The following is a 56278-nucleotide window of genomic DNA, read 5'->3' as shown; positions in this document are numbered from 1 at the left end:
TGTTTACCTAAAGTTGTCCTGGAGAATTTGTCTATTTATGAGATTGCTTCGTCGCTTCGCTCCTCGCAAAATAACTTTTGTTACCTCCCCCTTTTATATTTTTGATTGTTTACCTAAAGTTGTCCTGAAATTTTTGTCCATTTATGAGATTGCTTCGTCGCTTCGCTCCTCGCAAAATAACTTTTGTTGCAGCCCCTTTTATATTTATGATTGTTTCTCTAAATTTGTAATACAATTAAACAAATAAAAAATGAAATATACATCACTTGAAGAATTCCTGGATGACTGGGCTTATGAAAGCTCATCTACAGCAAAAGTATTTAATGAGCTTACGGACAGCTCACTTGAGCAGAAAGTTACACCCGATGGAAGGTCGCTTGGTTTTATAGGCTGGCATATCACAGAATCAGTTGGTGAGATGATGGGCAGAACCGGACTGAAAGTTTTTACACCTGACCATGAATCAGGACACTGGAATATGAACAAGGCGCAAGATCTGAAGGAGTGTTATAAACACGCCTCGGAATCGCTGGTTGAGAAAATAAAAGACCATTGGAATGACGGAACACTTGATATTGAAGACGATATGTACGGCGAGAAATGGAAAAGAGGCACGACTCTAAGTATATTGATAGCTCACCAGGCACACCACAGGGGACAGATGACAGTATTAATGCGCCAGGCGGGACTTAAAGTCCCGGGATTTTACGGACCTAGCAAAGAAGAATGGGTTGCCTTCGGGATGGAACCGCAGAAGTAGTGTGAATGGCAAGAGGCAAAATTAAAAAGGCAAAAATAATAATTGCAGGATTGATCCTCATAAACATTCATCTGTTCGCACAGGTCGATGCTTTATGGCTTGGCAAATGGAGTGGTGAGTTGTTTATTTTCGGGCAGCCGGGAATAGAAAAGGTAAACACGATCCACATGGAATTACACATCAGTAAAACTGATTCCGCAAATGTGTATAACTGGAGAATTATTTATAAGGATTCCGCGAATGATGACAGGAAATATTTATTAAGAACAATTGATCAGTCTAAAGGAAGATATGTAATAGATGAAAAGGACGGAATTTTGCTGGAAGCAAATCTGCTTGGAAACGCCTTTATAAGCCGGTTTGATATTGGAGGCTCACTGATTGAGACCCAATACACTTTACTGGAAGACAAGATTGTTTTTGAAGTAACGGTTAGTTCGGTTAATCCTGTTTCAACTTCTGAAAGTCAACTGGTACAGGGTGAAGTGAGATCATATACAGTAACAAATTACCAAAGAGCTTATTTATTTAAAGTACCTTAACTAACCTAACCTGCTTTAGGGAGAAATATCTCAGCCATCATGCAGCGGGCGCTGCCGCCGCCGACTGATTCAATAGTATTAATGTTTACTTCAACCAGCCTGCCGTATTTTTGCAGAGCCGCAGCCTGGTGGTCTTCAAAATTCCACATTGCGCTTGCCGAAAGTACTATTAGTGATTCACCCTGCACATTTTTTACGTTCAGAATATTTCCGCAGAAATTCTTAAGCTGGCTGTAAGTTATATCTATTACTTCAAGGCCTGAATACCTCAGTTTTGTAAGCACTTCACTTCTTTCGCCCGGCTCAATGCACTCACTGCAAATAACCGCGAAGCCATCTCCAACGCTCATAATTACATTTGTGTGATAGATAGGGTTACCGCTTTCATCGTTTGCATGAAAGAAAATACGGTTGCCGGAAGGGATTTTCATTTCATCGCAGTACCTTTCAAACAGTACGCTGTTTGTCCGCTCAGATTCAATTGCGTACACAGCGTTATTTTTCCTGTCAAGGACAAGTGAGCCCGTGCCTTCGAGTATGAGTCCCTGCCTTTCATATTCACTGTAATCAATAAATCTTTTTATGCTGAACCCGGATGACTCCATAACTTCTGTAATGGTATCTTTGCTTCTTTCAAGGCGGCGGTTCTCGCTGAGCATTGGGAAAAGCATAACGGTACCATCTTCATAAGTTGCGAACCAGTTATTAGGGAAAACCGCATCAGGTACATCATATTCAGTATCATTGCTTAAAACCAGGATATCAACTCCAACACCCGAGAGCTTGTTTGTCATACCCTTAAACTCTTCCAAGGCTTTTTTCCTCAGGGTATCGGGATCAAACTCAGGCTTGTTCTGGAATGAATTTGAGCCTGCAGTCTGGAAGTTATAGCCAAATGAATCCGGTGAAACCATCAGTATGCAGCTTGTTGTTTGTTGTGCCATAAAAATTACCTAATTACAGGTTTTGCTGTTATAAATTCTTTTCTTTTAAAACCACCGGTTTTGAGCGTTTGGTCCTGATCTTAATATTGATCATTTCAACAAATACGCTGAAAGCCATTGCGAAATATATGTAGCCTTTGGAAATATGCTGGTCAAATCCTTCAGCAATAAGCGTGATACCGATTAGCAGCAGGAAGCTTAATGCCAGTATTTTTACTGTCGGATGCTTGTGAACGAAATCACTGACTGCACCGGATGTGAACATCATAAATATGACTGATACTATTACGGCAGTTATCATTACCCAGAGCATATCTGTCATACCGATCGCTGTTATTACGGAATCAAGCGAGAATACGATATCGAGTATCATAATCTGAATGATTATACCCGCAAATGAAGCTGCTTTTTTGCCGGAGCCATCAGCGTGGTCATCGCCTTCGAGCTTTTCGTGAATTTCAAACGTGCTTTTTGCAAGCAAAAATAATCCGCCTACTATAAGTATGATATCACGGCCAGAAATTTCATTGCCTATTAAAGTAAAAAGGGGAGCAGTGAGCTTCATTATAAGTGAAAGCGAAAAAAGCAGAAGCACTCTCATTATCATTGCTGCTGCCAGGCCTGCTAACCTTGCTTTTTTCTGTTTTTCAGGCGGCAGCTTGCCTGCAAGAATTGAAATAAAGATAATATTATCGATCCCTAATACAATTTCAAGCGCTATGAGTGTTAAAAGCGCAATAGCTATTTCCATATATTATTTTCCGGCCTTAAGCTTAATTTTTATATTTATAATACTGCAAATTACTTAAAAGCTGAATTTAAATAAATCATAAAAATTTTACTTCTAACGCCGGTTCTGTTTCTTTTAGGATATTTGTTCATTAAATTTGTTTAACTAATTCGGGAAATGTTCGAACACTCCAAAACAAGGCTTGCAACCGGCAAGGTTTTCAGAGTCCGCCTGCTAAAATTTACACTGATAAGTACCGGTATTTTCGGGTTATCTCTTTCAATCGGTATAGTTGGTTATCATTATTTTGCGGGACTCAGTTGGGTGGATTCATTTTTGAACGCCTCAATGATACTTGGCGGTATGGGTCCCGTGGATATGCTTAAGACCACGCCTGCTAAGATATTCGCCGGATGTTATTCGCTTTTCAGCGGCGTAGCGTTTCTTTCTGCAATGGCAATTTTTTTAACGCCCATACTTCACAGGTTCCTCCATAAATTCCACCTTGATATAAATGACAGGGGAAAATGAAATTTTAAAAAAGTTAAAGCCAAATGATTAAGAATGTAATATTTGATTTTGATGATACGCTCTTCGATCACAGGCATTCAAGCCGCGAAGGGCTTAGAGCGGTTTGGAAGCGTTATACATGTTTCCATGAAATGACGCTTGAGCAGCTTGAGCTGGAGCATTCAGAAATACTTGAGCAGATTCATTTTTCTCATGTGCTTTTCGGTAAAATGACAATTGATGAAGCTCGCGCTGAAAGGTTCAAGTTCCTGTTCCTTAACCGCGGAATTGAAATAGATTTTAATACCGCCGAGAACGCTGCGGAAATTTACAGGAATGCATATTTAAAGAACAGAAGAAGAACTGAAGGAGCGGAAGAGATCTTAAAGCTGTTAAAGAAGAATTTTAAAATTGGTATTATCACCAATAACCTTATCAGCGAGCAGGAAGAAAAACTCGATCACCTTGGTTTGAGGAAGTATATTGACCTGATGATAACATCAGAAGAAGCAAGAGTGCCTAAGCCTGATGTGCAGATATTCAACCTGACATTAACAAAGCTTGCGGCAAGACCCGAAGAAACGGTGATGATAGGGGATTCATGGGAGCATGATATAATGGGCGCTTATAATGCAGGAATGAAATGTATATGGCTTAATCATTTCAAAGCAGAATGTCCAAACACCAATATTGCACTTGAAGTGCGTACGCTTAAGAATCCCGAATACATTCAGTCACTTTTCAGCACTCCGGGGTTTATAAAATAGAACACGTTCTTGTCATTCCCGCGCAGGCGGGAATCTAGTGGTTGAATTTTGATTTAGGGTTGAATTGTGAATTCAAATATTTTGCAATTCAAGAAATACGTGTTTCAAAGATCTTAGATGTATAAAGATTTTCGTCTGGATACCAGCTTTCGCGGGTATGACAAGTTTTACTTAGAGATTGAAAAAATTCAAAGATCATAGATGTATAAAGATTACCCCTTTGTTGGTCTTGTGACCAACAACTGAATTAAGTTAACTTCTGAAAAAGTTTTAACCACGAATTACACAAATTTCACGAAATTTTTAATGTTGATGATATACCTTTGATGGTGAAGTTTTCAAAAACAATGGCAGGATATTCATTTCTGCTGTTGGTCTCAAGACCAACAGCGGGTTAGTAATGATATCCCAACTTAGCAGCAAGTCAGACAATACTAATAGCGGAAATATAATCTTAGTGTTCTTAGTGCCTTAGTGGTGAAAAGTTATTCATCTGCATCTCTCATAAATTTTGCGTATATTTGTAATATAAATCGTGCCGCGCGTGCGGCAATCCGTGAGATATTCCTCTAGTTAAACACCTATTTATCAGTCGTAATATTAACGAGACAATTCAGACCCCTGAAAACGAAGGGATCAAACTAATTATTTTAAATTGGAAACATTAAAATTCGAAGATTTAAACCTCTCCAAAGAGGTCACAAAAGCCGTAGCTGATCTTGGCTTTGAAGAAGCTACGCCTATACAGTCACAGGCAATACCTTATCTGCTTGAAGGCAGGGATCTAATCGGCCAGGCGCAGACCGGAACAGGAAAAACTGCCGCGTTCGGCATACCTGTAATAGAAAAAATTGACCCAACTTCAAAGCTTACGCAGGCAATAGTACTTTGCCCAACCCGTGAGCTTGCTATACAGGTAGCTGAAGGATTCAGCGACCTGCTTAAATATAAAAAAGGCATCAAGGTTCTGCCTGTTTACGGCGGCCAGTCAATAGAGCGCCAGTTAATGACACTGAGAAAAGGGGTGCAGATAATAATTGCAACTCCCGGCAGGCTTATGGATCACCTTGAGCGCAAAACTATAAAATTTGATAATGTAAATACAGTTGTGCTTGATGAAGCCGATGAAATGCTTAATATGGGATTCCGTGATGATATTGAATCGATCTTAAAACAGGTCCCGAAAGAAAGGCAGACAATTTTCTTTTCAGCAACTATGCCGAAGCCGATACTTGACCTTACAAGAAAGTATCTTAAGAATCCGGAACATGTTAAAGTTGTTCATAAAGAGCTTACTGTGCCGAATATCCAGCAGTTCTATTATGAAATTAAGCCAAATATGAAGCTTGAAGTATTGACCAGGCTTATTGATGTATCAAACCCAACGCTTTCGCTTGTGTTCTGCAACACAAAGCGCACTGTGGATACACTTGTTGCGCATTTAAAGGCAAGAGGATATTCCGGCGAAGCGCTGCACGGCGACTTAAAGCAGAGCCAGCGTGACAGGGTAATGGATAAATTCCGTTCAGGAAAGCTTGACCTGCTTGTGGCAACAGATGTTGCCGCGCGCGGAATTGATGTTGATGATATAGACGCAGTGTTCAATTACGATATGCCGCAGGATGAAGAGTATTATGTGCACAGGATAGGCAGAACTGCGCGCGCAGGCAGAACAGGGCAGGCGCATACTTTTGTGGTCGGCAAGGAATTCCACAAAATTAAGGATATTGAAAGATATACAAAGTCAAAGATAATGCGTATGAATCCCCCAAGCAGCGAAGATGTTGCTGAGCTGCGTACATCAACATTCCTTGATGAAATTAAAAAAGCAATCGGCGATGGTTCAGACCTTAAAAAATACGATCATTACATAGATAAGCTTGTTGCTGAGGATTTCACATCGTACGAAATTGCAGGCGGCCTTATAAAGATACTAATTAAAGGCAATGAAGCCGAAAAGAAAGATCTGCCTGAGATACGTGAATATGACAGCACATCTGATGGAAGAAGGGACAGAAAAGGCGATAAAAAAAGAGGCAGAGACCGTGACCGCGGCGACAGGCGCGAGAGATCATACGGAAATGAAAAGTCATATGGAAATGAAAGGTCATACGGAAATGAAAAATCTTACGGTAAGGATAAATCCTACGGAAAAGACCGCGACCGTTCATTTGGAAAAGATAAACGCAAAGGTGATTTTAAAAAATCAGGCGGCAATATGGTAAGGCTCTTTATGAATGTCGGAAAAAAATCCAGGATCGGCGCAGGTGATATTCTCGGCGCAATTGCGGGTGAATCCGGGATTTCAGGCAGCCAGATAGGAACTATCGATATGTACGATAAATTTTCATTTGTAGAAGTTGATAAAAAAGTGGCTGATACTGTTGTTGAATCAATGCATAACAACACCATTAAGGGCAATAAAGTAGCAATTGATTTCGCAAAAGACAGAGAATAAATCTGTTTAAAATATTTTATTAAACTAAAAGCCGTCTCTTGAGACGGCTTTTATTGTTATTGAATCACCACTCGTAATGAACAAAGGGCTGCAGCCCATTGTTCGATAGATCATTAGTGATATTATGTACTGAATATCATTTATACTGAAATATATACTGCTCGCCTTCGTTGAGTATCTTCAGCCCTTCTGAATACGGCTTTGATATAGCCAGGCCGGTTGCGGAGTTTGAGCCGTATCTTTCGGCAAGATCCTTTAGCACGTATACGGGAATATTTGGGTCATCGAAATATTCAAGTGCGCCATAGTGTACAGGTATCATATAATCAGCCCTCAGCTCATCAAATACCTTCAGCGCGCCAAGAGAAGCTAAGTGATAATAGCTGCCATCGGTTTCGCAGTCGCGGCAGGGTCCAACGGGAATCAGAGCCAGATCAATTTTATATTTTGTGCCAAGGAATTTATACGCAAACTCATCATATGTAGTATCACCGCCGTAGAAGACAGTGATGCCCTTATATTCAATTATGTAACCTGTGCAGCCGGGCACTTTCCATGTGTAGCTGTCCATTCCGTACCTGCCGCCCTGGTGCTGCGCGAAAACAGCGGTAATTTTTACGCCGTCAATTTCGCGTGATTCACCTACATAACCAAGTTCTTTTGAGTTCGCCGTTCTGAGGCGTATCATTTCCATATCATACGAAGGCAGGTATTCTTCGGAGCCGGCGGGGATAATAAGCTTCGCTTTGGGAAAGCGGGCATCCAGGTCCTTAAGGCTGCCAAGGCTCATATGATCCATATGCGCATGTGATACGGCAACAATATCGAGCTTGGGAATATCCTTAATATTCAGTCCCGCTTCAACTTTACGCAGAACAACGCCTGAAATCACATCTTCAAAAACGGGGTCAACCAGTATTACTTTATCTTCAATCTGTACAAGCACTGTTGAGTGACCTACCCATAAAGCTGAGAGCCTGACGTTTTCTTTAACAGGGTCTTTGATCTTGTTTTTAACCTTCTCCGGTTCACCAAAGATAGATTCACCTATACTTTTCATACCGACTTTTACAGGCCAGCATCCTATGATAGTTACGGTAAATAATATAAATAAAAAAATAGCTGAACATTTCATCATATAGACTAAAAGTATTTTAAATAAAAGCCGATGTTATACCGGCTTCGTTCATCAAAGTTGTAGCTGAACTGCAGTCCAACAAAACCGAACAAAAAGTATATACCGCCTTCGGCAGACCAGTATCCGTTATTGCCGGTAAGATTATCATTTCTGTGGGTATATTTTCCGCCAAGCGAAAATGAAATTTTCTCTCCATCGCCCTTTATGGGCATGATAATTCTGCTGCCGGCGCTTATTCCGAATCTTGATAACCCCGAATACTTAAAGCCCGTTAAGGTCCATTCAGGCTGGACGAAAATATCCATTGAGCCTGTGAATCTGCGTACAGGGTTGATCTTGAAGAATTGAACTGGTGTTGTGTATTTGTTAGAGCGGAATGAAATGTTAACGGGTATGAGCTGCCACCTGAGCCCGAACTGAACTTTGGAATTTTCGCCGTCTGAATCCTGGAATATCACGGGTGAGGGGATTATCTGCATCATTGCCCAGGAAGTGTACATTTTCCGGTAGTCAGTGCTATCCTGCGCGAAAACTTTGGAGTTTAGTGTAACTACAGCGAAAATTATAAGTATTAATGATTTTTTCAAATTGAAATCTGCTCTTTTAGTGGATAGATTTAATAAGTCTAATAGGAATGAAGAGTAAAAAGTTTCTATTTTTAAGAAGAAATAGCCACGAATTTCACTAATTTCACAAATGATATTTAAATGAAAAGAATACATTTTTTTTCAAATTCAATACTTAGGTAAAAAATCTCAAATATTATGTTTTGTATTTGTTCCTACGAAATTCGTGACATTAGTGAAATTCGTGGCTACTCCTTATGTTTTTCTATTCTGATATTTTGATGAGTAAACGATATAAATCATTGAATTGCAACTTCTTTTAATTTTCGCTATTTTTGTTAAATTCGTTAAAAAATTTAAATAATCACGGAGATTTATAATGGCAGTAGTTGATATTGTAATGCCCAAAATGGGCGAATCAATAATGGATGGCAGAATTCTTAAATGGTTTAAGCAGCCGGGCGATAAAGTTGACCGGGATGAGACTTTGTTTGAAATATCAACCGATAAAGTGGATACAGAAGTACCTTCAGCAGAAGGCGGAATACTTGTAGAAGTGCTTTTCGCAGAAGGCGATACAGCTAACGTTGGCGATGTTGTTGCAAGAATTGAAACAGACGCGGCTAATGCCAATGTAAAATCAGGTGTAACCAAAGCCGATGCGCCTCAGGCAGAAGTTAAGGAAGAGCCTAAGGCAGTTGAAAAGGCTCCGGAGCAGGTAAAAGAAACTCCAAAGGCACCGGCAGCAGAAACAAAGGCCGAAACCAAATCAGGTTCAGGCTCAGGTTTCTACTCACCGCTTGTGCTTAACATTGCATCAAAAGAAGGCGTATCGATGGATGAGCTCTCCGGTATCACCGGTACAGGTGTTGGCGGCAGGGTAAGGAAACAGGATATCTTAGCATATGTTGAAGACAGGAAATCAGGCAAAGTAAGCGCGCCGAAGGCAACACAGGGCGGAACAACAACTCCTTCAACAGCAAAAGCTGTTACAGTTGAAAAGAAACAGGCTGAATATAAAGCTCCGGAGATACATAAATCAGTTGACCTGACCAACCTGTATAATATGCCCGGAGTTGATGTTGTGCCGATGGATACTCTGCAGTCAAAAATGGCTGAACATATGGTAATGAGCATTCACACCTCACCTCACGTAGCGGCAATTGCTGAGTGTGATATGAGCGCGGTTGACAGGGCAAGAAAAGCTATGGGCGATGATTTCCAGAAACGTGAAGGCTTTAAATTAAGCTATATGCCGTTTATCTGCGAAGCTGTTGTTAAGGCTTTAAAGGATTTCCCCCTTGTTAACGCTTCGATCGACGGAACAAATATCCTTGTTAAGAGTTTCATTAATTTAGGAATAGCTGTCGCGATGGATAACGGCGGACTTATCGTTCCCGTGATAAAAAATGCTGATTCAAAGAACCTGACAGGCATTGCAAGAGAGATGACTGACCTTGCAAAACGCGCAAGGGTTAAAAAGTTAACTCTTGATGAGATCCAGGACGGCACATTCACAATTACAAACTACGGCGTGTTTGGCAATATTATCGGAACCCCGATCATCAACCAGCCGCAGGTTGCGATATTAGGAACAGGCGCTATTAAAAAGCGTCCTGTTGTAGTAGAAACATCTGAAGGCGATGCAATTGTAATAAAGCCGATGATGTATTTAACGCTCTCATTCGATCACAGGCTGATAGATGGCGCTTTAGGCGGTAAGTTCATTATGAAGGTAGTTGAATACCTCGAGAACTACACAGTCTAAAATGTTTTAAATACGTTTCGGATCGCCTTGAGGGCTTTGGTGTGAATAAAATAAATATAATACTATATGACAAATTCATTCGGAACGCCCCCTGATCCAAATAATTTACAGGGAGATGAGAAAATGCTGGCGCTTTTTTCTCATCTTTCCTTATTTTTAGGGGGTATAGTTTTACCGATAATTTTCTGGGCTACCAACAGGGATAAATCGAAGTTCGTTACATTCCACGCTCTTCAGGCGTTGTGGTTCCACATTGCCTACATTGCAATAATTATAATCTGGGTTTTTGCCTTCATAATAATTGCTGTTATTGGCGGACTTGGAGTTGGTGCATTCACAAGCACAACAGGCAGGCAGGAAATGCCTGTATTTTTTATTATCGCTATGATTGGTTTTTATGCGACATTGTTCGCTATCATTTTCGGGGCAATTGGTTATTCCATTTACATGGGTATAAAATCTTACCAGGGCAGGTTAGTGAAATATCCGATCATCGGCAATAAAGTTTACGCAAAGGTGTATGGACCCGCAAACTGAATTTGAGGATATACCTCAGAATGACAGGATGCTTGCAATGTTCGCGCATCTTTCAATGTTCTTTGGCAGTATTTGGATACCATTGATATTCTGGGCTATTAATAAGGATAAATCAAAGTTTGTTACTTTTCATTCATTGCAGGCTTTATTCTTCCATATAGCCTATACGGTTATATTGGTATTCATAGTGATATTTGTCGCAGTAATTGGTATAGCAGCGGGACTCATAGTCCCGGGGCAGAGCGGGCCTTCGCATGTTGGCGCTTTGCAGATAATTGTGATATTGGCGCTTGGCGTAATTGTTATGGGATTTGTTTTCGGCAGTGTTGCAATCGCAATCATAAACGCAATATCTTCATATAAAGGCGGCATGAAGAAATATCCCATTGTTGGAAATATTGTTTATAAAAAGGTTTACGGTGTATAAAAATTCTTGTTATGCTGAACTCGTTTCAGCATCCTTGCGTTTTTTGCAAGTCCCGCTTAAGCGGGATATTAACATAATATGTGATTTGGGATGCGAGAAATATTACATAGTATGCAAGCAGACCCTGAAGCAAGTTCAGGGTGACAAAAAACAAAAAAGTGAATAAGTACACAAGCTATTCTTTAAGCATAGGATTATGTGTAACAGAAAAATAATATGGCTGAATTAGTACAAATAAAATATATAAACACCCACCAGAAGAAGCATGCTATTGAAAATCCGGAAATAGAAAATAACCGCAGGCCTGACTGGCTGAAAGTTAAGCTTCCAACAGGTGAGAATTTTACATACCTGAAGGAGCTTGTTGGTAAAAAGAAGCTCAATACAGTTTGCGAAGACGCACGCTGTCCAAACATGGCGGAGTGCTGGCACCGAAAAACGGCAACATTCATGATACTTGGCGAGGTTTGCACGCGTTCATGCGGGTTCTGCTCAGTTAAGCTTGGCAAGCCCGATGCGCTGGATTACGATGAGCCGCGCCGCGTGGCTGAGTCAGTTAAAGAGCTTGGCTTAAAACATGCTGTTATAACATCTGTTGACAGGGACGACCAGAAAATGGGCGGCGCTGATATTTTCGCGATGACTATAAACCAGATCCGTGAGCTTTCACCGGATTGCAAAGTGGAAGTGCTTATTCCGGATTTTAGAGGCAACTGGGAAGCGCTTCAGCTTGTTATTGATGCAAGGCCAGATATTTTAAATCATAATATCGAAACTGTTCCGAGAATGTACCATTTTGTAAGGCCGCAGGCTGTATATGAAAGGACACTTGAACTGCTGAAGATAGGCAAGGAAAAAGGTTTAATTACAAAAAGCGGTTTTATGGTCGGACTCGGTGAAACTGATGAAGAGGTATATGAACTGATGAATGATCTGAAAGCAGTAAATTGTGATATTGTTACAATAGGGCAGTATCTCAGACCCACAAAAAGCCATCTGCCCGTTCAGCGTTATGTACATCCTGATATATTTAAGGAGTATAAGCTCAAAGGAATTGAAATGGGCTTCAGGCATGTTGAGTCAGGTCCGCTGGTAAGAAGCTCTTACCATGCTGATGAACAGTCGGTTTAGTTTTATGTGTCGGCTATACGGTTTTAGGTTAGTGCACTTCGACTACCACGCCGAAGGCGGGCACAGCGCTCAGTGCGACAAGATTTATGTGATTTAGGGTTTTTAACCTAGAAGCCTGCGAAGAACAGGCTGAAAAAGTTTAGAACAAATGTTTTTTGCGTCAGGTAAACACCTGACGCCACAAGTAAGTTAAATTATACAGGAGCATTTTTTATTGCGTAAATTTCAAATAGTTTTATTACTGGTATTTTCTTTTCAGTTAACAGGTGAATTTTTTGCACAGAAGCTTAATCCCGAAACAACTGAATACCGTTACTGGATATATTTTAAGGATAAAGGGGAGTACAAGCCCGGTGATGTATTAACACCAGGAAGCGAAGGCTATAATTCAGCTAAAAGCGGATTAACAGAAAAAGCTCTGTGGCGCAGGTCAAAAGTGCTGGCACCTGAGATGCTGGTTAATTATAACGATATACCGGTTAAGCAGGAATATATCGATGGCGTTGTTAAGCTTGGCTTAACACCGCATGCAGTATCAAAATGGTTCAATGCTGTAAGCATAAAAGCCAAAAAAGAAAAGCTTGATGAAATTAAAAAGCTTCCTTTTGTAGAAAAAATAGAAGGTGTTGGTTACCTTGAGTTTGTTAAAATTACACCCGGAACTAAAATAATTAATGAGCAGAACAGGTATTACCAGGCAAAGACAAAGTATGATTACGGTTATTCATACTGGCAGAACGAGCAGATAAATGTACCGAAGCTGCATAACTACGGTGTAACCGGTTACGGAGTAACCGTTGGTATGTGTGATGACGGCTTTAACTGGAGACAGCATGAAGCATTAATGACAAGGAACGTTAAGGATGAATATGACTGGATATTCAAGGATGATTCAGTTCAGTACCAAACGCAGCCAAACCAGATGCCCGGTGACAGCTATGACCAGGACGGACATGGTACTGCAACAATGTCAACATTGGGCGGATATTTCCCGGGGCAGCTTATAGGTCCGGCTTTTGATGTGGAATTCTATTTAAGCAAAACAGAAGCAGGCGCAAGTGAAACACCGGTTGAAGAAGATTACTGGCTTGAAGCTTTGGAATGGATGGAATCACAGGGCGCAGAAGTGGTATCAAGCTCACTAATTTATAAACCGTTCGATCTGCCCAATAACCAGTACACATACAAGGATATGAACGGTAAAACTACCGTTATTGTAAGGGCTGCGGAGCTTGCAGCTAAGCTTGGAGTAGTTGTAGTGAACTCAATGGGTAATGAAAGCCAGACCACACCGCCAAGCATTGTTTCACCGCCGGACGGCGAGAACGTAATTGCCGTAGGCGCTGTTGACAGCGCAGGCAGGATAGCTTATTTCAGCTCAAACGGTCCAACAGCTGATGGCAGGATAAAACCCGATGTGGTTGCAATGGGCGTTGATGTTTACGCTGCTGCTTCATATTCATTTACATATGATACTGCGGGCTATTCATATACAAGCGGTACCTCGTTTTCGGGTCCGTTAACAGCGGGAGTTTGCGCTCTGATACTTTCGGTGCATCCTGAGCTTACCCCGCAGCAGGTGCTTGAAGCGCTGAAGATGACTGCTAATAAAAAGGATAACCCCGGCAATGTTTACGGGTGGGGACTCATAAACGCATACGATGCTGCTTTATATCACGGAATGATAATAAGCAATAAACCCGAGGTGACAGATAACGGGGAATCACAGAGTATTTCAGTCTATGTGCTTTCAAAAAATACAATTGTTTCTGAATCAGTTAAAATGTTCTATTCAGCAAATGGCGGCGAGTTTAAAGAGGTGCAGATGGTCCTTACAGAAAAAGCAGGTGAAAATAATTCAGGCAAATATACTGCAACAGTTCCGTTTGATGTTAGAACGGATAATATTAAGTTCTATTTTAAGGCATCGGATGATAAGGAATCACGCACCGCGCCATACATGGCACCCGCACGGTTCTTTTACTTTGACCAGGAAACGAAGAAACTTGTGATTTTCTGATCCTGAACGAAGTGAAGGATCTCATAGATAGGGCAAAGATTCTGTTATTTAGTGGTTTTTGCCCTCCGACTCCCACGCCAAAGGCAGGCACAGCGCTTAGGGCGACAGAGATAGAACGAAAATTGTTATTTCATCTCCCCCCTCTCCTTTTAGGAGAGGGGCAGGGGGTGAGGTTATAAACAGAGAAGCCTGATGGCAAGTCAGATGTTGGTGAAAACACCAACATCGGCGAAACAGAGATAGAACGAAAATTGTTATTTCATCTCCCCCCTCTCCTTTTAGGAGAGGGGCAGGGGGTGAGGTCATAAACAAAGTAGCCTGATGGCAAGTTAGATGTTGGTGAAAACACCAACATCGGCGGTGGAACACCGTCATGTAAACATCTAAAGACTAACAGCCTGACGGCATTAAAGATACCTGCTTTCGCAGGTATGACAAGCGAAAAAATTAGAAATAATATTTGAATAAACTACACACAACAAATAAAGAAACAGAAAAAGCGATACTTGTCTGCACAACTATACCCAAATCATCAACAGCAAAAACAGTAAAGCAGAAAATATTCAAAGAGCACCTTGAAGAGCTTGAGTTTTTAACTCAAACAGCGGGAGCTGTTGTAGTTGATAAGGTTTACCAGGAGCGCGATAAGATAGATAAATCATTATTTATCGGTAAAGGCAAGGCGCAGGAAATAGCAAAGAAAGTTGAAGATGAAAAGATTGATCTTGTCATTTTCGAAAATTCGCTTTCACCAACTCAGATAAGGAATCTTGAAAAGATCATTAAGTGCAAGGTGATAGATAAGCCCGCGCTTATTCTTGATATATTCGCAGCTAATGCAAGAACATCTGAAGCGAAAACCCAGGTAGAGCTGGCTCAGCTGCAGTACCTGCAGGCTCGTTTAACAAGGGCATGGACGCATCTTTCTAAACAGCTTGGAGGTATAGGTACCAAGGGTCCGGGTGAAACCCAGATCGAGACCGACAGAAGGCTCATAGGCACGCGAATTTCAATGCTGAAAGAGAAACTTAAAAAAATTGAAGAGCAGCGCAGGACCCAAAGGCAGCAGCGCGGGGGATTTTCACGCATTGCGCTTGTGGGATATACCAACGTAGGAAAATCAACTTTGCTTAACCTGCTTACAAATGCAGGTGTGTATGTGGAAAATAAACTTTTCGCAACTCTTGATACATCCACAAAAATGCTGAAGGAAATAAACGGCGAAAAGCTGCCGCAGCCTGTGCTCATTAGCGATACAGTTGGATTTATCCGCAACCTGCCGCATGACCTTATAGAATCATTCAAAAGCACGCTTGCTGAAGTTGTAGAGGCTGATATACTGCTTCATGTTGTTGATATATCAAGCGACAGCTACGAAGACCAGATAACAGTGGTTGAAGATACGCTGAAGGATATCGGCGCTGATTCAAAACATGTGATAATGGTTTTTAATAAAGTTGATAAGCTTGAAGAAAATAAACAGGAAATAATTTCCGCTCTTAAGCAGCGTTACAGTGATACAGTATTTATTTCAGCTTTCAAAGGCATAAATATGGGAAGCCTGTATGATAAGATAATTGATATGATGAAAAGTGAAATTGATGAGGTTGAAGTGAAGATACCTGCCAATGATCCGGAAGCTTATAAAGTAATTAACATGCTTCATGAAGAAGCTGATATTGTATCAACCAAATACCTTACAAAATTCATAAAGCTTAAAATAAAAGGAAACAGCAATCATTTAAAGAAAATACTGAGCGGGCTGAGCTCCGTTAAACAGCCGCCCAGGGGAAAATTAAAAAAGAATAGAAAGGAATTATCCGCAGAGGCAGTGTAGCGATGCAGCTGCAAAGCATGGCGGATAGCTTGAGCTAACATGTCAACAAATTATAAAGGTGTGGATTATTTCAATATAGACGCTCTTCTTTCAGAAGAAGAAAGAATGATACGCGATACTACCCGTGATTTTGTTACCAATGAAGTAATACCGGTAATCGAAAAGCATAACCAGGATATGACTTTCCCGAAAGATCTGATCCCCAAGATGGCGGAGCTTGGATTTTTCGGGCCAACACTGCCTGCTGAATACGGCGGAATGGAAATTAATAACGTTGCATATGGTTTAATGATGACCGAGCTTGAAAGGGGAGACTCCGGCCTCAGAAGCTTCGCTTCGGTGCAGTCGGGACTCGTTATGTACCCGATCTACGCATACGGAAGTGAAGAGCAGAAGAAAAAATGGCTTCCTTCACTTGCCAAAGCTGAAAAAATTGGATGCTTTGGATTAACAGAGCCTGATTTCGGATCAAACCCCGGCGGCATGATAACCAATGCTAAAAAAGTTGATGGCGGCTACATTCTAAATGGCGCTAAGATGTGGATAACCAATTCACCGATTGCGGATATTGCCGTTGTATGGGCAAAGCTTGATGGAGTTGTACACGGTTTTTTAGTTGAACGCGGATTTAAAGGATTTGAAACTCCCCAGACCCACGGTAAGCTTTCATTGCGCGCATCAATTACGGGTGAAATTACTTTGCAGGATGTGTTTGTACCGGATGCGAATCTGCTGCCCGGCGTAAAAGGACTTAAGGGTCCATTAGGCTGCCTTAACCAGGCAAGGTACGGCATTGCATGGGGCGTACTTGGCAGCGCTATGGAGTGTTACGCAACAGCACTGGAGTATTCACTCTCACGCATACAGTTCGATAAACCCATTGCCGCATACCAGATGACGCAGGAAAAGCTTGTATGGATGCTGAATGAAATTACAAAGGGACAATTAATGGTTTACCGTTTAGGCAGGATGAAGGATGACGGCACAATTAAGCATACACATATCAGCATGGCTAAGCGCAATAACTGCGAAATAGCATTGACTATCTGCCGTATGGCGCGCGAAATTCTAGGCGCAAACGGTATACTTGATGAATACCCTGTAATGCGCCATGCAAATAATCTTGAATCAGTTAAGACCTACGAAGGCACACATGAAATGCATACATTGATAATTGGTGAAGATATTACGGGAATTCCGAGCTTCAGAGTGGATTACAAAGACTAAACCATAATTTAAAGGATTAAAAGATTACCATGATTTATAATGTCCGTTCACCGAACGGAGATTTTTTTATGAAGCGGGTGTAGCCCGCTTTTTTTTACGATCGACAAGAAACCTAATCAATGATTCTGATTATTTTTTCTTGTCTTTATTTAAAGCTTCTAAATATTTTTCAAATTCAGTAACATTAAATAATACTTTATTGTAATTGCTAAAATTGCTTGTCACTAAGGAGGGAGGAGTTAAATGTTTCTTGCTACCTCGAGAGTCTACTATGCAACGTTCTTTTAGCCCAAAACCAATCATATCTGCTTCAAAGCCCATAAAGTCTATTTCCTTAGTAAGCTCTGGTTGCTCTTCTAGTATTTTTTGTATTCTTACAAAATAGAACTTCTTGTAGAGCATATAAAACCACCCACCAATAAGTTTAATCGCGTAATATATATTTTTTAGAGGGTGGATAATTTCGTATTTGTTCCAAGTTTTTCCAATTTCTTCATAAGTTAAATTGTTTTTATGTTTATCTATTAATTTGATTAATCCATCGGTCCATTCCTCTAATATTTCGAAATCGTTACCCTCAAACGTGCCCTCTTTCTTCTGTTCGCATAACAATATTCCGATTATAGAAGAATACATATCAATATATTCCCAATATGGGACATTATCACTTTTTGTTTCAAAAGTTGAATATATTGGATTGTAGAAAATACTAAGCAATTCCTTCTCTAGTAATTCACATATTTTAGATCTCACAGTTATCTTAAAATTTAATTTATCACTTTGTATTTCATAACTATCCATATTTTTACCATCGTACATTGTTCTGAAATTAATAAAGATAATTGTAAAGGTGTAAATTTGATGTAGAATATGATTAACTTCAGTAAAGTAACCTTTTTTCAAAGCTCTCCTTATATTTTGATTTAAATTAGATAAGAATTCCTCAATTTGCTCTAAAAGTTCATATATATAATGATCATCTTCACTAGAAAGCATTTTATTTATAATATTAGTAAGCAATCTGTCAAAACCATAATTACTCAAAGGGTAATAGAAAGGGGCAATATTAGTCTCATATTTGTGTTCATAGTCATCTTCAAAAAAATCTTTTAAAGTTTCATTAATTTCTTTTAGTACTTTCCTTAGATGCATTGAGTCAACTTGAGATATTGCTTTTAGGGATTCAAATAATTTATACACTATAAGACTAGTTGTTTCATTAGCTCGAGTAGCAACATAATTTCCAAAGTTTATGTGTAATCTTGATGAGATTGTGCTTGTAAAACACAATTTTTCTATACAAAATTGGGTCGTGCCAATATAATCATTCTCAATTGATTTTAAAGCAATATTTTTTATTTCTGAGATTGCACTATAAGGTGCAGTTGATGTTTCACGCAACATTTCTTGACTTAATATAATATCTTTTAGGTCGTCAACAAAAATGTTTACTGCAAAATTGAATTTATCGGGTGTTCCTTTAATATTAAAGGCAGCATGCGCAAATCCTCCCAAACATTTCACCAAGCTATCCATAATTTTTGTGTGATTATCAACCTTTATCGATTTTCTCAAATCGATAAACCTTTCAGTTGCAAACATAAAGAAGGGTTCATTATATGATGATGTATTTCTAATTTTTACTGAATATGTATTTGCTATTTTTATAAGGTTATTCATAGTAAAAGAAAAATACTCAAATCTGTCCATTTGTATCGATCTTTGAGCAAAATCGAACAAATAGTCTATATCTTTCTTTAGGGAATCAATAGATTCATATTTCTCTTTCTTAAGATTTGATATAATTCTTTTGGCTCTTGATTTAATTTGATTTCTTATATCAAGGAAGTAAAATACTCTTAAAACTAAAACAGATAGTATGATTAATGAAAAATATCCAGTACCTATGCTTATACTCATTGTTATTGCATCGGAATCAAAAAACAGTAATGTAAAATTATAACCAAAAATAAACACGAGAGTTGCAAAACACCCTAATATAATTTTATCAAAAAGTACTTCATTGACTGTATCCTGTGAGAATTTACCTAATAAATTCTGAATTGGTAGCGCAAAGAGAGTAAAAAAAATGGCAAGAATTGTGCCAACAAATGTTAGTAATATATTTAAAATTTCTTTGTAGTTTTGAAGATAATATTCTTTCATAACTTGAAATTATGATTGGGTTTCATTTTGTAAAACATTATATATAATCATTCTTTAGAAAATTGCTTTAAATAGATTTTGTCTAGAAACTCCATTTCTGATAAAGAATAACAGTATGGTCTAATCTGTTGTATATTTTCTGTAAAATCAACAAGGTCTGGTAAAATGATTTGTCTAATCTGTTTTGTTGAATCTAATCTTTCTTCCAATGGTGTATTATCTACAAATTTGTATTTCATTTCTTGGATGAGATACATATCATAATATCCACCAACAGCATTAGAATAGATAAACATTGTGTGCAAATAGCTTTGTTCCTGTGATGCATTTCCAGTTAACTCTGATTCCACATAAAACCACTTTGCCTCAGAAGGATAAATGACATAATCACTAAAAGTTGAATCTAAGAAAAACTCTATTCTGGTTGTATCTTGTTCTATTACTTTTTGTCTCAAAACAGGTCTTAATGTTGGTATATCATTGGTAAATTTTGCAAGGATATAACAAACATCTTTAGAGTTGTTTTTTATCTTAACCCAAAATCCAACACCAAAAAGCGTGAGTTTTCCAGTTGATGGATTTAATAAAAGCTTGGGTTTACTTAATTTAATACTATCGAGCTTTAATTCAGAATAGTGTTCGCGATACTTTGATTCAATTGCAAAGATCTCATTTAATCTATTTGTCAAATGAAACAACGTGCTCAAATAAGCGGCTAGAAATATCCCAAATAAAGTAATACCTTTCGTGGTAAACCAAAAATTTGGTTTAAATTCTTTTTTTGTTATTTTGTTTGGTTCCAATATGCCTGATGATGTATAGGTTTCTATTTTACAAATATAGGTATAAACTTCGAAAAAAAAATATATTAGAGGTAAAAACTAACCCCCGTTGTTGGTGTTGTCACCAACAACATTTTAATTTGTGTTAGCTGTTGGTCACACCGCTATGCGGCAAGACCAACAGCGGGCGGCTAGAAACGAATTTAAGGCTGATGTCAATCAGCCATTTTTCACTCACCACTTCTCCGTTGCAACTTCGAAAACTTACACGTAATTTTACATTTCTAAATGATATTAAACTAAATATAGCTGTTGGTGACGCTTCGCTAAAACTGCAATGGCAGTCAGGCACCAACAACGGGAGTTTTTCAATTAAAAATAATATGCTAACCACAGAAAATAAACCTGTAAGATTAATTGCAGATGTGCTACTAATACATAAAGATTCAGTTTTGCTATGTAAATACAAAGATTTAAACAAATACGACCATCAAAAAGGATGGTTTATCCCGGATGACCTGGTGAAATTCAATGAGCATCCTTCGGATGCCGCAAGGCGGATACTGAATGAGCAAATGAGCTATATTACAGCTAATCTCGCTCTTGGGTTCATAGAATCCTTTATTGGTAATGACGGTTCATGGCATTTGATATTCCATTACTGGCAGAAGGTCGATGCATTGCCTGAGATTATGCCAACGGGTGAAATCAGCGATTACAAATGGTTTGATAGGTTCGCACTGCCTGAGGAGAGCGAAATCGCGCATCATGGCTGGGCAAAATACACAATAGAAAAAATATATTCCAACATGAGATAGAATTTTGTAAAAAATATTATTATATGCACAACTACGAAACTTTAATTGTTCTGAAGTCCTCTCATATGGTCCTTAACCGAAACTTAAAATATATTTCGCATGAAGAAAGTATTATATCACCTGCTCAGGGAGGAAACTCTTTGAACTGGGTAGTAGGTCATATTATCGTAAGCCGTGATGATATCAGGGAGCTTATCGGACTTGACAGGCTATGCGGCGATAATATGAAAATGTATGACCGTGATACAGAGCCTGTATCACCTGATAAGCTTATGGATCTTGGCAAACTTTTGGAAATGTACAATGACGGACAGAATATCCTTGAAGAAAAACTTAAATCAACAGACCTCCGTGAGGAAAACGAAAAATACAGGATGGTAACTTTTCTTGCTTTCCATGAATCATATCATGTGGGTCAAACAGGATTATTAAGAAGAATTATAGGCAAAGAAGGAGCAATCAAGTAAAATGGCAGAACAAAGAGATTTTGATAAATTATGGAACTACGACGATCCGGCAGCTACTGAACAAAAGTTCAGAGAACTTTTGCCTTCGGCTGAAAAGGGTATGGATCAGGCGTATTATTTAGAGCTTTTAGCACAGCTTGCGCGCACGCAGAGCCTGCAGCGTAAGTTTACTGAAGCTCATGAAATACTTGATAAGGTAATGAAGAAGCTGAAGCCTGAGCATATTGTGCCGCGCATCAGATTTATGCTTGAGCGGGGCAGGACATTTAATTCCTCAAAAGAGTATGAAAAAGCGCGTGAGCTTTTTATGGGCGCATACATGCAGGCAGATAAATACGGCGAGGATAATTTAGCAATTGATGCTGTTCACATGCTGGGAATTGTAGATAAAGGCGAAGACTCGCTTAAATGGAATGAGCTTGCTATAAAAATGGCTGAAGAAACAAACGATGAAAAAGCGAAGGGATGGCTAGGCGCGCTGTATAATAATACGGGGTGGACCTATCACGATATGGAAGAGTATGATAAAGCACTTGAGCTATTTGAGCGTAATGTAAAATGGCATACTGAAAGGAAATCAGGGATGCAGCTATATATCGCAAAATGGTCAGTAGCCCGCTGCTTAAGGTCACTTGGCCGCACCGAAGAGGCGCTGGAAATGCAGCTTGCGCTGCGCGGTAAGGATAGCGAAATGTATAGCTGTGAAGATGGCTACAACTCCGAAGAAATTGCAGAGTGTCTGTATGCACTAGGCAGAGCTGGTGAAGCGAAGCCGTATTTTAAAAGAGCTTATGAGCAGCTTTCAAAGGATAGCTGGGTACAGGATAATGATAAAGAAAAGCTGGAGCGCCTGAAGGAGCTTGCGGAGTAATGTATGCCTGAGCTGAATGATCTGTTATTGTTTATAATTGCGGGATTAACGCTTAATATCACACCGGGACCTGATATGATGTTCGTTATAACGCGCAGTGTGGCTGAATCGACCCGCTCAGGAGTAATTTCCTCATTGGGAATTGCTGCAGGCAGCCTGTTTCACACATTTGCAGTAGCTCTGGGTCTGGCCGCCTTGCTTATGGCAGTGCCTGCCGCGTACGAGGTAATTAAATATGCAGGCGCAGCTTACCTTGTATATTTGGGAATAAAAACCTTCTTAAGCAAACAATCGCTGCAGTTTGATGTAGATAAAAAACCTGTTAAAATGCATTCGGTTTTTTTGCAGGCTATGATAACAAATATTTTTAATCCAAAAGTAGCGCTCTTTTTCCTGGCATTCTTGCCGCAGTTTGTGAATCCGGAAGGCAACATTACATTGCAGCTTATATTGCTGGGATTACTTTTCAATTTCAACGGAACAATTGTGAATATACTTGTTGCGCTCTCAGCCGGCAGGCTTGGTAAGTTCATTAAGCTGAAGCTGAATAATTCATCAATCTTTAAATGGATAACTGGAAGTGTGTTTATCGGGCTTGGTATAAGGCTTGCATTGCTTGAAAGGAAATGAATTGACGGAAATTCTTAAAAGCGGAAATTACTTAGGTATCACAAAAAGCTCAATTGATTACAACGGAATTCTTATCACCGATACCTTATATAATAATGATCACGAATTTGCTCCACATGCCCATGAAAATCTATACATAGCCTATGTAATTGAAGGCAGCTACATTGAATCAACCCGCAGTGAAACCAAAAGATGTTTGCCCGGCTCAGTTGTTTTACACAGAATTGATGAGAAGCATACAAATTCTTCATTTGCTGCAAGGAACAGGATACTGAATGCTGAAATAGGGCAGAGGTGGTTTGAAAAATATAATTTAAGCACTGCAGCAATTGAAAAAAATATCAGCAGGAATAATTTTCAATTTAAGATTTTATTTTCGAATCTGTATAATGAATATCTTATCAACGATAATGTTACTGCCCTTGCTTTTGAAACTGGGATTTTGGAAGCATTTAATTCAGTACTGGCTGCAGGTAATTTTATTTCCCGGAATAGGCCTGAATGGGTGAAGAAAACAGAGGAGATACTGCGGTTTGAGGAACCGTCAAGACTTGATCTGACATTTCTTGCAAATGAGACCGGTGTGCATCCTGCTCATATTTCAAGGGATTTCAAGAGATATTTCCGCTGTACTATGAGTGAATATGTAAGGAGGCTTAAGGTGGAAAAAGCAGGTGAGTATCTCACCGCGGGTAAATTCACACTTGCAGAAGTAAGCTACATATGCGGTTTTGCTGATCAAAGCCACTTTACCAGGATTTTTAAAAAATTTAAAGGCTTAACACCGCTGGAATATAAGAACCTGGTTATAAATTAGTTTTAATCTGCCGCTTTGTGCGTTAAAAATATTCTATACTTTCTTTCCCTATGCATGGTATTTTAAAATTAAAAATTTAAAATGCTATTTAAAACAAACTTTATCTTATTGATTACTGTATTACAATTGATTTTTTCTGCTCAATTTGTTTTATCAAACCAAAAACCTATGACAAACTGGAAAATTGAACCATCCTTCAAGTATGATATGTGCTGTTTTATGAACATACTTACAGCAGACCCGTATTATAAAGAGCATTATCCGGAGGAACCGAATCCGTATGAAAAAACTATGCCTGCAGAAGTACAAAATTCAGTTACATCGCTGCACAAAAAGCTTAAGCTTGAAAATAATATTATCATATCAGCATGGCTATGCCTGTATTTTTCAGCTATTGAGGGGGAGGAGCTTGATGACCTGATTGCGGCGGTTAAAGATCCGGAAGAACTAAAAGCCAATTTCAAAAAAACGCCGTATTATGATGATGACAGCTGGGAAATATTTGCTTCTGTGAAAAATGAACTATTGATAATCCTGCAATTTCTGAAAGATAGCGGATTTAAAGAATACTGGACTCTGAACATAAAACCTAGAATTGATAAAAGGATAGAAGCTGAGAAGCCCGGTTTGGATAAATATGATGTTATAACGCAAAATGAAAAAATGCTTGGCTTTAAGCTGCCAACCGATACAATAACTGTATATATGCTTTATTATAACAGGCCGCATGGCATTAAAATAACGGGAATGCGGTTTTTGACATCGATTGCATGGCCGTTCGAGATAACTATCCGCACGGCTGCACATGAGATGATGCATCCGCCGTATGATTACAATACAGATGCAGAGCTTAGAGCTGTAATTGAATCATTTAGCACAGATGAGTTTGTTATGGATAAAGTGAATAATCATAACAAATCCCTGGGATACAATACACTTGACGGGCTGTTTGAAGAGGATTGCGTTCAATCGCTTGACCAGCTGATAAATGAAAATCTCGGAATTGGGGCAGATGCCCGTAAAAGATGGAAGGAAAGTGATGAAGGAATTCATGTTATAGCAATAGCATTGTACCAGATCATGAAAGAAGATAATTATAATTCAAAGGGTGAATTGTTCAGAGATTATATAATACGTATTAATAAAGATGGTAGATTAATTCCCGGTAAAATAAAGGGATACTGTGATAAATTCTATAATTAATGTTATATTTGGATAAATAAAATATTAATTTTAATGGGCGGTAATTCAACAGATAACAATTTCAGAAAAGATGATAACCTGCTGGTAAAACCCGGTAAAAAGGTGCGTCTTAATAATTTTGATACAAAGTATACAGGCGGTTTTAAAGATAAAGAGGACGCTGCTGAAATGCTGGCAAAAGATATAACAAGGCTGGCAGAGCTTCAGGATATGCTTTATGCCATGAATAAGTATTCACTTCTTGTAGTTATCCAGGCAATGGATGCTGCAGGCAAGGATGGCACTATAAAACACGTTATGACCGGTATAAATCCCCAGGGATGCAGCGTTACAAGCTTTAAGCAGCCTTCGGCTGAGGAGCTTCAGCATGATTTCCTGTGGCGGATAAACAAAGCCATGCCTAAAAGGGGAATGATAGCCATTTTTAACCGTTCACATTACGAAGAAGTGCTTGTAACCCGGGTGCATCCTGAATATATTCTCGGCCAAAACATTCCGGGGATTGATTCCGTTGATAAAATTGATAAGAAGTTCTGGCAGAAACGCTATGATATGATAAATAATTTTGAAAAACAGGCGTATGAGAACGGTACGGTTATTTTAAAGTTCTTTCTCCATGTATCAAAGGATGAGCAGAAAAAACGGTTTTTAGCCAGAATAGAAGAACCGGATAAGAACTGGAAATTTTCTGCAAGTGATGTAAAGGAGCGGCAATTATGGGATAAATATATGGAAGCTTTCGAACAAGCTATAGAAAACACATCTACAGAATATGCGCCCTGGTATATAATTCCCGCTGACAGGAAATGGTTCATGCGTGCCGCAGTTGGCGATATAATTGTGGGCACCTTAGAAAAAATGGATTTGGCTTATCCAACATTATCCGAAAAGGAAATGCTGGAACTCCAAGCCGCTAAAGAGCTTATTCTAAAAGAAGATAGCGATAAATAAGTAATGTGAATTCTATTGCCTATTTGAGGCTGTCAGGATTTGTTTGATAGTAGAGTTGATATCCAGATCCTGCAGTTCTTCGAGGCTTATTGGCAGGACTTGTGACCAGTTATTCCGGCTGACTGAGCCGGGAGTATTTATCCGGCAGTTGTACCGTCCAATCTTTGGCAGCAGCTCTTCACTTAGCGATAAATAATCCTGAATTAACTGAATACTGAACACAGAATTTGAGTAATTAATCGTTTCCAGGCACTTTTTAACCAGTTCAGCTGAAATCCCGTCAATATCCGCTTCAAACCCAAGGTAACCCAGGAATTTTTCCTTTTCCATGTAACTTTCAGAATATGCGTGCAGGATGCTGTGGATCGCTTCCTGAGGCACTCCAAGTATTTCAGCCAGCAGGCGTGGAGAGCTAATTTCAGCATTCCAATACAGCCTGCCATGCTTTGAGCGTTTTTTATCAAAAAGAATCTTTTTGCAGTATTTCACGTGACCGGGGTGAATACCTGCTTTTTCGCATGAAAGATCGAACAGTTTTTCATCAATTGTACCGGCTTCGAACTGCCACCAGTTGACCCAAAAGCTGGAATCATGGGTTGAGCAAACAGCTGCTGAATTGAGCCTGTATTCCTGCGGCGGGCGGAAGCTGCCGCCATTTTTGTAATACCTCTGGAAATCAATGCCAGGTATACCATACTCATACAATACATGGAAAGAACAGCCGGGAACAGTGCCAAGATCTTCAGCGCAGGGCAGCATTTTAGCTGCATTTACCATTTCTTCTATGATCCTTCTGCCGTGCGGCTCCCAAAGGTATTCTTCCTTCGGCATAAATGTGCCGGGCGAAGTATTTTCATCTGCGGCGCTTACCCATACCCTGAAGAGTCCGACAAAATGATCTATCCTGTACATATCGTAAAAATTTTCAGCATACTTCAGCTTTTCTTTCAGATAAATAAAGCCATCGTTGGCAATGCTGTTCCAGTCATACGGCGGCATACCCCATTTTTGGCCCATAGCAAAGTACATATCAGGCGGCGCGCCTGATGAAAGGTGAAGCAAAAAGTAGCCGGGGTTAGACCATACATCGGCGCTTTCACGGGATACCAGAAAGGGAAGATCGCCAAGCAAAAGGATATTCTGCCGGGTAAGCTCTTTTTTTACCTCTGTAAGCTGTTCAAAAAGCTGCCACTGCAGCCATTTATGGAATTCGATCCGCTCGAAATTCAGCTTTTCAAAGCTTTCAATTGCATGATGTGCTCGGTCCCTTAATTCCGGCTCCCATTCACGCCATCCTTTGCCGGGGTTACTTTCAGCTATAACTTTATAAACCGCGTAATCATTCAGCCAGTATTTAGAGCTTTGTTTAAATGATAAAAAGGCGGGCAGATTATCAGTTCTTGTGAGCTTGTAAATTTTCCACAGCAAAGCAAGCTTTGCATGTTTTATTTTATAGTTTACTTTGCCGAATAATGGCCTGTATTTTTTCTTAAGCCTGTTAAGCTCACCTGAAAACTCCGTAACATCAGCATCACGGATATCCTTTATTGCCAGGTACATCGGGTCAATTGCAAAGGATGATACAGAATTGTATGGCGCGAAATCACCGCCAACATCATTCAATGGCAGAAGCTGGATTATTGAGATTCCCGTATTTTTGCACCATTTGCCAAGCAGCCGGAGATCAGGGATCTCACCAACACCTGTGCTTTCAGCGGAAAAAACCGAATACAGTGGTAATGCAGCACCGGCACGGCGCTTTAGGCCTATCCTTTGCCATTTATCAGATGTCCTGCTGTTTAAAAAGTATGATTCGTAATTTTCTGAATTACTCAAATTCGTTTATTTTTGATTTTCTTCCAGGTGTTTATGGGGCAGCACAAGCTTTTCATACACGCCTTTGCCTGTTTTATATTTGGGAATGTTGCTTTTAGCTTCTCCAAGGCGTTTTTTGAATTCATTTTCAACATTAATTCCGGTCAGCTCGTATACAATTTCCATAGCCCGGGCGGCATATTCAAGTATCTTTACTGTTTCAAGTCCTGATATTTCACTGAAGAACCACCCGCAGCTTGTATACATCAGCATTGAATAACGCTGCATTTCAAGCAGCTTAACAGCGGTTTGTTCTTCGTTTTGGGAAAGCTGCTTATGTGAATTATCTTTAAAGAACTTAGCCCTGTTCTCTGAACTGTTATCAAGCATCAGGGTTATGTATTCATTTCTTGCTTTCCAGACATCATAAAAGATTAGGCTGCCCAGGTTTTCAAAAATAATTATCATCTGGTTACGCAGCCAGTCCATTGTTTCGCGCAGCGGTTTGCGCCACTGCTGAACCCATCCGCCACCGCCTCCGCAGCCGCAATCTTCATTCCACCGCTTAACCCCGTGTACACAGCTCCATGAAGTACCTTCGCCGTTATCACCGGGCTTGATTTTAACCTCAAATTGCGGGGGGTGCAGTTCAAGATACTCGCCGAAATTAACTATCTTTAGCTCATTTTGAGGCGCAAGTGAGCGCATAAAATATGCAAGGGTTCTTTCAGCATGTTTTTTATGGTGACCGAAGGTCTCGCCATCGGTTGCTACACTTATTAGCTGGTCACCGGGAGAGTCCTTATCTTCGGCATTAAAAATTTTCTTTAGCAGGTTTTGTGAGCTCTCAAGCACGTCATCAAACGCAACTGATTTTGAGACGGGGCCGTCATAAAAAAAGATATCGATATACCTGTTCTTCTGAGTTTCTGAATAACACCTGTAAGGTCTTTTTGGATTTATAGAACCGTCATTTACATCTATCCACTTATCAGCGCCTGATCTCCTGTAAAATGCAGCCTGGCTGGTATCTAGAATAATATACTTTACTCCTAAAGTTATCAGGACTTCGAGTGTATCAGGGTTGCAAGCGGTTTCAGGAAGCCAGATGCCTTCGGAATCACGCCCGAAGTGGTGTTTAAAATCAGCGAGTCCCCACAGCACCTGTGTAATTTTATCATTCAGGTTAGCAAGCGGCATTATCATGTGGTTGTAACACATGGCAATTGCATTGCCGTGGCCATTATGCAGGGGAATGCTTTTTTTATCTGCATCGATTATCTTTTCGTACGTTTCGGGATGTTTGGCTTTAATCCACGCCAGCAGGTTTGGCCCGAAATTAAAATTGAGGGTTTCGTAATTATTGAACACAGAAACAACTTTGCCCTCATCATCTATTATTTCTGCTTTTGAATTGGTCTTGTAACATTCATCATAGATGCGTTCATTCCAGTCATGATACGGCGCGGCGCTATCCTGTTTTTCAATTTCGCCCGTCCAAGGATTTTCCCTTGGCGGCTGGTAAAAATGCCCGTGTATGCAGATGTTAATCAAATAGTGAAGTGGTTAAGTGGTGAAATAGTGAAAGATAAATACAAATTCATAAATCTGAAATAAATTCCCCAGGAGATAGATTTGCTTGTTTTAAAATGCCTTTTAATGTACCAATAGCAACTTCTTTGTGCAGTGGAACAACGCAGCCGATTTCTTTGGAATCCACATACTTTTTCAAAATTACATGGCTGCCTTTTTGTCTGATCTCTGAAAAACCAAATTTGTTAAGTATTTTTATAATTTCTCTACCGGAAAGTATTGGTAATTTAGGCATGTGTTACCTGAAAAGTGGTAATTATGGAAGTATATGATTCATCAAGAGGGAATTCATCCAAATATAATTCAGTGGCTTCTTTCAGGTTTGAAACGGCTTCTTCAATAGTAAAACCTTGGCTGACTGTTCCCACTTCTGGACAATTAGCCACATAAATATTTTTTTCTTTATGTATTACTGCTGTAAATTGCCGGTTACTCATTTTATTAGTTTGTTATTTCTAAATATAATAACTTTTGAGCATTATTAAAATGTTCCAATATGTTATGCCTTAATACCGTATCGCATCCGCATCGGGAGGGGAGTAACCAAGCAGCCTGCTCATTATCATTAGCTGCCCTTTATGGTGGAACTCATGAGTTGTTACATGTGTAAACAGGTCAAGAGCTGTATAGGTGAAATCCTTTTTCTGCCATGTAATGTATCCCGTAATTTTATCAAACGGGTCTGAATGCTCACTAATAAATTCTTCTACTATGGAATTTATCGTTTCAAAAGCAGTGCAGAAATCATTTGCGCTTTTCAGCTCTTCAGTTTTAAAATACGGATACTCTTCTTTTTTGGCGAAGCGTTTTAGCCAGTGAATATATGTGTTCAGTGAATGGATGTATAATGACTGCATTGAGGAGTTATTAAAACTTTCCAGCTTTCGGGCAAAATCAGAAGGCTTAATTTCAGAAAAATACTTCAGCACAACTTCACGTGATGACTTGATAAGCAGGTATTGAGATGAGAGTATATTCATAACTTAAGTTATATTTCAAGCAGTTTATTTATAGTATTCCAGTTTCTTATGGTGCAGTTAATTTTAAGTATTTTCTCAGGCAGGTTCTTTTTAAATAGCAGTGAATCAGAAAAATTTCCTCGGCATAAATGATAAAGGTTATCACCGATAACCTTAATGATCTCAAGATCTGATGATTGTGACTCAAGCTCTTTAACCAGAGCCTTTTCGGGTACGGATTCAAGGAACCCGGCTGATATTTTACATTCCGTATGGCCTTTAACTTTGCTGAAAGGATATTCTTTAACCAGCTTTTCCATTTCAGCACGGCTGCGTATTACGACTGTAACTTTAAATCCGAATGTACCGGAGATACCATTTTCTATCTTCTTTTTTACAGCCTCAGCTTTGGCAGTGGATTCAAATACAACATTACCGCTTTGTATATATGTACGTACATTTTTAAAGCCAAGCTTTTCCATCGTAGCTTTCAGCTCAGCCATTTTTATGGTTTTATTTCCTGTAACGTTAATACCTTTTAAAAGTGCGTAGTATATCATAATTCTTTTCTTAACAGATTTGCTATTTTATCCAATTCTTTTCGGGATGGTCTAGCTATTAAACTTATGTCATCAATGATTTCATTATTCATAATTTTTAATTGTTTTTTAGATACTACATCAGCAGAATTATTCATAGGAATTACAATTAAATGAGCATGAGAAACTCCAAAGCCATGAACTAGATACCCAACCCGTAAAGGTTTTATTTTTTTCATTAGTACCCTTGAAAGTTTTTGTGCCAGGAGAAATATTTTACTGGCTAGATCATCAGGTATATCACAAAAATGATCAATATGAGTTTTCGAAATTATTAATACTACGCCAGTATTAACGGGTTGAATATCCATTATAGCCATAATGTCAATATCCTCGAATACTATACTTGATTCTTCATTACCAGAGATAATTCTGCAGAATTCACAATCAGAGTTTAGATTTTTCATTTTTACTTAATATAGTAATAGAGATAACTATTTAATGGTAATTAATAGAATGGAATTAATTATTACTTTTGAATTTTCTTCTTCTTAGGCGGACTTTTGTGCGCAAACTCGATTCCAACATCCAGCCATTTCTGTAATTGCTTATTTGTGCGGATTCCTTCCGGCTCAACATACAAAAAGCCTTTCATAGGTTTTCCTGTGAAAGTCATAACCGCAGCATGGGGTTTATTAAGCAATGATTCGTAATCTTCCTTTAAACATCTTATCATCAGCTTATCTTCCACAATGCCGGCTATCATTTTTTCTTTCAGCATATAACAAATTCCGCCGAACATTTTCTTTATTACAAGTTTTTTATTGGAGCTCAGAAGCTCCGTAATTCTTTCCGCCAGTTTTTCGCTGTATGCCATTAATTCGCTTTTAATAAAATTCTACTGTTCCATCACTGATATTATACATACAACCGGCTATCATTATTTCATTTTTATCAAGCATTTCCTTAAGTACGGGACTTTTTAACTTAATATTTTCAATTGCCATTAATACATTTTCCTTTGAAACAAGGTCAACAAATTCAAGATTCTTTGAGGTTCTCTCACCATCATATTTAGTCCTTGCAACGGCCGGTTTTATTTTATCAAGAAGCTGGGTAAGATTACCAAGCTCTGCATCATCAATAGCGCCTTTAATTGCACCGCAGTTTGTGTGTCCCACAACAAGTATAAGCTTCGCTCCTGTAATTTTACAGGCAAATTCCATACTTCCCAATATATCATCGTTTACAAAATTTCCGGCAACCCTTGCATCAAATATATCTCCAATTCCCTGGTCAAATACGCTCTCAGGTATTACGCGTGAATCAAGGCAGTTGAGAACAACTGCGTAAGGATACTGCGCGCTTGCCGTAGCCTTCACCTGCTCCAACAAATTACGGTCAAGCATTTTACCTTCACGGTATCTTTGATGCCCTTCTTTTAAAAGCTTCAGCACGCCTTCTGGTGTTATTGATGACTGTGATTCTTTTGACTGCGTATCTGAAGGGCTTTGCGCATAAACAAAACTCCCTGAAGCTAATATAAAGCTAAAAAGCAAACATATGAACAGTTTACAACTTGAGTTTGTTCTCATTGGATGAAGTATTAGTTTTAATGAAATTCTACGAAACTAAACATATGGAATTTAATATGATAGGGGAAAAAGAGATATCAGATCAACTATTTATAAAACTTTGCCTCCAAAAATGAACTTATACTGTTTTTGTGGTTAACTAGTAATAAAAAAGCATTTAACTCCCATTTAACTGTATAGCGAGTAATACCTAGAATTGGTGTTCTTATTGTCATGCCTGCGCAGGCAGGCATCTAGCGGAAAATTTTAGAACAGCCGTTATCCGGGATTATCGTAGAGTTAATATTTGTTAGAAAATGTTTTTAAAGTAAATTATTTTGTATCCTTTGATTTTTGCTTGTGGTTAAAGTAATCTTCTGGATACCTGCTTTCGCAGGTATGACAAAAAAATTTGTCGGTATGTAAACTAAATTCTTACCCGCCGCCTTCGGTATCGGTATCAACGTAAAAATCTTCTACTGTCGAAATACCGGGAGTAATATCAGCGGAGTCATCCGGTTTTACCCATTCAAACACATTAACTGCAAGAGGGGGGAGCGTAACGTTTATCGAATTATCCCAATTCTTGCTCTGCACTGCTTCTGATTCCTTGCCGCCCATATTGCCGATACCAGAGCCGCCGTAAATTTCAGCATCGCTATTGAATATCTCTTTCCAGTAACCTGCTTCCGGCACTCCAATGCGGTAGTCATTCCTTACAGTTGGCGTCATATTGAATGTGAATAAAACTATCTGCCCTTTATCTTTTGAAACCCTGTAAAATGAAAGTACGCTGTATAATGCGTCTGAAAAATCTATCCACTGGAATCCCTCGGAGCCAAAATCAATTTCATAAAGCGCCGGGCAGTTAGCATAAAGCCTGTTGAGATCACCTGCAAAAAGGTTCAGCTTTTTGTTAAGATCAACATCTTTTATAAGCTGCCACTCAAGTGATGCTTCGCTGTTCCATTCATTATACTGCGCAATATCAGTTGTCATAAAGTTAAGCTTTTTGCCGGGGTGGCCTGCCATGAATCCAAGGAAGAGCCTCAGGTTTGCGAACTTCTGCCAGTTATCACCGGGCATTTTTTCAAGCAGTGACTTCTTGCCGTGTACGACTTCATCATGCGAGACAGGCAGTACAAAGTTTTCGCTGAACGCATACCAGAGCGAAAATGTTATCTTGCCCTGGTGAAATTTCCTGTGAATGGGGTCTTTACTGAAGTAAAGAAGTATATCATTCATCCAGCCCATGTTCCATTTCATATCAAAGCCAAGGCCGCCTTCGGTAACGGGGTGTGAAACACCCGGCCAGCTTGTGGATTCTTCGGCTATCATCATGGCATGGGGGTAATATTCATGCACGGTATTGTTAAGGTGTTTTAAGAATTCCACTGCTTCAAGATTTTCCCTTCCGCCGTGAATGTTCGGCTCCCACTCACCGTGGTCACGGGAATAATCAAGGTACAGCATCGAAGCGACTGCATCGACCCTTAGGCCGTCAACATGGTATTTTTCAAACCAGAACAGCGCGCTGGAAATCAGGAAGTTCCACACCTGCGGGCGTGAATAATCGAACACGTAAGTGTTCCAGTCCTTATGAAAACCCTTTTTATAATTTTCGTAACCGTAGATCTGTTTGCCGTCGTAGAATGCAAGCGCATGTTCATCGGAAGGGAAGTGAGCAGGTACCCAGTCCAATATAACCCCGATATTGTTGAGGTGGCAGTGGTCAACAAAGTACATAAAATCATCGGGAGTGCCAAAGCGGCTTGTGGGTGCGTAATAATGGGTTACCTGGTAACCCCAGGAAATATCCAGAGGATGCTCCATAACAGGCATAAGCTCGATATGTGTATAGCCCATGGTTTTAACGTATTCCACTATATCATGCGCAAGCTGCCCGTAGCTTAAGTATCCCCATTCATTCGGGAATTCAGTATTCTCGTAATTCTTTTTCCATGAACCAAGGTGAAGCTCGTATATGTTTATAGGGGAATTTTTGTATGACAAGGGGTCACTACCCCTTGTTCTTGAATTCCTCTCAATCCAATCAGAATCTTTCCAGGCATATTTATTTATATCATGTACAACGCAGGCGTTTTTGGGGCGGACCTCACTTCTGAAGGCATATGGGTCAATCTTTCTTCTTGTTACACCATCAACATTACTTGTAATGGCGAACTTGTATGTATCACCTTCTTTTAAGCCCGGTATAAATAAAGACCATAAGCCTGATTCATGAACTTTATGCATCATGTTGATGCCTTCGGTCCAGCCGTTGAACTCTCCAATTACAGAGATTGCGGATGCATTTGGCGCCCATGTTGTGAAGCGGACACTGGAAGTGTCTTCTTCAACAGTAATTTGCGCCCCGAACTTATCGTAAACTTTGTAGAACGTTCCTTTACTGAATAAATGAGCGTCAAAATCAGTGATAAGCTTTCCCGGATCCTCAGTTTTATTTTCTTCAACAAGCTTAATATCAGTTGTGATTATTTCCGCAGTTTCCGTTAAATCTGAACTTACTTCCCCCGTAATTTCCGGTGTTTTCTCAACCTGTTCATCGGGCTTATCATTAGTTTCTGTTTGTATATTTTGTTCCGGATGAACATTATGTTCCGAATGAACATTATGTTCCGGGTGAACATTAAGCTCCGGATGAAGCTTTGCTTCAATTTCTTTTCTGCGAAGCTCGGTTTGCCGGGCTATTGTAAGCTTTTTTTCGCTGTTATTTTCTTCTTCGTTTACCGGGTTTTTGCTCATATATAATTACCTGTTATCAGATGTGCTTGTTGGCTGGTAGATCCCGAGCCCGCCTTCGGCAGCTGCAAGGAAAATATACCCGCCTGAATAAAATATTCCGTTTGCGGAGCTGTTTGTCTGAATATAACCTACTTTATTTGGCGAGGTTGGACTTGATACGTTAACATTTTCTATGCCGTAAGTATTATCCGCGCAGAATACATTGTTGTTGTTAGCGTAAACAGAAAGTATTTGTCCTGTACCTGAAAATTTTGCTGTATAAACAGGCGCTGCCGGATTTGTAACATTCAATATCAGCATGCCGTTGTATGAATCAGCAACATACGCATAGTTTGAGTTCACAAAAACATCATAAGCAGAGCCGGTTGTATTAAAAATTGAAAGTATCTGGGGACTGGACGGGTTTGAGATATTTACGATCGCAAGGCCGGTATTGCCTGCGGCAATGTAGAGATAGTTGCCTGAAACATACAGCCCGTTTATGCTTCCGCCGATTGAAACCGTTGAATAAAAATTCGGCTGGTTTGGCAATGTGGAAATATCATATATCTGCACCTGCCCTGATTCAAGCGCTACATATGCTGCGCTGTTGTTCTGGTCAATAAATGAAGTGGTGACAAATCCTGAAATTGAAATTGTACCGATATGGAACGGGTTTGAAGGGTTATCGATATCAAGAATTACAAGCCCGCTGTTATAGTCGCTTACAAATGCGTAAAGATCGTTGTTTATATAAGCCGCTGTGACATCATTTGCATATCCGTCGGTATCATAAGCTGAAACTGAATCAGGCTGGTTTACAAGTGTAACATCAACTACCTGCATTCCGTTAGTTCCGTCTGCAATCAATGCGTAATCCCTGAAATTTACAGGCAATACATAAACACCGTTGGTAGATGCATTTGTGCTGTAAACGCTTACGAGATTGATATTGGATGAATCAACCGGCGTTACCACGCCGCTATCTTTACAGGCCTGAAAAATTACCATCAATACAGTTAAAACAGAAAACAAAAATGATCTCATTTATAAAAATTTAATTTACGGTTAGAGTAATTTATGAGAATATTATCAAATTATTTATGCAAATAATGCGCCTTTATTGTAAATATTTGAAACTGAAATTATTCAGGCAAAATGGTTTTCAAAAAACATACACTGTTGGCAATATTGATATACTGATCATAATTCGGAATTATTTTATAGCCGCTTTTTTTATACAGTGCAATTGCTTCAGGCTGCCGTTTACCGGTTTCAAGGATGCATTTTGAATAACCCAGTTCCATTGCCCACTTTTCAAGCTCAGCAAGCACAAGCGAGGCTATTCCTTTTGAGCGGAATTGCGGGAGGGTGAACATGCGTTTTACTTCCATTGTATCATCTGAATACCTTTTAACAGCTCCGCAGCCGGCAGGAATATCACCTTCATACACAACGATAACATTCTTAATTTTATCCAGCTTGTTGAACCGGTTGTAAAAATCACGTTCTTTTCCGTCACGCTCTGCAAGATCTTTATCAAGTGAGCTTACAAGTGATAAAAAATCGTTATCCGCTGAATCCGTTCGTTTTATTTGAGGCATAGTAGTTCTTTAAAATGTTATCTTAATATCGTACTTATCAAGCAGCCCGGTTACTGCGGGAATTGAGAATTTTGCTTTTTTAATATTGCTTGTTTCGGGATCGATTGAATAATTAAATGAAGATGAAAGATCAGCTCCTTTGAGGTCAGTTCTGTAAAACACCGAGCCTTTAAGGTCACAATTTTTAAATACAGCGGAATTCAGTCCGCATTCGGTAAAATCAGCATTATGGATCCTGCAATCTTTAAAAATAGTTTTAGGAATTTTGATGCCTAAAAATGAAGAGTCATTAATGATGCAGTTATCAAAAGAAAAGGATAAGCCGAATTCATTGCAGCTATCAAATCTTAGCCCCAGCAATTTACAGTTTATAAAAACAGAATCCCTGAAGGCTGTATCGTTCAGTACAGCTAGGCTTAGATCGCAGCCTGAAAATTCACACTCCGAAAACACAGAGCCGGTAAGTGTGCAGCCGGAAAAATTACAGTTTATAAACCTGCATGTTTCATATATACCCTGATGGAATACTTTACGGGTAAAATCAGCCGCTTCAAAATTTTTATCAGTTATATAATTTTTATCCATTTTATGTGACTATTGTATTTAAACTAAGGATGGTCTCTGCCAATAAATCTTTCTTTGCCCAGCAGAAAATTTACCGCACGTTTGATGTTACGCTTTATGCTTTCTTCGGTTTTAAGAAATGAAATATACCTGACTATTTCGAGCTGAAGTGAAGGGGAGAGCGTATCAAATTTTTGTTTAGCGGCTGTATTTGCATTTAGAGCTTTTACAAGTCCAGGATGCGGGGCTATGCTTCTTTTGCGCGGGTCGTAAGCAATTTCTATTGTCACTGTATCGCCGGTATCTTTGCCGGATTTTTTCCGCATGGGAGTATTCAGATACAATCGCCAGTGGCCTGAATATTTAACAAGCGTCTGTTTGAATTTGTGTCCATCAACTTTGATGGTGACAGGTATTTTACCTTTATCCTTTTTTGCCTGTGTAAAAACGGCATCTAAAACACGCTGGGATAAATACACAAAAGGATTTACGCCTATTATTTCTATTTTTGCCTTAAATTTTAGGGGACCTGTTTTCTTCATCTGTTGAAATTAACATCATATTTTGGCTGCTGTATAAGTAAACCTTGAAAGCCTTTTTTCAGATGAAAGGGTATGAACCATTTTGAAGAATTCCTGCAAACCTATAAATGTTTGCTCACCTTCGATTTCTACCAGCTCGTTTTTACGGGACTGCCTTGCCTCGAGCCATTTTTGTGATATTGTAATTATATTAGCGGTAGAATCACTTGATTTAATATCACTGAAACCGGCATCGCGAAGCAGCTTTTCATTTTCATTAAGCGGTGTAAAGAGAAAGTAACCAATTGAGCTTCTTATGGCTATCTCTTCATTCGATAAAATTCCGGTAACAACTACAGGATCAATATATAACAATTTTCCGCCGGGTTTTATAAGGCGGTAAAATTCCTTTAAAACTTTATTCCTGTTCTTTAAATGATTTATTGCATCAACACAAAATATACTGTCAAACAGTCCGTTTTCAAACGGCAGCGTTTCAGAAGCATCAGCGTGAATAAATTCAGCATTTATTCCCGGGCCGCTGCCTGAGGCAAGCTTTTTGGAATTTTCCACACCGTTAATATCATACTCAACACCGGTAAGCTTACAGCCGGTTTCAGATGCCATAAATACGGCGGGTCCGCCAGAGCCTGAGGCAATTTCCAGTACATTGGAGGAGCTGTTAATACCAAGAGTAGTAATGATATCCCTGAACTCACCGGCAGTAAGCCAGCTGTTTTGCCCGATATCTTCACCGAATGTTTCAATCCTTATCTGCTTGTATATTTCTTCGGAATAATTTTTATATGTGCCGGGATATAGCTTTACTTTTTGAGGCATCAGTTGAAATTTTAAATTTATGTTAACCTAAATACCAGGATAACTATTGCAATCAAAACAATTGCTGAATAAATCTTTTTATTGTGTTTGGCAAGCCAGTGGGGCAGGTAAATATCAAAGTTAGCCCTTTGTGAATCGGAATATCTTGAGGCAATTATAGTAACAGGGCAAACACTTCTGAATACCAGCAGTATAAGCGCTTCCAGCGCGATGAGCCCGAGGCATATCCAAACCCATACATCAATTTTACCTGCTATTACAGCGTAAAGCAGGTAAAATATTACAACATTAAAGAAGACCCATATAGCTGTATGCACCAGCTTAACAAGTATCAGCTTGCTGTTATCAGTCATTAAAACAATTTTTCCGGGAAAATTTCTGTATATACAATTGAAAAATATCCGTAAATATACTTAACGGTAAATTTTAATAATATGCAGTTGTGAAAAATGACTTACTCAAAAAGCTCGCCCTGCGATTTATCAGTCGGGGGAATGCGGAAAAGATCTTTCGCTGTATGTTCGATATCTTTATTGAGTCCATACCTGCTGCAGCAGGTTTTAAACAGCCTGTGTATCTGCTCAGCGTACTGGCCTTCGCCGCGCATACGCTTGCCAAACTCAGCGCTTGAGAGCTCACCGCGCCTGATATCTTTGATGCGGTTGATTATTTTGGAAGCTTTTTCAGGGTAAACGCGCATTAGCCATTCATTAAATAATTCCTTTACTGAATGCGGCAGGCGAACCATGACCTTACCTGCGGAGCGCGCGCCGCGCTCAGCGGCTGCTTTTAAAATGGCAGGTATTTCTTCATCGTTCAACCCGGGAATAATCGGCGCGGTATTTACGCCAACAGGGATCCCCGCAGCAGCTAACTTTTCTACGGTCTCTAGCCGTTTTGAGGGCACTGATGTCCTAGGCTCCATTTTACGGGATAGCTCCCGCTTTAATGTTGTGATGCTTATCACAACATTAACCAGCTTCATAGAAGCTAATTCACTTAAAATATCTATATCCCTTTGAATGAGCGCGTTCTTTGTTATTACTCCAACCGGATTTCTGAATTCAAGGAAAACCCTGAGGCATTCACGGGTTATCCCAAGCCTGCGCTCAACGGGCTGGTAACAATCAGTGTTACCCGAAAACATTATTGTTTGCGGAACCCAGGACTTTTTGCGGAACGCTTCATCAAGCAGTTTCGGTGCATCGCGTTTGACCATTATTTTGGTTTCAAAATCGAGTCCCGCAGAAAACCCAAGGTACTCATGTGTTGGCCGGGCGTAACAGTAAATACAGCCGTGCTCGCAGCCGCGGTATGGATTTATGCTGTATGTAAATCCAAGATCGGGCGAATCATTTTTAGCTAGTATTGACTTGCTGTTATCGTTGAAAAATACAGTTTTAATCCTTGCAAGCTCGGGGTCTGAATCAAAATACTCATCAAAAGTGCTCAGGTCGTAATCAATTTCAAACGGCTCAAAACGGTTCTTTGTGTTTATACCTGAGCCGCGTGATTTAAGATCGATATGTTTTTGTGATTCATTCATGTGTAGCTGAATTTAATACGCTGAAAGTATTTAAACAAATCATTGCATGATACTAATTGATAATGTGCTGTTTTTATAAAAGAAAAATAAATTAATCCGGCTTTACAAAAAAAGGGATTGAATGAAATATATAGAAAATGCATATTTGTGGGCATCCTTAGCTCAGTTGGTAGAGCAAATGACTCTTAATCATTAGGCCTGGGGTTCGAGTCCCCAAGGATGCACTAAATTCACCAAATCCATCATTTCTTTAAAATAATTTATATTATTACAAAGAAAATACCAATAAAAGCCTTTTATCAGCGGGAAAAATTCATTCCCGCTGTTTTTTTTAATTTATAAAATTAAATGTCCATATCAGATATTTTAACATTTACAGGTATCGCTTTCAGCGTGCTTTTTCCGCTGATAAATCCAATTGGCGGTGTGCCCGCATTTTCGGGTTTAACCGCGCATGACACCCCTGATTTCCGCAAACAGCAGGCCCGCAAAATTTCAGTGAATGTGTTTATCATTCTCATTACATTTCTGCTGATAGGCAAGCTGCTGCTGGAGCTCTTCGGGATATCGCTGGGTGTACTTGAAATTGCAGGGGGACTGATCGTTGCCAATACCGGCTGGCAGATGGTAAATTCAAAAGCTGATGATGAAAAACAGAACGCCTCAAAAGTTGAAAATGTTGATATTTCATTTATGCCTATGGCAATGCCAATATTAAGTGGGCCGGGCGCTATAGGCGCCGTGATAGGCATGTCAACAAACGCTAAACATGCAGAAGATTATATTGGATTTGTTATCGGGATATTTCTCATAGGGTTGGTTACATATTTGTTTTTGATACTTTCTATTCCATTAATGAAAAAGCTTGGCTCAAAGGGTATCAATGTATTAACGCGTATGATGGGATTTTTTATACTTGCAATTGCGGTGAACCTGGTTTATAAGGGGATAATTTCATTGAGTAAGATTTCCTGAATCGATTATTAACCCTGACCAATAGTAAATGAGAATCAAAAACAAACCCCCGTCCGGGATCATCGGCATTCAAAAATGAAGATTAATTTCAGATAGAAGAGTTATTAAAGATATTCATCCCCCCTTCAAAAACGAAGGGGGGATTTTTTATTAAGAAATCTGGTTTTCTTTGTTACTTAAAGCACTTCCCTCAAAAATACACCGTAACGAAGGCCTTTGGTGCTGACCTTAACTTTATCAAATCCGAATTTATTCATAAAGCATTTAAGTATCAGTATCCCTGGTATAACGATATCAGCCCTTCCGGTCATATAATCGCCCATACCGTATAATTCCTCAATAGGCATTGGTGTAAGCCTGCCGAGCACATTTTCGATTTCTGTAATAGTTATAATTAGACCGTCAACTTTTGAAGCTTCGAATTTATTTAGTCCAAGCACAATAGCTCCAAGTGTTGTAACTGTGCCTGCAACACCGATTAGCTCAGTGCCTGATATATCGAAATCTATTTCTTTCAAATGTTCATTGATAAAATTCTCAGCGTTCATTATGTCTTCGAAGGCAGGGGGGTGATGGCTTAAAAATTTTTCATTGATCCGCACTGAACCGATATTCATGCTTTTACCGGATAGCTGAAGCTGTAACAGTTCATTAATTGAAATGACCGGTGAAGAGGAGGTTGTGATTTCAGTGCTGCCGCCGCCGATATCAATTGTCGTTAATCTTGCACCAGTACCAAGCTTATCGTAAACGCCTCCGGCAAAGGTCCATTTTGCTTCATCACTGCCTGAGAGTATTTCAATTTCAATATCTGTATTAAGTCTTACAGCATTTAAAAATTCTTCCTTGTTGTGCGAATCACGGATAAAGCTTGTAGCCGTGGCTGTGATCTTTTCTGAATTATGGTCTTCGCTTATATCGCTGTATTCAACCAGTATATCAATTGCTTTTTGTATGGATTCAGGCAGAATGTTGCGGTTTGCATCAACTCCCTTACCCAGGCGCGGTACGCGCTGGATATCAAGTATGGTTTTGATGATGCCGTTTTCGTATTCTGCAATGAGCATAAGGATTGTGTTTGTGCCTATATCAATTGTAGATCTTATCATTTTATTAATTTTATCCGGTTGATGTTATTGTGCTTCGATTTATGTTATTGAACACGCTTAGACTCCCGCGCCTTTGGCGGGCAATGCGCTAAGCGTGACAAATGTTGATTTATGAGATTGCTTCGCCTGCGGCTCGCAAAGTTTTTAAAATTATTGTTTAATTGCATAAAATGAAGACCATTCAGCTCTTTGTTTTAATTCCTGCATTAAAAAATTATTTTTTGTAAGCTCATTTATCAGAGCTTCGGTCTCTTCTTTTAAGATTCCGGTAATAAACAGCTTGCCGCCGGATTTAAGCTTACTGTACATAATGCTTAAATTAGGAATTATAATATTGCTTGTAATATTTGCTGCAATAACATCAAATCCTGTTTCATTAATCTCATAAATATCCTTTTGATACATTACAATATCGGAATCAACTCCGTTCAATTCGAAATATTCAGTGGCATTTTGTACTGAATCTTCATCGATCTCAATAGCAACAGCCTTTTGGACTCCCAATTTAACGGCGGCTATACTTAATATACCCGTGCCGCTGCCGAAATCAAGCAGATACTTATCAGTTACGGGATCGATAAATGTGCTCATTTGTTCTAAAATGAGCTGAGTAGTTTCATTATGTCCCGTGCCGAATGACATTTTTGGGTCAATTTCAATTGGTATATTGCCTTTGCTGAGGTCAAGTTCATTTTTCTTCCATGAGGGATATATTACAAGCTTATCCAGAATATAAACCGGCTCAATTGTTTTTTCCCATTCATTGTTCCAGTCCTTATTTTCAAACACAGAGATGCTGATACTGCCTTCAGGTACTTTATCGGTATTTATCAGCTCATCTTTAATGTTTTGGGCAAGTGAACTTTCACTCTCAGGAAGGTAAACTTTTAATGTGCCGTTCTCTTCGAGAATTGTAGTTAAGCCGTTGAGGTATAATCTGTTGTAAATAAGGTCGTAAGTGTTCTCATTGAAAGCTATTTCAAGCTCTGTGTATGTTCTTTCCATTAACTGTAAATTTTCTTCAGCGCGGAATCAAGTGTATTTTTCATAAGCATTGCAATTGTCATGGGTCCAACACCCCCGGGTACTGGAGTGATCATGGAAGCTTTTTTGGCGCAGTTCTTATAATCAACATCACCAACAACGCGGTAACCTTTGGGACTATCCGGGTCTTCAATTCGGTTGATGCCCACATCGATAATCACTACGCCTTTTTTCACCATGGTGCCTTTTAAAAATTCAGGCTTGCCAATTGCGGCAATGATAATATCAGCTTTTTTGGTAAAGCCGGCAATATCATCGGTTGCGCTGTGAGTTACGGTGACGGTGCAGTTAGCGCCTTTTGATTTCTGCAGCAGTATATTAGCAATGGGCTTACCAACAATATTGCTTCTGCCTATTACAACGGCATTTTTACCATTGGTATCCACTTTATATCTTTTAAGAAGCTCATGTATGCCTGCTGGAGTGCATGGAGTAAAACATTTTTCACCTATCATAAGCCTGCCGGCGTTCACCGGGTGGAAGCCATCAACATCCTTGCGGTAATCAACTGCTTCGAGTACATTCATTTCATTGATATGCTTAGGCAGTGGAAGCTGTATAAGTATCCCGTGAATTTTGCTGTTGTTATTGTATGAGCGTATATGAGCAAGAAGCTCCGCTTCGGTGATCTTTTCTGAAAGCCTGTTAACGATGGAATAAAATCCCAGCTCAGCGCATTTTTTTTCCTTCATCTTAACATATATCTCGCTTGCGGGATTGTTTCCCACAAGTATCAGCGCAAGACCCGGTTTTATGAAATTGTGTTCCCTTAATTCCCGTTTGATCTCATCTGTGATCTGTGCTGCCGTAGCTTTTCCATCGATTATTTTAGCGGTCATTATTGCCTTTTTAACTGTATCTTATATATGATGCAGCTTATTTTGGTGTTACTTTATTTGCAATTGCTTGATTTCTTTAACGTTCAGAAGGCGGAACTACTGCTGCTTTAAATGTTTATCAAGAAAATTAATTATAAGGTTCCATACCATGATCTGGTTTGAAACCTTGCTGAAGCCGTGGCCTTCATCTTCAAGTACAGTATACTCAACTTCCTTATTTTGATTCTTCATCTGCTCAACCATCTGGTCTGATTCCGCCTGAATGACCCTGGGATCGTTTTTGCCCTGAATTATCAGAAGCGGAGCTTTTATCTTCTCAACAAAATTAATCGGGGATCTTTCCATAAGCATCTCTTTATCTTTTTCAACATCTCCAACCAGTGCGGCAACACCCGGCTTCCAGTGCTCAGGCACTGAATTGCAGAAAGTGATCAGATTTGATGGGCCGAAAATATCAACTGCGCATTTCCACAGGTCAGGAGCTTTTGTTGCGCATGTAAGTGTCATAAATCCGCCAAAGCTTCCGCCAACAACAGCAATTTTATCTTTATCAGCGTAGCCTGAACTAATTAAATATTCTTGAGCGCCTAATACATCTTTAAATTCATCGCCGCCCCAATCCTTGTAAATTTTACTCTGGAAAGTTTTACCGTAACCGGTACTTCCTCTGAAATTTGGAGCTATCACAATATAACCGTTGTTCGTCAGGATCTGGAAATATTTATTGAAGAGGCTTTTTTCCTGCCATTCAGGTCCGCCGTGAGGCCAAACAATTGCAGGATTTGAACCGTCCTTTTTTAATCCTTTTGGAATGTAGAGGAAACCGTTTATCTCGAGTCCATCGAAGCTTTTGTATTTAATGCTTTGCGGAACTGTGAATGCGCTTTGCGGAATTCCGCCTATCATTGAAAATGTTACCTGTTTGAATGATTCTTTTTTGATGTCATACACAAATATATCATTGGGATTCTTAGGTGAGTCATATATCAGTACAATTTTTTTGTCATCTTTAGTGAACCGGAATGCAAGGCAGTTGCCTTTCGGAATTTTAAGTGACCTTACTTTACCGGTTTTAAGATTTTTCATCTTAAGCTTTGATGTACCGCTTTCATTAATTGAATAGAGCAGGTTCTTTTCATCATGCGATAATGTGTAATTGGTAATATCCCATTTCTCAAGCTGTTCCCAGCCAAGCTCGCCTGTTTTGACTTTATAAAATGCCAGAGCAGTGAACTCTCTTTCATAATCAGACAGAAAATATACAGTATCACCTTTTTTATTAAAAATACCGTGGGTATTTTTCATGCTGCCTTTATGTTCCGTGAAATTCAGGAATTTTTTATCAGCTACATTATATAAAAACAGGTCATGATTAGAATTTGAATAAAATTTCTGATACAAGATATATTTTTCATTACCGCTCCACGCAACAGCAGTGTAGGGGAACGGGTCATCACTGGAAAATAAACACTCTTCTTCGCCGGTTTTCAGGTCAATGCAGTAAGTATCAAAATATCGTTTATCACGTTTATTGGAAGAAAATAATATTTTACTTCCGTTTTTATTAAAACCGCAAAATGATATTTGGGAGCCTGCATGTGAGGAGGTTAAGTTGCGAGTTTCTCCTCCTTTATCAGAGACGAGGTATAACTGGTGATTTTCATCGCCCTGGTTATCAGATAAAAATAATATTTCATTTTTTTTGGGATTGTACCCGATGGAAAAAACCGCATTATCTTCAAGTGTTATCTGGCTGGCCCAGCCGCCTTCAACAGGAATAGTCCAAATATTCGGCATTCCGTTTGTGTTGGTAACATACGCAATTGTTTTACCGTCCGGTGAAATTGAAAAATCCGTAATAGCCCTTATGGCGAAATATTGTGCGACTCTGTATTTTTTTGAAACGTTTTCTGGAGAGGTTATTGAGGAATTAGTAACCTGGGAAGTCATTAAATATTGATTTAAATTATTAGTAATATATTCAAAGATAATATAATCATTCTTAAATATTAATCCATAAAATTCTGAATTTTATTGTGTGAATTCCGTTTTTATTAATGAAATATAATGTTAAATTTGCCAAAATATGAATGTAAGTTCAGCAATAAATAGCCTGGATTCATTTCAAATGAACGTGGATGAAACCGGAGCAAAAGAGCGGGCAGCTTCTATTGCAGGCAGAAGCATTAAAAAATCCAGCAAGGTAGAAGCAATAAAGCTCGCAGTATCAATGATTGACCTGACAACCCTTGAAGGTAAGGATTCCGAAGGAAAAGTACATGCATTATGCCAGAAGGCAATGAGACCGCTTGACGGATCTGATAAGATTCCCCATGTAGCCGCAGTATGTGTATACCCAAACATGATAAAAACCGCAAAATCTGCTCTTGCAGGTACAAATGTAAAGGTTGCATCAGTTGCAACGGCATTTCCCAGCGGCCAATCACCAATGAAGCTGAAAATAGAAGAAGTTAAACGGGTAGTGCAAATGGGCGCAGATGAAGTTGATATGGTCATCAGCAGGGGAGAGTTCCTTGAAGGAAACTACGATCACACTTTTAACGAAGTTAAAGCTATAAAAGAAGCCTGCGGTGACGCTCATTTAAAAGTAATACTTGAAACCGGGGAGCTGGAAACATTTGATAATGTGCGCAAAGCGAGTATTATCTCAATGCTTGCCGGAGCTGATTTTATAAAAACATCAACCGGTAAAGTTCAGCCGGCTGCAACATTACCTGTAACACTGGTTATGCTTGAGGCAATACGTGATTTTTACAATGAAACGGGTAAGGTCATAGGTATGAAGCCTGCCGGCGGTATAAGAACAACAAAAGATGCAATAGCTTATCTATGCCTTGTAAAAGAAACACTAGGTGAAAAATGGCTGAACCCTGATCTTTTCAGAATGGGAGCTTCATCATTGTTAAACGACCTTTTGATGCAGTATAAAAAAGAACAAACAGGGATCTATCAATCAGCAGATTATTTCTCAAATGATTAGGATCTTATTAATTGCTGTTATATCTGTTGTATTTTTTTCAGCAGAAGGAATTTATTCTTTCAGCAAAGGTGATACTTCCTTCAGTTACCGTTATTATGATTACGATGTAAATATCAGCAGCTCTGCATCAGAATTTTTCAACGGGAGGCTTAGCATTTCATCGAACGGTAAAGTTTTATTTTCAATGGACAGCACATTTACTGATTATGTTGACCATAAATTTATTGACTTAAACGGTGACGGTTCCAAAGAAATGCTTTTATATCTAACAGAAGGAGCATCGCCGTATATTTTTCATAATTTATTTATATTTGACCATAAGCTAAGCCCCAAACCTCTTTTTATCCTGCAAAACGGCGAAGCAGATACGAGCATTGCTGAAAAACCACTGTTAACTGTAAACCTGCGGCAATCACCTGCTATACTTGGCTTATGGTACAGCTGGTATCTTGAATATTCTGATGGTAAGCTTAAGTTCATAAAGCCTGATAAACAGCGTAATGCAATGCTTGAGCCTGATTATAAAAATATTAAGCTGAACCTTGACGAGCTAAGCAGGGAAAACCAGATATGTGATGATTTTGCATATAATGTTTTTTTTGAACATATATTTATTACAGCTAAAATATCGGGAACAGAATCAAAAGCGGAAAGATTTTTTGAAGAGAATTATAAATGCAAAAATAAAACTGAAGCATTGATACAGATGAAAAATGCTGCAGCTGATACATATTCATGGATAAAAGACAGCGAAAATTATAAATACTTTGAATATTAACTAACTTAAATATATCAAAATGCCAGAAATATCAGAATACAAAGGCAACAAACTTATCTGCTTGAACCCCGGTTCAAAGTTCACTTTCTCATTCGGCTTAAGCAAAGCTAAAATGATACTTGAAAACCTGGATGCTATCAGGAAGTTTGTAGAAACCAATGGCGAAAGCTGCGGCGATGATGCACCTGCCGGCGGCGAAGGGTCATCGGCTGAACCGTTTTAATTTATAATAACTGATTCCCAACTTTTAATTTCAGCTAAAATGACATTCAGGGAAAAAACAACGGGACTTCAAACTGTCCGTTCATCAAATGGTATGACCAAAAACGGTACTTCTGCAAAAAGAAAACCGATCCTGGAATATGCTCCGTCACCGGAATCAACTGATCATATATTGCTAAAACCGGTATATGATCTTTTTATTAACGGCAAATGGGTCAAAACAAAAAAATATTTTGATACCATCAATCCGGCAACTGAAGAAAAAATTTCTGAAGCCGCCTGGGCTTCGAAAGAAGACGTGAACAGGGCTGTAACAGCTGCCGCAAAAGCATATAAAAATGTTTGGAGCAAAACTACACCTAAAGAACGCGCCAAATATATATTCAGAATTGCACGGATAATGCAGGAAAAAGCCCGTGAATTTGCAGTTATTGAAACTATGGATGGCGGTAAACCTATTAAGGAATCAAAATCAGTTGATGTACCGCTTGCAATTGCTCACTTTTTCTATTACGCCGGCTGGGCTGATAAGCTTAAGTACGCATTCCCTAACCAGTCATTTTCACCGGTAGGGGTAGCCGGGCAGATTATTCCGTGGAACTTTCCGCTGCTTATGGCAGCATGGAAAATAGCGCCTGCGCTTGCCTGCGGCAATACTGTTGTCATAAAATCAGCTGAAACCACTCCGCTGACATTATACAAGCTTGCGGAAGTAATTCAGGAAGCAGGTTTGCCTGATGGTGTAGTAAATATAATAAGCGGTGCAGGTGATACCGGCGCTGCGATTGTAAATCATCCCGGTGTAAATAAAATAGCTTTTACAGGATCCACAGAAGTTGGAAAGCTAATAATGAAGGCAACAGCAGGAACTGACAAAAAATTAACTCTTGAGCTTGGCGGCAAAGCAGCTAACATTATATTTGAAGATGCTCCTATTGACCAGGCTGTTGAAGGAATTATAAACGGGATATATTTTAACCAGGGGCATGTTTGCTGTGCCGGCTCCAGGTTGTTTGTGCAGGAAAGCATAAAGAATCTTGTTATTAAGAAACTTAAACACAGGTTACAGAGTTTAAGAGTAGGTAACCCGCTTGATAAGAATACTGATGTTGGAGCTATTAATTCAAAAATGCAGCTTAATAAAATAACCGAACTGGTTAATTCAGGAATTGAAGAAGGCTGCAGTATTTATCAGCCTGATTGTGTTTTACCAAAGCGCGGTTATTACTTTAAACCGACATTTTTTACCAATGTTTCACAGTCAAACAGGATAGCCCAGGAAGAAATTTTCGGGCCGGTACTTTCCGTTTTGACATTCAGAACACCGAAAGAGGCAATAGAAAAAGCCAATAATACTGAGTTTGGACTTTCAGCCGGAATCTGGACTGATAAGGGTTCCAAAATTTTCAAAATGGTTGGTTCAATTAAAGCAGGTGTAGTATGGTCTAATACCTACAACAAATTCAACCCTGCTTCGCCTTTTGGCGGATATAAAGAAAGCGGTTTCGGGAGAGAAGGCGGCTTGCAGGGTTTAAAAGAGTATTTAAATTTTTAAATTAAATTTTCATAGATGAGAATTAAATTCTTTTCAGCACTTTTCTTTGTTTTCATTCTTTCAGCAGTTTCTTATTCATATGATTCCACAAGGGTAACTTTTGATGAGGCGATGGATGCGCTGAATGCAGAGGATTATGAAGCTGCAGTTGACCTTTTTACAAGGTATTTAAGGATTGCCAGCGGACACGACGAAGGCTATTACCAGAGGGGCAATGCTTATTATGCTTTGGAACAATATGATAAAGCACTTACAGATTATTCATACGCATATAATATGGGTTTTCAGAAGGATGAAGTTATGTTCTTCAGGATGGGAATGATCTATAAGAACAACAAAGATTACATGACAGCCCTGGAGTATTTTAAAACTGCAACGGTAATAGATAAAAAATATACCGATGCATATCTGGAAATGGGAAACCTTTCAATGCTCGCAGAAGATTACAGCAAGGCATCTGAATACTTTAATACTGCGCTTAACCTTGACCCGAACTATCCGGAAGTATTTTTCGCACTTGGTGAAATAAATATCCGGTCAGCTAATTACGGCGATGCTATAACAAATTTCGAAAAGGCAATAAAGCTTGATTCAGCCAACCTGAAATATTATTATAACCTGGGTATGGCGTATAATCACCTTAAAGATACAGTTAACACAATTAAATATTTAAATAAAGCTTTAAAAATAGACCCGGGTTATGGATTAGCTTATTACGGGCTGGCAACGGTTTATAATTCAACCGGAAATTATCAAAAGGCTGTTGAAAATTATACAAAGGCAATAAACTCTAAAGGTACAGGATTAATGCCTTACTTAATTTATACCGAACGCGGTTTGGTATATCTTAAAATGAAAGAATTAAGTTCAGCTATGAAGGATTTTGATTTTGCTATTAAGCTGAATGTTAATGATACCGATTCATATCTCGAACGAGGCAAGCTATTGCTTGCTTCAGGGCTGGATACAGCCGCATTCGAAGATTTTTCTAAGGTAATTGCCCTGGATGAGCAGAATTCACAGGCATATGCATTCAGAGGAAACCTATACCTGAACAGGGGGCAGATTGATCTTGCTGAGGCTGACCTTAGGAAAGCTGTAACTTTTAATCCAAACGATTCACTTGCATTGTTCCAGCTTGGCAACGTTCTTTATGCAAAGGACGATTTCCAGAATGCTTTAAATTATTACATTAAAGCATTAACAGTAAACCCAAAATACAGTGAAGTATTTGAAAACAGGGGAATTTGTTATTATAACCTCGGCTTTTACAAGCTTGCAGCCGCTGATTTTGAATCAGCCATGAAATATAACCCGGAACTTAAAGAGAAATTACAACCTTTATATATTGATGCTAAATCCCGTTAAGTAGTATTAGATAAAATTATTTATACTAAATTTCACTGAAAACCGGCATTTTTAAATAAAATGCTGGTTTTTGTTTATTTACTATTAATATTACGTTGTTTATCTTTATGATCTGATATAACTTTAAAATACATAATTTTCCCTTGTATACGGAATGAAAAATTATCATTAAAAAAATTTATAATTGAAAAAATTACCGGAAAAAAAATATATTAATACAGGGTTTGTAATTGCTCTGTTAATACTTATTACTGTTAATATATTAATATATTTAAATATCAGGTTCCATTATGAAGATGAGTCTATAATTACAAAATCCCTTACAATAATCCAGTCATCAGAAGAGCTTTATTCAAATATTATAGAAGCTGAAACCAACAGAAGAGGATACCTTATAACGGGTAATGATGAGTTTATGCGTGAATATTATCCATCGGTTAACGCAATAGACAGCTCTTTTTCTGCACTTAATAAATTGATAACTGACTCACGCGAAAAGCTGATACTTGATACTTTACAGAAGCTTATTTTTAACCGAAAAGACCTGCTGCAGGAATCTCTTGAACTGCAGGAAAAAAGATCAAAGGATTATAAAGCGCAAATTGAATTTACTCAAAAAGGCAAGGTTTATGTTGACAGTATAAAATCCAAGATCAAGCAGCTGCAGCAGATGGAAACAGCAACACTGAACGCAAGACTTCTTGAGGCCGAAGCCGGAGCCGGATATACGCTTAGTAGTTTTATAATCGGGAATTTGATCGCTTTTTCTCTGCTTATACTTGCAGTTTTTTTATTGAACAGAAGCATAAATAAACGCAAGGAAACTGAAAAATCACTAGAAGAAAACCGTAACTGGCTGGCTACAACACTGGAAAGCATCGGAGATGCAGTTATTGTGACAAGCAAGATAGGGGAGATATTGTTCATAAACAAAGCTGCAGAGATACTAACGGAATGGAAAAGTGAAGAAGCGAACGGAATGGTTATAGACCATGTATTTAATATATACAATGAAGATACAGGTGAAAAATCACCTGACCCGATTCAAACAGTTGTGAACCAAAGAAAAGTTATAAACCTTGATGATCATACGATATTAATAACAAAAAATAAAAAAGAGATACCGATAGATGACAGCGCGGCTCCGATTATCAATTCCGAAGGTGAATTGATAGGGGTGGTAATGGTATTCAGGAATATATCAGAACGGCGTAAAGCGGAGAAGGAAATATTAAACAACCAGAAATTCATAAAAAGGATAGCTGATTCACTGCCAAGCGTACTATATATTTATGACCTGAAAGGTCCGCAAATTTCCTTTACAAACTATAAAATTGCTGAGTTGTTAGGATACAATGCAGATGAAGTCATAAAGCAGAAGCAGTCATTTTTTGAAAAATACATTCACCCGGATGATTATAAAAAACTACGTTCAAATTTCAGCAAATATTATGAAGCCAGGGATAATGAGATACTGAATTATGAATACCGCATTATGAACTCAGAAGGCAAATACCGCTGGTTCAGGAGCTATGAAGTAGTATTTTCTAGGAATGAAGCAGGTGAGGTGACTGAGATCTTAGGCTCAGCATTTGATATCACTACAAGGAAAATGCTTGAGCAGGAGCTTCAAAAATACAGCGGACACCTTGAAGAGCTTGTAAATATGAGAACATCTGAGCTGCAGGCGGCAAATATAAAGCTTAAGCAGGAAATAAGGGAACGGGCAAGGGCAGAAGGAAATATTATTGATGCAGAAGAAAAATTCCGCAGTCTGGTTGAAAACGCATTGGTGGGCATATATATCCTGCAGGATAATAAGTTTGTTTATGTTAACCCTAAATATGAGGAGATATTCGGCTACCGTAAGGGTGAAATGAACGGCACGGATTCATGGAGCATAGTATCTAATGAACATAAGAACCTGGTAATAGAAAATATAAGGAAGAGAATTGATGATGAAGTTAAGTCGATACAGTACACATTTAAAGCTCTAAAAAAAGACGGTACTGAAATTGATGTTGAGGTAAAAGGCTCAAAGATGCTTTACAACGGCAAGCTTGCAATAATAGGAACACTTCAGGATATAACCGAAAGGCTAAAAGTTGAAAAGGAGTTAAGGAATTCACGGCAAAAGCTATTGCTGCATGTTGAAAGGACTCCGCTTGGTGTAATTGAATGGGATATGGATTTTAATGTTGTACAGTGGAATGAAGCGGCAGAGAGAATATTCGGCTGGCAGAAAGAAGAAATAACCGGTAAAAGCGCATCATTGATAATACCCGAAAATGCTATATCCCAGGTGGGCAGCACTTGGGAAAGCCTGATCCGCAAAAAAGGCGGTGAAAGAAGTACCAATCAAAATATTACCAAAGCAGGTAAGCTGATATCATGTGAATGGTATAACACTCCGCTTATAAATGAAACAGGGGAAGTGATCGGTGTGGCCTCACTGGTTGAAGATGTTACCGAAAGGTTAAAAGCAGAAGAGCAGCTGAAGGAACAAAGGGAATTTTTGAGGGCTGTAATTGATACTGACCCCAATTTTGTTTTTGCAAAAGACTGGAGCGGAAACTTTACGCTTGTAAATAAAGCTGTAGCAGATAACTACGGAACCACAGCTGAAAACCTGATCGGAAAATCTGATGCTGACTTCAATAATAATATTGAAGAAGTTGAACACTTTTTAAATGATGACAGGGAAGTAATCGCCACAGGAAAACCAAAATTTATTGCTGAAGAAAAAGTATCTGATTCAAAATCAGGTGAATTGAAATGGTACCAGACAATCAAAGTGCCGTTAAAAGGAACAGATGGTTCCATGCAGGTGCTTGGTGTTGCAGCCGATATTACTGCGAGAAAACTTGCTGAGGAGATCACAAAAAGATCATTGAAGGAAAAAGAGCTGCTGCTGAAAGAAATTCATCACAGGGTAAAGAATAACCTTCAGATAATTATCAGCTTGCTTAAGCTGCAGTCAAAATTTGTTTTTGATCCGCGTGATCTTGAAATCTTCAATAAGAGCCGTTCAAGGGTGGAAACAATGTCGCTGATCCATGAAAAGCTTTACAAGTCAGCCGATATTTCTCAGATTGATATTGGAAATTATTTAAGGGAGCTTGTTTCACACCTGCTTAAAGCATATAATTTATCCAACGCCAAGATCGATTTTATCATTAACGCTGATAATATTTTAATGACTATAGATACAGCCATACCGTGCGGATTGATAGTTAACGAACTGATAAATAACATTCTTAAACACGCTTTCCCTGAAGGATATACAGGAAAGATAGAACTTAATTTGCGAAGGTCAGATGAAAATGTTATTTTAGAAGTAATTGATAACGGTATCGGTATCCCGGAAGCTTTTGAGCTGGATAAAAGCGATACCCTGGGTATGCAGCTGATAGATACCCTGGTGAAACAGCTTGATGGTATAATTGAAATTGACAGGTCAAGCGGTACAAGATTTTCGATAGAATTCAGAGAGTTAAAATATAAAGAAAGGATCTAATTTTAAATGAGGAGAAACTTCCTTGCAGCAACAATTATTTTTCTGTTTACAGCGGTAATGTATGCACAAAGCTCATATCTTCAGCTTTCACTGCATGATGACGGAAATTTTACAGTAACTTTCGATAATGCATCGCTTTCAGCAGGTAATTATGCAGAATTTGATAACATCACAGCAGGTGAACATTCACTTAAAGTAACACGCAGCAACGCTGATGCCGGAACACAGGGTGATGTAATATTTGACGGTAAAATTAAAATCCCTTCAGGGACTGATCTCTATGCAGTAATTGATGAGTACAATACATTTGTTATCTATAAAAAGAAAAAGTACGGTAATAACAGGTTAATTCCTGTGGGAGAGTTTGTTGTAAGATGCGGCGATGGTAAAACACCCAATTCAGATAAAGAACAGTACAGCACTACAGATGAATGCAGATATAAGGTGATGAAAAAAGATGACTTTAATGATCTTAAAAGTACAATTAATAACAGGAATTTCGAATCATATAATTCAAGTATTGTAAAAACAGCAATTGATAATAATTTCCTTACGTCAGACCAGGTGCTGGAGCTGATGAGGTATTTCACTTTTGAGGATACTAAACTTGAAATTGCCAAATACTCATATAAAAAAGTGTGTGATACGAAGAATTTTTTCAAGGTATATGATGCATTCGATTTTGAATCAAGCGTTACTGAATTAAAGAATTACATTTCAGGAAAATAATTGTTAAATTGCCGCCATGGAAAAAGAAAATGAAGTAAACTATCCCTCAACGGGAGCAAGCACAGGGTTTGCACTGGGATTCCTGGCATTTTATATAATAGTGGTATTTGCTATGCTCGGATTATTTTTCAGGATCCCTTTTTAACAATTTGATAAAATTTTTAACAAAAAAGGTTTAGTTAATAATTAACTAAACCTTTAACTTTATTCACAAAGGAGCAGCTATTTTTGATGAACTGGATCACTTTAAACAGTACCGATACTCTTTCTGAAGCCATTGAGCTTTCAAAAAAGGAAAAAGTAATGATACTTAAATTTTCACCCAAATGCGCAATAAATTATGTTGTGCGAAGCCTTCTTGAAAGGGAGTGGCATGAAGGTGAAATGAACATGAAAACGTATCTTGTTGATGTAGTTTCCGGGAAGCAACTTTCTGAAAAGATAGCTAAAGAGCTTGGTGTTGAACATGAATCACCCCAGGCTTTGATACTTGAAAACGGGAAACCCGTTTTCAGCGCTTCGCACGGAAAAGTGATATTTTCTGAATTACGAAAGTATGCGAATTGAATCAAAAGCTAAAACACTAATTTCACAAATACTCACAAATGTTTCCATTTTTGATTCTTTTAAATTTTAGTAACTCCGCCTTTTAAGGCGGGGTTGGCAAAACCGAAAAAACCGGGCTTTAGCCCTGAATACTTATATTATGAATAAAGAATTTATTTTGTTTAATCTTAAAGAAGCGAAAGAATCCATCGAAAATATTATTCAGTA

Annotated in this window: 56 protein-coding genes and 1 tRNA gene (1 of these 57 only partly in view); 30 read left to right on the top strand and 27 right to left on the bottom strand. The window is 38.9% G+C overall.

What is annotated here, in order from left to right; all coding sequences use genetic code 11:
- Window positions 1–250: 250 nt before the first annotated feature.
- Window positions 251–760: a hypothetical protein gene (locus J0M37_12255; GenBank protein MBN8585857.1), complete on the top strand. Its 510-nt coding sequence runs from the start codon at window positions 251–253 to the stop codon at window positions 758–760.
- 5 nt (window positions 761–765) lie between these two features.
- Complete coding sequence (locus J0M37_12250) at window positions 766–1302, top strand: hypothetical protein (GenBank protein MBN8585856.1); 537 nt, start codon at window positions 766–768, stop codon at window positions 1300–1302.
- Between the two features lie 5 nt (window positions 1303–1307).
- On the opposite strand, the gene J0M37_12245 is transcribed toward J0M37_12250, so the two are convergent.
- Window positions 1308–2246: an amidinotransferase gene (locus J0M37_12245; GenBank protein ID MBN8585855.1), complete on the bottom strand. Its 939-nt coding sequence runs from the start codon at window positions 2244–2246 to the stop codon at window positions 1308–1310.
- Window positions 2247–2274: 28 nt separating this feature from the next.
- Window positions 2275–2997 (bottom strand): TerC family protein, encoded by a 723-nt coding sequence (locus tag J0M37_12240; protein ID MBN8585854.1) that lies wholly within the window; start codon window positions 2995–2997, stop codon window positions 2275–2277.
- 156 nt (window positions 2998–3153) lie between these two features.
- Here J0M37_12240 and J0M37_12235 point away from each other — a divergent pair, with 156 nt between their 5' ends.
- The 3 genes from J0M37_12235 (at window position 3154) to J0M37_12225 (ending at window position 6711) form a co-directional block, all read left to right on the top strand.
- Entirely contained in the window at window positions 3154–3507 is a 354-nt protein-coding gene (locus J0M37_12235) for a hypothetical protein (GenBank protein ID MBN8585853.1), read from the top strand.
- A gap of 23 nt (window positions 3508–3530) precedes the next feature.
- Entirely contained in the window at window positions 3531–4253 is a 723-nt protein-coding gene (locus J0M37_12230) for an HAD family hydrolase (protein MBN8585852.1), read from the top strand.
- Between the two features lie 655 nt (window positions 4254–4908).
- Window positions 4909–6711 (top strand): DEAD/DEAH box helicase, encoded by a 1803-nt coding sequence (locus J0M37_12225; protein ID MBN8585851.1) that lies wholly within the window; start codon window positions 4909–4911, stop codon window positions 6709–6711.
- A 136-nt stretch (window positions 6712–6847) separates the two neighbouring features.
- On the opposite strand, the gene J0M37_12220 is transcribed toward J0M37_12225, so the two are convergent.
- Together J0M37_12220 and J0M37_12215 are read right to left on the bottom strand one after the other, a co-directional pair.
- On the bottom strand, window positions 6848–7849 hold the full coding sequence (locus tag J0M37_12220; protein MBN8585850.1) for an MBL fold metallo-hydrolase: 1002 nt from the start codon (window positions 7847–7849) through the stop codon (window positions 6848–6850).
- Between the two features lie 5 nt (window positions 7850–7854).
- The gene (locus tag J0M37_12215; GenBank protein MBN8585849.1) at window positions 7855–8436 is read right to left on the bottom strand and encodes a hypothetical protein; all 582 of its coding nucleotides are present in this window, start codon (window positions 8434–8436) and stop codon (window positions 7855–7857) included.
- Window positions 8437–8794: 358 nt separating this feature from the next.
- Here J0M37_12215 and J0M37_12210 point away from each other — a divergent pair, with 358 nt between their 5' ends.
- The 7 genes from J0M37_12210 to J0M37_12180 all read left to right on the top strand — a co-directional run bounded on the left by J0M37_12210 (window position 8795) and on the right by J0M37_12180 (window position 17362).
- Window positions 8795–10183 (top strand): 2-oxo acid dehydrogenase subunit E2, encoded by a 1389-nt coding sequence (locus J0M37_12210; protein ID MBN8585848.1) that lies wholly within the window; start codon window positions 8795–8797, stop codon window positions 10181–10183.
- A gap of 66 nt (window positions 10184–10249) precedes the next feature.
- Window positions 10250–10720 carry a DUF4870 domain-containing protein gene (locus J0M37_12205; GenBank protein MBN8585847.1) on the top strand — a complete coding sequence of 157 codons (471 nt, stop codon included), beginning with the start codon at window positions 10250–10252 and terminating at the stop codon, window positions 10718–10720.
- Complete coding sequence (locus J0M37_12200) at window positions 10704–11147, top strand: DUF4870 domain-containing protein (GenBank protein MBN8585846.1); 444 nt, start codon at window positions 10704–10706, stop codon at window positions 11145–11147. The genes J0M37_12205 and J0M37_12200 overlap by 17 nt, the downstream gene beginning before the upstream one ends.
- A gap of 216 nt (window positions 11148–11363) precedes the next feature.
- Complete coding sequence (gene lipA, locus J0M37_12195) at window positions 11364–12278, top strand: lipoyl synthase (GenBank protein ID MBN8585845.1); 915 nt, start codon at window positions 11364–11366, stop codon at window positions 12276–12278.
- 214 nt (window positions 12279–12492) lie between these two features.
- Window positions 12493–14298 (top strand): S8 family serine peptidase, encoded by a 1806-nt coding sequence (locus J0M37_12190; GenBank protein ID MBN8585844.1) that lies wholly within the window; start codon window positions 12493–12495, stop codon window positions 14296–14298.
- 460 nt (window positions 14299–14758) lie between these two features.
- Window positions 14759–16135: a GTPase HflX gene (hflX, locus tag J0M37_12185; GenBank protein MBN8585843.1), complete on the top strand. Its 1377-nt coding sequence runs from the start codon at window positions 14759–14761 to the stop codon at window positions 16133–16135.
- A 39-nt stretch (window positions 16136–16174) separates the two neighbouring features.
- Window positions 16175–17362 carry an acyl-CoA dehydrogenase family protein gene (locus J0M37_12180; protein MBN8585842.1) on the top strand — a complete coding sequence of 396 codons (1188 nt, stop codon included), beginning with the start codon at window positions 16175–16177 and terminating at the stop codon, window positions 17360–17362.
- Window positions 17363–17491: 129 nt separating this feature from the next.
- Here J0M37_12180 and J0M37_12175 read toward each other — a convergent pair whose 3' ends face one another.
- Both J0M37_12175 and J0M37_12170 read right to left on the bottom strand, forming a co-directional pair.
- Window positions 17492–19528, bottom strand: coding sequence for a hypothetical protein (locus tag J0M37_12175; GenBank protein MBN8585841.1), 2037 nt, complete (start codon window positions 19526–19528; stop codon window positions 17492–17494).
- 47 nt (window positions 19529–19575) lie between these two features.
- A complete protein-coding gene (locus J0M37_12170; GenBank protein MBN8585840.1) occupies window positions 19576–20331 on the bottom strand; it encodes a hypothetical protein in 756 nt (251 codons plus the stop codon).
- Between the two features lie 131 nt (window positions 20332–20462).
- Between J0M37_12170 and J0M37_12165 the strand changes: the two genes are divergently transcribed.
- From J0M37_12165 to J0M37_12135, 7 genes are all read left to right on the top strand, one after another.
- Complete coding sequence (locus J0M37_12165; protein MBN8585839.1) at window positions 20463–21128, top strand: NUDIX hydrolase; 666 nt, start codon at window positions 20463–20465, stop codon at window positions 21126–21128.
- Window positions 21129–21151: 23 nt separating this feature from the next.
- A complete protein-coding gene (locus tag J0M37_12160) occupies window positions 21152–21595 on the top strand; it encodes a DinB family protein (GenBank protein ID MBN8585838.1) in 444 nt (147 codons plus the stop codon).
- A 1-nt stretch (window position 21596) separates the two neighbouring features.
- Window positions 21597–22466: a tetratricopeptide repeat protein gene (locus J0M37_12155; GenBank protein MBN8585837.1), complete on the top strand. Its 870-nt coding sequence runs from the start codon at window positions 21597–21599 to the stop codon at window positions 22464–22466.
- 3 nt (window positions 22467–22469) lie between these two features.
- Window positions 22470–23096, top strand: coding sequence for a LysE family translocator (locus J0M37_12150; protein MBN8585836.1), 627 nt, complete (start codon window positions 22470–22472; stop codon window positions 23094–23096).
- Window position 23097: 1 nt separating this feature from the next.
- Window positions 23098–23913 carry an AraC family transcriptional regulator gene (locus tag J0M37_12145; GenBank protein MBN8585835.1) on the top strand — a complete coding sequence of 272 codons (816 nt, stop codon included), beginning with the start codon at window positions 23098–23100 and terminating at the stop codon, window positions 23911–23913.
- A gap of 168 nt (window positions 23914–24081) precedes the next feature.
- Window positions 24082–25116, top strand: coding sequence for a hypothetical protein (locus tag J0M37_12140; protein ID MBN8585834.1), 1035 nt, complete (start codon window positions 24082–24084; stop codon window positions 25114–25116).
- Between the two features lie 33 nt (window positions 25117–25149).
- Window positions 25150–26067, top strand: coding sequence for a polyphosphate kinase 2 family protein (locus J0M37_12135; protein ID MBN8585833.1), 918 nt, complete (start codon window positions 25150–25152; stop codon window positions 26065–26067).
- A 12-nt stretch (window positions 26068–26079) separates the two neighbouring features.
- Here J0M37_12135 and J0M37_12130 read toward each other — a convergent pair whose 3' ends face one another.
- From J0M37_12130 to J0M37_12050, 17 genes are all read right to left on the bottom strand, one after another.
- Window positions 26080–27903, bottom strand: coding sequence for a 4-alpha-glucanotransferase (locus J0M37_12130; protein ID MBN8585832.1), 1824 nt, complete (start codon window positions 27901–27903; stop codon window positions 26080–26082).
- Window positions 27904–27909: 6 nt separating this feature from the next.
- Window positions 27910–29436, bottom strand: a complete 1527-nt coding sequence (locus tag J0M37_12125; GenBank protein MBN8585831.1) for a DUF3536 domain-containing protein — start codon at window positions 29434–29436, stop codon at window positions 27910–27912.
- Window positions 29437–29482: 46 nt separating this feature from the next.
- Window positions 29483–29710, bottom strand: coding sequence for a type II toxin-antitoxin system HicA family toxin (locus tag J0M37_12120; protein ID MBN8585830.1), 228 nt, complete (start codon window positions 29708–29710; stop codon window positions 29483–29485).
- Window positions 29703–29912, bottom strand: coding sequence for a type II toxin-antitoxin system HicB family antitoxin (locus tag J0M37_12115; protein ID MBN8585829.1), 210 nt, complete (start codon window positions 29910–29912; stop codon window positions 29703–29705). Before J0M37_12115 ends, J0M37_12120 begins: the two co-directional genes overlap by 8 nt.
- Window positions 29913–29981: 69 nt before the next feature.
- Window positions 29982–30455 (bottom strand): DinB family protein, encoded by a 474-nt coding sequence (locus J0M37_12110; GenBank protein MBN8585828.1) that lies wholly within the window; start codon window positions 30453–30455, stop codon window positions 29982–29984.
- Window positions 30456–30463: 8 nt separating this feature from the next.
- Window positions 30464–30994: a DUF1697 domain-containing protein gene (locus tag J0M37_12105; protein ID MBN8585827.1), complete on the bottom strand. Its 531-nt coding sequence runs from the start codon at window positions 30992–30994 to the stop codon at window positions 30464–30466.
- Window positions 30991–31440 carry an HIT domain-containing protein gene (locus J0M37_12100; GenBank protein MBN8585826.1) on the bottom strand — a complete coding sequence of 150 codons (450 nt, stop codon included), beginning with the start codon at window positions 31438–31440 and terminating at the stop codon, window positions 30991–30993. The genes J0M37_12105 and J0M37_12100 overlap by 4 nt, the downstream gene beginning before the upstream one ends.
- Before the next feature lie 62 nt (window positions 31441–31502).
- Window positions 31503–31850: a TfoX/Sxy family protein gene (locus J0M37_12095; GenBank protein MBN8585825.1), complete on the bottom strand. Its 348-nt coding sequence runs from the start codon at window positions 31848–31850 to the stop codon at window positions 31503–31505.
- A 10-nt stretch (window positions 31851–31860) separates the two neighbouring features.
- Window positions 31861–32568 carry a carbonic anhydrase gene (locus J0M37_12090; GenBank protein MBN8585824.1) on the bottom strand — a complete coding sequence of 236 codons (708 nt, stop codon included), beginning with the start codon at window positions 32566–32568 and terminating at the stop codon, window positions 31861–31863.
- A gap of 414 nt (window positions 32569–32982) precedes the next feature.
- Window positions 32983–35313, bottom strand: a complete 2331-nt coding sequence (gene glgB / locus J0M37_12085) for a 1,4-alpha-glucan branching protein GlgB (protein ID MBN8585823.1) — start codon at window positions 35311–35313, stop codon at window positions 32983–32985.
- 6 nt (window positions 35314–35319) lie between these two features.
- Window positions 35320–36339: a hypothetical protein gene (locus J0M37_12080; protein MBN8585822.1), complete on the bottom strand. Its 1020-nt coding sequence runs from the start codon at window positions 36337–36339 to the stop codon at window positions 35320–35322.
- Window positions 36340–36437: 98 nt separating this feature from the next.
- A complete protein-coding gene (locus tag J0M37_12075; protein ID MBN8585821.1) occupies window positions 36438–36896 on the bottom strand; it encodes a GNAT family N-acetyltransferase in 459 nt (152 codons plus the stop codon).
- A gap of 9 nt (window positions 36897–36905) precedes the next feature.
- Window positions 36906–37481 carry a pentapeptide repeat-containing protein gene (locus J0M37_12070; protein MBN8585820.1) on the bottom strand — a complete coding sequence of 192 codons (576 nt, stop codon included), beginning with the start codon at window positions 37479–37481 and terminating at the stop codon, window positions 36906–36908.
- Between the two features lie 23 nt (window positions 37482–37504).
- The gene (locus J0M37_12065; GenBank protein ID MBN8585819.1) at window positions 37505–38002 is read right to left on the bottom strand and encodes a DUF1905 domain-containing protein; all 498 of its coding nucleotides are present in this window, start codon (window positions 38000–38002) and stop codon (window positions 37505–37507) included.
- Between the two features lie 15 nt (window positions 38003–38017).
- Window positions 38018–38821: a methyltransferase domain-containing protein gene (locus J0M37_12060; GenBank protein MBN8585818.1), complete on the bottom strand. Its 804-nt coding sequence runs from the start codon at window positions 38819–38821 to the stop codon at window positions 38018–38020.
- A 17-nt stretch (window positions 38822–38838) separates the two neighbouring features.
- Complete coding sequence (locus tag J0M37_12055) at window positions 38839–39174, bottom strand: hypothetical protein (GenBank protein MBN8585817.1); 336 nt, start codon at window positions 39172–39174, stop codon at window positions 38839–38841.
- A 101-nt stretch (window positions 39175–39275) separates the two neighbouring features.
- Window positions 39276–40367 carry a PA0069 family radical SAM protein gene (locus J0M37_12050; GenBank protein ID MBN8585816.1) on the bottom strand — a complete coding sequence of 364 codons (1092 nt, stop codon included), beginning with the start codon at window positions 40365–40367 and terminating at the stop codon, window positions 39276–39278.
- 151 nt (window positions 40368–40518) lie between these two features.
- Between J0M37_12050 and J0M37_12045 the strand changes: the two genes are divergently transcribed.
- Together J0M37_12045 and J0M37_12040 are read left to right on the top strand one after the other, a co-directional pair.
- A tRNA-Lys gene (locus tag J0M37_12045) sits at window positions 40519–40591 on the top strand.
- 124 nt (window positions 40592–40715) lie between these two features.
- On the top strand, window positions 40716–41342 hold the full coding sequence (locus tag J0M37_12040; protein ID MBN8585815.1) for a MarC family protein: 627 nt from the start codon (window positions 40716–40718) through the stop codon (window positions 41340–41342).
- A gap of 176 nt (window positions 41343–41518) precedes the next feature.
- On the opposite strand, the gene J0M37_12035 is transcribed toward J0M37_12040, so the two are convergent.
- The 4 genes from J0M37_12035 to J0M37_12020 form a co-directional block, all read right to left on the bottom strand.
- A complete protein-coding gene (locus J0M37_12035; protein MBN8585814.1) occupies window positions 41519–42451 on the bottom strand; it encodes a hypothetical protein in 933 nt (310 codons plus the stop codon).
- Window positions 42452–42601: 150 nt separating this feature from the next.
- Window positions 42602–43456, bottom strand: a complete 855-nt coding sequence (gene prmA, locus J0M37_12030) for a 50S ribosomal protein L11 methyltransferase (GenBank protein ID MBN8585813.1) — start codon at window positions 43454–43456, stop codon at window positions 42602–42604.
- Window positions 43456–44334: a bifunctional 5,10-methylenetetrahydrofolate dehydrogenase/5,10-methenyltetrahydrofolate cyclohydrolase gene (locus J0M37_12025; GenBank protein MBN8585812.1), complete on the bottom strand. Its 879-nt coding sequence runs from the start codon at window positions 44332–44334 to the stop codon at window positions 43456–43458. The genes prmA and J0M37_12025 overlap by 1 nt, the downstream gene beginning before the upstream one ends.
- Window positions 44335–44430: 96 nt before the next feature.
- A complete protein-coding gene (locus J0M37_12020; protein ID MBN8585811.1) occupies window positions 44431–46284 on the bottom strand; it encodes a S9 family peptidase in 1854 nt (617 codons plus the stop codon).
- 136 nt (window positions 46285–46420) lie between these two features.
- Here J0M37_12020 and deoC point away from each other — a divergent pair, with 136 nt between their 5' ends.
- The 9 genes from deoC to J0M37_11975 form a co-directional block, all read left to right on the top strand.
- Window positions 46421–47335 carry a deoxyribose-phosphate aldolase gene (gene deoC / locus J0M37_12015; protein ID MBN8585810.1) on the top strand — a complete coding sequence of 305 codons (915 nt, stop codon included), beginning with the start codon at window positions 46421–46423 and terminating at the stop codon, window positions 47333–47335.
- Entirely contained in the window at window positions 47328–48113 is a 786-nt protein-coding gene (locus J0M37_12010; GenBank protein MBN8585809.1) for a hypothetical protein, read from the top strand. The genes deoC and J0M37_12010 overlap by 8 nt, the downstream gene beginning before the upstream one ends.
- A gap of 19 nt (window positions 48114–48132) precedes the next feature.
- The gene (locus J0M37_12005) at window positions 48133–48336 is read left to right on the top strand and encodes a hypothetical protein (protein MBN8585808.1); all 204 of its coding nucleotides are present in this window, start codon (window positions 48133–48135) and stop codon (window positions 48334–48336) included.
- Between the two features lie 39 nt (window positions 48337–48375).
- Window positions 48376–49890, top strand: coding sequence for an aldehyde dehydrogenase family protein (locus tag J0M37_12000; GenBank protein MBN8585807.1), 1515 nt, complete (start codon window positions 48376–48378; stop codon window positions 49888–49890).
- 15 nt (window positions 49891–49905) lie between these two features.
- Window positions 49906–51258: a tetratricopeptide repeat protein gene (locus J0M37_11995; protein ID MBN8585806.1), complete on the top strand. Its 1353-nt coding sequence runs from the start codon at window positions 49906–49908 to the stop codon at window positions 51256–51258.
- A gap of 184 nt (window positions 51259–51442) precedes the next feature.
- Entirely contained in the window at window positions 51443–54775 is a 3333-nt protein-coding gene (locus J0M37_11990; GenBank protein ID MBN8585805.1) for a PAS domain S-box protein, read from the top strand.
- Between the two features lie 6 nt (window positions 54776–54781).
- Entirely contained in the window at window positions 54782–55504 is a 723-nt protein-coding gene (locus J0M37_11985) for a DUF4476 domain-containing protein (protein ID MBN8585804.1), read from the top strand.
- 228 nt (window positions 55505–55732) lie between these two features.
- Entirely contained in the window at window positions 55733–56071 is a 339-nt protein-coding gene (ytxJ, locus tag J0M37_11980; protein ID MBN8585803.1) for a bacillithiol system redox-active protein YtxJ, read from the top strand.
- Between the two features lie 139 nt (window positions 56072–56210).
- A protein-coding gene (locus tag J0M37_11975) for a hypothetical protein (protein ID MBN8585802.1) crosses the window boundary here: on the top strand, window positions 56211–56278 show its 5' end (the start). Its footprint extends 187 nt past the window's final position; 68 of the gene's 255 nt are visible here — the first part of the coding sequence; it begins with the start codon at window positions 56211–56213; its stop codon lies off the right edge, out of view.

Source organism: Ignavibacteria bacterium, assembly GCA_017303675.1.
Lineage (GTDB): Bacteria > Bacteroidota > Ignavibacteria > Tepidaquicellales > OLB5 > OLB5.
Note: the sequence above shows the minus strand (reverse complement) of the source record. Positions and strands in the feature narration are given on the sequence as shown.

Coding starts and splice junctions, on each gene's coding strand:
- J0M37_12115 (MBN8585829.1), bottom strand. CDS start 29,912: ATGAGTAACCGGCAATTTACAGCAGTAATACATAAAGAAAAAAATATT.
- J0M37_11995 (MBN8585806.1), top strand. CDS start 49,906: ATGAGAATTAAATTCTTTTCAGCACTTTTCTTTGTTTTCATTCTTTCA.
- J0M37_12240 (MBN8585854.1), bottom strand. CDS start 2,997: ATGGAAATAGCTATTGCGCTTTTAACACTCATAGCGCTTGAAATTGTA.
- J0M37_12040 (MBN8585815.1), top strand. CDS start 40,716: ATGTCCATATCAGATATTTTAACATTTACAGGTATCGCTTTCAGCGTG.
- glgB (MBN8585823.1), bottom strand. CDS start 35,313: ATGAGCAAAAACCCGGTAAACGAAGAAGAAAATAACAGCGAAAAAAAG.
- J0M37_12060 (MBN8585818.1), bottom strand. CDS start 38,821: ATGCCTCAAAAAGTAAAGCTATATCCCGGCACATATAAAAATTATTCC.
- J0M37_12025 (MBN8585812.1), bottom strand. CDS start 44,334: ATGACCGCTAAAATAATCGATGGAAAAGCTACGGCAGCACAGATCACA.
- J0M37_12175 (MBN8585841.1), bottom strand. CDS start 19,528: ATGAAAGAATATTATCTTCAAAACTACAAAGAAATTTTAAATATATTA.
- J0M37_12235 (MBN8585853.1), top strand. CDS start 3,154: ATGTTCGAACACTCCAAAACAAGGCTTGCAACCGGCAAGGTTTTCAGA.
- J0M37_12020 (MBN8585811.1), bottom strand. CDS start 46,284: ATGACTTCCCAGGTTACTAATTCCTCAATAACCTCTCCAGAAAACGTT.
- J0M37_12010 (MBN8585809.1), top strand. CDS start 47,328: ATGATTAGGATCTTATTAATTGCTGTTATATCTGTTGTATTTTTTTCA.
- J0M37_12155 (MBN8585837.1), top strand. CDS start 21,597: ATGGCAGAACAAAGAGATTTTGATAAATTATGGAACTACGACGATCCG.
- J0M37_12075 (MBN8585821.1), bottom strand. CDS start 36,896: ATGCCTCAAATAAAACGAACGGATTCAGCGGATAACGATTTTTTATCA.
- prmA (MBN8585813.1), bottom strand. CDS start 43,456: ATGGAAAGAACATACACAGAGCTTGAAATAGCTTTCAATGAGAACACT.
- J0M37_12110 (MBN8585828.1), bottom strand. CDS start 30,455: ATGAATATACTCTCATCTCAATACCTGCTTATCAAGTCATCACGTGAA.
- J0M37_12210 (MBN8585848.1), top strand. CDS start 8,795: ATGGCAGTAGTTGATATTGTAATGCCCAAAATGGGCGAATCAATAATG.
- J0M37_12135 (MBN8585833.1), top strand. CDS start 25,150: ATGGGCGGTAATTCAACAGATAACAATTTCAGAAAAGATGATAACCTG.
- J0M37_12035 (MBN8585814.1), bottom strand. CDS start 42,451: ATGATAAGATCTACAATTGATATAGGCACAAACACAATCCTTATGCTC.
- J0M37_12220 (MBN8585850.1), bottom strand. CDS start 7,849: ATGATGAAATGTTCAGCTATTTTTTTATTTATATTATTTACCGTAACT.
- J0M37_12160 (MBN8585838.1), top strand. CDS start 21,152: ATGCACAACTACGAAACTTTAATTGTTCTGAAGTCCTCTCATATGGTC.
- J0M37_12050 (MBN8585816.1), bottom strand. CDS start 40,367: ATGAATGAATCACAAAAACATATCGATCTTAAATCACGCGGCTCAGGT.
- J0M37_12005 (MBN8585808.1), top strand. CDS start 48,133: ATGCCAGAAATATCAGAATACAAAGGCAACAAACTTATCTGCTTGAAC.
- J0M37_12000 (MBN8585807.1), top strand. CDS start 48,376: ATGACATTCAGGGAAAAAACAACGGGACTTCAAACTGTCCGTTCATCA.
- J0M37_12205 (MBN8585847.1), top strand. CDS start 10,250: ATGACAAATTCATTCGGAACGCCCCCTGATCCAAATAATTTACAGGGA.
- deoC (MBN8585810.1), top strand. CDS start 46,421: ATGAATGTAAGTTCAGCAATAAATAGCCTGGATTCATTTCAAATGAAC.
- J0M37_12255 (MBN8585857.1), top strand. CDS start 251: ATGAAATATACATCACTTGAAGAATTCCTGGATGACTGGGCTTATGAA.
- J0M37_12070 (MBN8585820.1), bottom strand. CDS start 37,481: ATGGATAAAAATTATATAACTGATAAAAATTTTGAAGCGGCTGATTTT.
- J0M37_12250 (MBN8585856.1), top strand. CDS start 766: ATGGCAAGAGGCAAAATTAAAAAGGCAAAAATAATAATTGCAGGATTG.
- J0M37_12120 (MBN8585830.1), bottom strand. CDS start 29,710: ATGCCTAAATTACCAATACTTTCCGGTAGAGAAATTATAAAAATACTT.
- J0M37_12100 (MBN8585826.1), bottom strand. CDS start 31,440: ATGAAAAATCTAAACTCTGATTGTGAATTCTGCAGAATTATCTCTGGT.
- J0M37_12230 (MBN8585852.1), top strand. CDS start 3,531: ATGATTAAGAATGTAATATTTGATTTTGATGATACGCTCTTCGATCAC.
- J0M37_12095 (MBN8585825.1), bottom strand. CDS start 31,850: ATGGCATACAGCGAAAAACTGGCGGAAAGAATTACGGAGCTTCTGAGC.
- J0M37_12065 (MBN8585819.1), bottom strand. CDS start 38,002: ATGAAGAAAACAGGTCCCCTAAAATTTAAGGCAAAAATAGAAATAATA.
- J0M37_12150 (MBN8585836.1), top strand. CDS start 22,470: ATGCCTGAGCTGAATGATCTGTTATTGTTTATAATTGCGGGATTAACG.
- J0M37_12090 (MBN8585824.1), bottom strand. CDS start 32,568: ATGAGAACAAACTCAAGTTGTAAACTGTTCATATGTTTGCTTTTTAGC.
- lipA (MBN8585845.1), top strand. CDS start 11,364: ATGGCTGAATTAGTACAAATAAAATATATAAACACCCACCAGAAGAAG.
- J0M37_12140 (MBN8585834.1), top strand. CDS start 24,082: ATGACAAACTGGAAAATTGAACCATCCTTCAAGTATGATATGTGCTGT.
- J0M37_12080 (MBN8585822.1), bottom strand. CDS start 36,339: ATGAGATCATTTTTGTTTTCTGTTTTAACTGTATTGATGGTAATTTTT.
- J0M37_12105 (MBN8585827.1), bottom strand. CDS start 30,994: ATGATATACTACGCACTTTTAAAAGGTATTAACGTTACAGGAAATAAA.
- J0M37_12180 (MBN8585842.1), top strand. CDS start 16,175: ATGTCAACAAATTATAAAGGTGTGGATTATTTCAATATAGACGCTCTT.
- J0M37_12245 (MBN8585855.1), bottom strand. CDS start 2,246: ATGGCACAACAAACAACAAGCTGCATACTGATGGTTTCACCGGATTCA.
- J0M37_11985 (MBN8585804.1), top strand. CDS start 54,782: ATGAGGAGAAACTTCCTTGCAGCAACAATTATTTTTCTGTTTACAGCG.
- J0M37_12055 (MBN8585817.1), bottom strand. CDS start 39,174: ATGACTGATAACAGCAAGCTGATACTTGTTAAGCTGGTGCATACAGCT.
- J0M37_12200 (MBN8585846.1), top strand. CDS start 10,704: ATGGACCCGCAAACTGAATTTGAGGATATACCTCAGAATGACAGGATG.